The sequence below is a fragment of the Amorphus sp. MBR-141 genome (genome assembly GCF_053628695.1).
In genome coordinates, this window is record NZ_JBRJGW010000013.1 from 112,690 (window position 1) to 168,095 (window position 55,406).

The window sequence follows — 55,406 nt, forward strand, 5'->3', positions numbered from 1 at the left end:
GAGTTCTGGCTCGACAAGCCGGTGATCGCCATCAACACGGCGACCTACTGGCATGCGCTGCGCATGAACGGCATCGAGGACAAGATCCAGGGCTACGGATCGCTGCTGTCGCACTACTGACGGCGCAATCGGTCACGGGAGGCGCGCGGCGATGCACTACGACTTCGTTCCGATGCCGCGGCGCAAGCCGCTGAAGTGGCCGGACGGCAAGCGGCTGGCCGTGATCCTCACGACCAACCTGGAATACTGGGATCCGGTCCAGGCGAGCGACAAGAAGTACTATCCGGGCGGCCCCGGGATCGTCGGCGGCGACCTGCCGGGCAACGTCTACGACAACCCGAACTTCACCTGGCGCGAGTACGGCCAGCGCGTCGGCGTCTGGCGCATGTTCGACATCTTCGATGCCGAGGGCGTACGCTCCAGCTGCACCATCAACGCCAAGATCGCGGTGGAGCGCCGGGAGATCGTCGATGCGGCGCTTGAGCGCGGGTTCGAGATCGTGGCCCACAATTACGTGCAGGACGAGCTCCTGACCGACTACATGTTCGACGAGGACGCCGAGCGCGGGGTCATTCGCCGGACGCTCGACATCTACGAGGAGGTCTGCGGCCGCAAGGCGAAGGGCTGGCTGTCGAGCTCGCTGCGCTCGACGCTCAACACGATCGACATCCTGGCCGAGGAAGGCCTGCTGTTCGTCACCGACCTGCTCAACGACGACCAGCCGTACCTCGTCCAGACCCGCAGCGGCCGGCCGATGGTGTCGGTGCCGTACACGTCCGAGGTCAACGACTTCAGCTTCCTGCGCCAGGGGCTGAGCGCCGACACCGGACTGCAGATGTTCAAGGAGCAGTTCGACTGGCTCTACGAGGAGAGCGCCGTGAGCGGCCGGTTGATGAACATCGGGCTTCACCCCCATGTCATCGGGCAGCCGTTCAGGATACGGGCGCTGCGCGACTTCATCCGATACGCCAAGACGTTCGACGACGTCTGGTTCGCGACGCGGGAGGAGATAGCGGAATGGTATCTTCAGACACACCAGTCGCACATCGAACCGACGAGGGCGATGTGACCGTCAGACCGAGACATGCACTCGAGGACGCCACCGCGTGGGCGGAGGGCCAGCCGGCGACGGCCGGCGATCTTGCCGCGGCCGACGTCCACAAACCTGCCGAGCGCGCCTATCAGGGCATCCGGCGCGCGATCCTGACCGGGGCGCTAAAGGGCGGCGAGCACCTGCGCGAGGAAACGCTTGCCCAGCTGACCGGCACCAGCCGGACGCCGGTGCGCGAGGCGCTGCGCCGGCTCGTCGCCGAGGGACTGGCCACGGCAGAGAACCGCCACCGCTATGTCACCGACTTCTCGGCCGACGAGGTCGGCGTCATCTTCGACATCCGCGCCAAGCTCGACGCCTACGCAGCCTCCATCGCCGCCCACAAGATCAACCAGGACGAGCTCGCGCGCCTCGGCCAGCTGATCCTGAAGATCGACGAGCTCGGCGACCGGTCCGACGACGCCGCGGCGGAAGCGTTCGTCGACCTCAACACCGACTTCCACACCACCATCGTCAAGGCGACCCGCTCGCGCCAGCTGCTGACGCTGACCGCCCAGGCGGCGGCGCTGCCGCTGGTGATGATCAAGCAGTTCGTCTGCGACCAGCCCATCAACATCCTGCGCTCGAACGCCCAGCACCGCGACATCCTGGCCGCCCTCGCCCAGGGCAACAGCCAGTGGGCGGAAACGGCCATGGCCGGGCACGTGCTGTCGACCAAGCCGCGCCTCGGCGGCGGCTTCGCGATCACCGCCTGACGGATCCCCACTTCGCACGCAGGCCCAGGAAGGTTCCGAGCCGATATGTACCGACACCCCTCACTGAACGGACGGGTCGTTCTCGTCACCGGCGCGTCGCGCGGCCTCGGCCGGGAGATGGCGCTGGAGCTGGCGGAGGACGGCGCGACGGTGGCGCTGGCCGGATCGCGCGACAGCCAGGCGCTCCGCGACACCGCCGCCGAGGCGGCGGCGCTGGCCGATGGTGGCGAGACCCTGACGGTGACCGGCGATGTCGGGGATCCGGGCGCGTGCCGCGCGATGGTCGACCAGGTGCTGGGTGCGCTCGGGCGCATCGATGTGCTGGTGAACAACGCAGGGCTCGGGATGCGCGTCATCAGCGAGCGCTTCAACGTCGAGCCGACGCGCTTCTGGGAGATCGAACCCACCAAGTGGCGCGCCATCGTCGACGCCAACGTCAACGGCACCTTCTACATGGCGGCGGCGGTTGCCCCCGGCATGATCGAGCGCGGCTTCGGCAAGATCATCAACGTGTCGACCAGCGACCAGACGATGGTCCGAAAGGGCTACGCGCCCTACGGCCCCTCGAAGGCCGCCATCGAGGCCGCGTCGCGCTGCTGGGCCCAGGACCTCGACGGCACCGGCGTCGACGTGAACGTCTACCTTCCCGGCGGGGCGGCGGACACGGACCTCCTTCCCCCGAGTGCGGACAAGAAGGGCGCCGACGGCAACCTGCTGCCGGCCGCGATCATGCGGCGGGGCGTTGGCTGGCTCGCCTCCGATGCGTCGAACGGCATCACCGGCGCGCGGTTCATCGCCCGCCTGTGGGACGAGACGCTGGCCCCCGCCGAGGCGGCGGCGGGCGCACGATCGCCGCACGTCGACAAGCCCGCGATCATGTGAGCGCCATGCTGACCCTCGGCGACGCCACCGTGCAGAAGATCGTCGACCTGGACCGGTTCGCGCTGCCGCTCGACCTGTTGATCCCGAACGCCACTTTCGCCGATCTTGGCGACGACCTCGCCTGGCTCACCGGGAACCACATCGACCTTGCGGCCGGCACCGTGCTGCTCGGCGTGCACAGCTTTGTGCTGCGGTCCGGACCGCTTACCATCCTGATCGACACCTGCGTGGGCGAGCACAAGGAGCGCCCGGTGCGGGAAGACTGGCACCAGCGCAGCGGCGGACCCTATCTCCCGGCGCTGGCTGCGGCCGGGCTCCACCCGGCCGACATCGACATCGTGCTGTGCACCCATCTGCACGCCGACCACGTCGGCTGGAACACGCGGCTGGAGGACGGCCGCTGGGTCCCGACCTTTCCCAACGCGCGTTACGTCGTCGGCCGCAAGGAGCTCCGCCACTGGCAGGACGCCGAACGGGCACGGCCGGGTGCCGCCAACCACGGCTCCTACGCCGACAGCGTCCTTCCGATCATCGAGGCCGGGCTTTGCGAGGAAGCCGACGACGGCTTCGAGCTCGCCGCCGGCATGACGATCGTGCCGCTGGCCGGCCATTCGCCGGGACAGGTCGGGCTCGAGCTGGCCTTTGCGCCGGACCGGCGAGCGCTGTTCTGCGGCGACGCGTTCCACTCGCCCCTGCAGGTTCTCCGGCCGGACTGGTCGAGCCGCTTCTGCTTCGACCGGCAGATGGCCGCACACCTGCGCTTCGATCTGTGCGCGCTGTCGGCCGATGAGGGAACGTTGCTCGTGCCGGCCCACCTGCGCGGCAGCTTCGCCATGCGGGCCGTCCGGAACGGCCGCGGGTTCAGGCCGGAGTTCGTGTGAGCGATCCCGCCTCAGCCGCCCTGGGAGCCGTCGCCCTGGCGGCTGCGCTGGATGTGCATGACGTAGGTCATCTGGTCTGCCGGGTGCCAGTTGAACGAGGCGATCAGCACGCCGCTCTCGGTGATGTAGCGCCGCAGGATCTGCAGCGACCACGACCCCGGCCTGAGCCCCAGCATCCGCTCGATCTCGGCCGGCATGGCCATCGCGCGGATCTCCTGGACGGCCTCCTCGATCGGCCCGTCGCAATACTGCTCCAGGAGCGCGAAGAACGGCCCCTGATGGGTGGCGAACTTCGGGATCGCCTCGCGGAAGCGCACCGGGACGTAGCTCTGGATGAAGCAGATCGGCCGGCCGCCGGGCTCCGTCCACCGCATGCCGTTGATGCGGTACCATTCCTCACCGGGGAGGCCGCCGACGCGCTCGGCCACCTCCGCCGAGAGGCTGACCAGCTCGGTGTCCAGCACCACGTACCAGGTGTCGATCGCCACCTGGAAGAGCTCCTCCAGCGAGCCGAACGACTGATAGAAGCTGGCGATCGGCCGGATCGAGATCACCCGGGTTCCGACCCCCTGCCGGCGCTCCACGTAGCCGTGCTCGGTCAGGTAGCGCAGCGCCTCGCGAATGGTAAAGCGGCTGGTGTCGAACTCCGCAGCGAGCTCGATCTCCGTCGGCATCAGGCTGCCCACGGCGTAGTAGCCAGACTTCAGGCGGTCCTCCAGGACCCTCTGGATCCGCGCATAGCGCGGCCCGGTGTCGTTGGATTTGCCGCTGTCAGTGGAATGCGCGCCAGCCACCTGTCGACCAACTCCGTCTGCCTGAGTCCCCGGCGGGGACGATCTCTGGGTACCGCGTCGCCCAGGCGAAGTCACGGATCCCGTGCGCCGCTGCGGCCATCTGGCAGGCCGAGGGGAGCGGTCGCGGCGAATTGTATGGACATCTTTCTTAAGATTGTGGAAATAGTCCGTACTTTATCGCTTCCGCCGCAAGGATTCTCCCGTGACCGGCCCCCGCCACAGGTCCACCTACAGCTACCGCGCCAAGCTCGGCCTGATCGTTCCACCGACCAATACGGTGAACGAGGCTGAGTGGAGCCGCATGGTGCCGGACGGCGTGACGGTGCACACCCACCGGATGCCGCTGCACGCGGACACCGCCAGCGAGGCCGGCCGCGCCGCCCTCATCGCCGATCTGGTGGCGGTGATCGAGATCCTCAAGCAGGCGCGGGTCGACGTGGTCGCCTATGCCTGCACGGCCGGCTCGATGATCTCGCCCGCCAACTCCCTGCCCGAGACGCTGAGCGACCGGACGGGCGTGCCGGTGGTGACGACGTCGGCCGCCATCGTGTCGGCGCTCAGGACGCTCGGTGCCGTGCGCATGTCGGTGGCGACCCCCTATGCCGAGGCCCTCAACCAGCACGAGACCCATTTCCTGCGCGACCACGGCTCCGCTGTGGAGAAGATCGTCGGGCTCGGCATCGGCGCCGGCGGCCCGTCGGAATATCCGCTGATCGCCGAAACCACGCTCGCCGCCGTCGCCGACCATGCGCGCGGCGCCTTCGTGCCGGGCAGCGACGCGCTGCTGATCACCTGCACCGACTTTCCGACGCTGCCGATCGTCCCCGTGCTGGAGGCCGAATTCGGCGTGCCGGTGATCACCTCCAACCAGGCGACCTTCTGGGCCGGGCTGCGCGCGGCCGGCATCGACGACCGCTTCGAAGACTACGGAAGCCTGCTGCGGTTCCACTGAACGCGGCCCGCACAGGCAGCATCAAGACAAAGGTACCAACTGATGGCAGATCCGAAACTCAAGGCCGCGATCACCTCCGGCGACCTGGTGCTGGCGCCCGGCGTGTTCGAGCTGATCTCGGCGATGATCGCCGACCGCATCGGCTTCAAGGCGCTGTACGTGACCGGCTACGGCACCGTCGCGTCCTACCTGGGCCTGCCGGACGCGGGCCTTGCCACCTACCGCGACATGATCGAGCGCATCGCGACCATCGTCCAGCGGACGGACACCCCGGTGATCGCCGACGCCGACACCGGCTACGGCGGCCTGCTCAACGTCCGCCACACCATCCGCGGCTACGAGGACGCCGGCGTCTCGGCGATCCAGATGGAAGACCAGGAATTCCCGAAGAAGTGCGGCCACACCAAGAACCGGCGCGTCATTCCGCTCGCCGACATGGTCCGCAAGATCGAGGTCGCCGTCGACAGCCGCAAGAGCGACGACTTCCTGATCATCGCCCGCACGGATTCCCGCACCGGCCTCGGCCTCGATGAGGCGATCCGCCGCGGCAAGGCCTTCGCCAAGGCCGGCGCCGACATCGTCTTCGTGGAATCGCCGGAGTCCGAGGACGAGATGCGCCGGGTGGCCGACGAGATCGACGCGCCGCTGTTCGCCAACATGGTCAACGGCGGCCGCACGCCGCTGCTGTCGGCCGCGCGGTTGAAGGAGATCGGCTATTCGGTCGCCATCCATCCGGCCGTCGGCTTCCTGTCGATGGGCGCGGCGCTGCAGAAGGCCTACGCCGACCTCAAGGCCAACGGCGAGACCAGCGACGCGATCGACCTCTACGACTTCTCCGCCTTCAACACGCTGCTCGGCTTCGAGGACGTCTGGGCCTTCGAGGAGAAATACGCCGAAGCGGAGTAGCGCGGGCAACGCCGGGAGGGCGCCATGACCGGATCGACGCTCTACGAGAAGCTGTGGTCGAGCCATGTCGTGCGCGACTATGGCGACGGCTCGGCGCTCATTTACGTGGATCGCCACCTGCTGCACGAGGTGAGCACGCCGCAGTCGTTCCTGGCGATCGAGGGGCGCGGACGCTCGGTGCGGCGCCCGACCGCCAACCTGGCGGTGCCCGACCACGCGGTGCCGACGCGCGGGCGCGACGGGCCGATCTCTGACCCGCAGGCGCGCGCCCAGACCGACCGCCTGGCCGAGAACGTCGCGCGCCACGCCATCCCGTTCATCGCCCTCGACGATCCGCGCCAGGGCATCGTCCACATCATCGGTCCCGAGCAGGGCTTCACCCTGCCCGGCGCGACGCTTGCGTGCGGCGACAGCCACACCTCCACGCACGGCGCGTTCGGAACCCTCGCCTTCGGCGTCGGCGCCAGCGAGTGCGGGATCGTCATGGCCACCCAGTGCATCCGCCAGCGCAAGTCGAAGACGATGCGCGTCGAGGTGACGGGCACGCGCAGCCCGTGGGTCTCGGCGAAGGACGTGGCGCTCGCCGTCATCCGCCGGATCGGCGCCAACGGCGCGGCGGGCTACGCCATCGAATATGCCGGCCCGGTGATTTCCGCCATGTCGATGGCGGAGCGGATGACCCTCTGCAACATGACCATCGAATGCGGGGCGCGGGTCGGGCTCGTCGCGCCGGATGAGACCACCTTCGCCTTCCTCAAGGGCCTGCCGATGGCGCCGGCGGGGGATCTCTGGGACCAGGCGGTCGCCTACTGGCGCACGCTTCGGCCCGATCCGGGCGCGACCTACGACCGGCACGAGCGGATCGACGTGTCCGACCTCGCGCCCCACGTCACCTGGGGCACCAGCCCCGAGGACGCGCTGCCGATCACCGGCCGGGTGCCCGATCCCGCCGACGAGCCGGACGCCCAGCGCCGGGAGCGCCGCAGCCGGGCGCTCGCCTACATGGGGCTGCAGCCGGGCACGCCGCTCGAGCGGATCGCCATCGACCATGCGTTCATCGGGTCGTGCACCAACGGCCGGCTGGAAGACCTGCGGGCCGCCGCCGCCGTCGTGCGCGGCCGCCGCGTGGCGCCGGGCGTCACCGCCATCGTGGTGCCCGGCTCCGGGCCGGTGCGGACGCGCGCCGAGGAGGAAGGGCTGGCGGAGGTGTTCCTTGCCGCCGGCTTCGAATGGCGGCAGCCGGGCTGCTCCATGTGCGTGGCGATGAACGGCGACCGGCTCGCGCCCGGCGAGCGGTGCGCCTCGACCTCCAACCGCAACTTCGAGGGGCGGCAGGGCATCGGCGGCCGCACGCACCTGATGAGCCCGGCGATGGTGGCGGCGGCGGCGATCGCCGGCCACCTCGTCGACGTGCGCGCGCTGGAGTCGACCCCGTCATGAGCGGTTTCCGGAGGCTCCGCTCGCGTGCCGCCCACCTGCCCGAGGACAACGTCGATACCGACGTGATCTTCCCGGCGCGCTTCCTGCTGCTGATGGACCGCGACGGGCTCGGCCCCTACCTCTTCCACGACCGCCGGTTCGACGCCGGCGGCGCCCCACGGCCGGGCTTCGTGCTCGACGACCCGGAATTCGCCGGGGCCCGCATCCTGATCGCCGGCGACGGCTTCGGCTGCGGTTCCAGCCGCGAACAGGCCGTCTGGGCGCTGGTCGGCCACGGCATCGGCTGCGTCATCGCGCCGAGCTTCGGCGAGATCTTCGCCGCCAACTGCGTGAAGAACGGCCTGCTGACCATCCCCCTGCCGCGGGAGCAGGTCGCCGCCCTCGGCGCGCGCGCCGCGGCGGGAGCCATCTTCGAGGTGGACCTTGACCAGCGCACGCTGCGGGTGGACGGAGAGACGGTGGCGCGCATCGACATCGCCGAGGCCGACCGGCAGATGCTGCTCAACGGCTGGGACGAGACCGACGTCATCCTCCGGGAAGACGGGGCCGCCATCGAGGCCTTCGAGACCCGCCACCAGACCGCCCAGCCCTGGCTGTTTCAGGACCGATGACATGACCGAAGACCTCGCCGAGAACTACAAGCGCGCCTATTCCAACAAGGTTGGCTTCGGGCGCCGGCCGGCCCTGGTGCTCGTCGACTTCGCGCACGCCTACTTCGATCCCGGCTGCGATCTCTACGCCGGTGTGGAGGATGCGCTCGCCTCGGCGCTGCGGGTCCGCAAGGCGGCCCGCGCCGCCGGCATCCCGGTGGTGCTGACCGAGGTGACCTACCAGGAGGGCGGGCTCGACGGCGGCCGCTTCTTCGAGAAGGCGCTGCCGCTGAAGGCGTTCGTGCGCGGGCGGCCGACGGCCCGCTTCGCCGACGGGCTGGTGCCCGAGCCCGACGAGATCGTCATCTCCAAGCAGTATCCGAGCGCCTTCTTCGGCACCTCGCTGGCCTCCACGCTCACCGCTGCGCGCATCGACAGCGTCATCCTGGGCGGGCTCACCACCAGCGGCTGCGTGCGCGCCTCCTGCGTCGATGCCATGTCGCACGGCTTCATCACCACCGTGGTGGCCGACGCCTGCGGCGATCGCCACCAAGCGCCCCACGAGGCCAACCTCTTCGACATGAACGCCAAGTACGCCGACGTGGTCTCGGAAGCAGAGATCCTCGCCCACATCGGAAGCCTTGCGGCCAGCCCCGCCGGGGAGCGCTGACCCATGGCAGCCGAACCATCCATCCGCCGGATCGCGGTGCTCGGAGGGGCGGGCGGGATCGGCCGCGCATTGGTCGCGTCGCTGCTGGCCAAGGGGGACGAGGCCGTCGTTCTCGACCTCGCGGAGACGCTGGAGCGCCATCCGCCGGAGGCGCCGGCGATCGCCGTCGACATCCACTCCGAGGCCTCGATCGCCGAGGCGGCCAGCGACCTCTCGACCCGCTGGCCGCGCCTCGACGGCTTCGTGAACCTCGCCGGCTACAACAATCGCGTGGGTCCGCTGTCGGAGACGCCGACCGACTATTTCGACGACATCATCGCGGTGAACCTGCGCGGCCTGTTCCTGTCGACGAAGGCGGTGCTGCCGCTGCTGTCGGACGGCGGCAGCGCGGTGCTGATCGCCTCGGGCCTCGGCCAGTACATCCGGCCGGGCTACGGCCCCTACGCCGCCTCCAAGGCCGGCGTCATCGCGCTCGCCAAGACCTTCGCGCTGGAATGGGCACCCGCCGTGCGGGTCAACGTCGTGGCTCCCGGGGCCGTCGACACGGCGTTCCTGCGCGGCGGCACCGGACGCTCCGACGAGACCGCGGACCCGGACATCCCGGTCGACGCCTACGTCGCCAACCTGCCGCTGAAGCGCCTCGCCCAGCCGGACGACGTCGTCGGCCCGATCGGCTTCCTGCTCGGACCCGACAGCCGCTACATGACCGGCCAGGTGCTGTGGGTGAACGGCGGCGCCTACATGCCCTGACGGGCGATGCCGGGGCGTGCTCAGGCCGCGAAGAAGGCCGCGTAGGCGTCGGGCTTGAAGCCGACGATCAGGCGGCCGTTGGCGTCCACCACCGGGCGCTTGATCATCGAGGGCTGCGCGCTCATCAGGCTGATCGCCTTCGCCGCGTCGAGATCGGCCTTGGCCGCGTCGTCCAGCTTGCGGAACGTCATGCCGGCCTTGTTGAGAAGCACCTCCCAGCCGACCTGGCCCGCCCAGCCCTTCAGGAGCTCCGGCGACGCGCCGGCGGTCTTGTAGTCGTGGAAGGCGTAGTCGATCCCCTGCCCGTCGAGCCAGGCCCGGGCCTTCTTCATCGTGTCGCAGTTCTTGATGCCGTAAACCGTGACCGTCACCGGTGCCTCCGCTGATCCAGATCGTCCTCAACCGCGCCCGCGCCGGCCGGCGCCGTCAGGGCATTTGCCGTTCGGATCGACGCGATCTGAACGCAGAGGACTTTCTCAAAGCATTGATTCTGGCGCCATTTCTGATCGGGCGGGTAAGTCCACCTGACCGGAAAGGGCTCCAGGCCGGGGATAGACCAGAGATGCGGGGCCGGCGCAATCTGCCAGGCAGCCCGGGCAAAGGAATTCCCCCTCACCACACCGCCGGAGACGTCCCCAGCCGCCCCGCCGGACGCTCCCAGCGCATCGGAGCGCCCTCGACGCCGAGCGGCGGTGGCAGCCGGCTGGCAGGCCCCCAGCCGGTCTGCTCTTCGGTGCCCCGCGCAAAATCCTCCGGTGCCATTGCGGTCATCGGCGTCGCATCCGCAGCGACGGGGAGCGCGACGAGCAGTTCCGCCACCCGGGCGAGCGAGGTGCGCCACGTCGATCCGCGTCCGGTGTTCCGGCGCACCGTCAGGCCCCTGACCGCACAGGCCGCCATCAGGTAGCCGGCGGCATGATCGAGGGCCTGCACCGGCAGCGGCGTCGGCCGCTCCGCCTGAAAGCGGCGCATGCCTTCCGCCGCGATGCCCGCGCTCATCTGCACGAGGCTGTCGAAGCCGCGCCGCGCCGCCCAGGGGCCCGTCCAGCCATAGGCATCGAGGGACACGTCGACCAGGCCGGGCCGGATGCGCTGCCGCTCTTCTGTGCCGAACCCCAGCCGGTCGAGGGCATCGGAGCGATAGCCGTGGACGAGCACGTCGGCGTCGCGCAGAAGCCCGGAGAGGACGCCACGGCCCTCGGGGCTGGCGAGGTCGAGCCGCGCGCAGCGCTTGCCGAGCGTCACGTCCGGCAGCACGCCGGGCTCGTCCCACCACGGCGGATCGAGCCGCAGCACATCGGCGCCGAAGCCGGCGAGCGAGCGGGTCGACACCGGCCCCGCCAGCACCCGGGTGAGATCGAGCACGCGGACGCCCGAAAGCGGACGGCCGGGCGGCCGCGGCCGGTGCAACCCCGGGCCCTCGCTCCCCTCCTCCCGCCAGATCAGCGGCTCGGCGGCGACGGCCGCGCCCTGGGGATGGGCAAGCCATTCTGCCCGCGTCCGCATGGCGGCCGCGCAGCCGCCGGCCGCGACGACGGCCGTCTCCAGGGCATCCGTCTCCCAGCCCGCCACCGCCCGCCCCACGGCATCGCGGTCGGCGTCCACGCCCAGCACGGACAAGGCCGCCTTGCGGTGGTGGGGGGCATTGGTGTGCAGCCGGATCCAGCCGTCGGCGGCCGGGTAGTCGCCGGCCACCGCATCCCAGGACGATGGCCGCTCCCATCCGTCCGGCCGGTACGACGTCGCGAACCAGTGGGACGCCAGGCGGCGGTCGACGGTGACCCCCGGCACCCCTCCGGCCTCCCCCGCCATCCACTCCGAAACGGCCGCGCCCAGCGCACCGACGGCCGCGGAGGCAAGGTTGCTCACGGCATAGGCGGACGGCAGGTCGCCAGCACCGGCTTCACGGACATCCGGCAGGGCTGAATCGCCCGCAAGGGCCGACCAGATGAGCGGCAGACCGTTGAAGATTCCGTGATCGGCCATGGCCGGACTCCCCGTTGCGCGTGTCCGCGCCACCGAAGGCCGGATCCGGCAGGTCGTCAATCCTGGCACGGTGGATCAGCCTCTGCCGTACGCCATGAGCGCCCGCATCGCTCCATCCGACCGGCGGCAGGGCCGATTTGCCGGCGAGATCTGGACCGTCGCCGCAACCGTCGGACGGCTGCATTCCTGCTTTCCTGTCCCGACCCTGTGCCGCTATCGTGCACCCTATACGGTTGTTCCGACCCTGTTGCCGGAACCTCCGGTGCACACGCGCCCGCCTCTGCACCGCGACGAAGGCGAGCCCGATCGAGCCGGGCTGCACGACAACCCGCAGGAGTGACCATGTTCTGTGTCTGCGTCACGTTCGAAGTCGCGCCCGAACACCACGATCGGTTCGTCGATCGCGTCCGCGCCTTTGCCAAGGACAGCCGGAAGGAACCGGGCTGCAACAGGTTCGATGTCTGGTGCGAGCACGGCCAGCCCGGGGCGCTCTTCCTCTACGAGAACTACAAGAGCCGTGACGCCTTCGATGCGCACCTCGCATCCCCCCACTTCGCGGTGTTCGAAAAGGACGTAACGCCGTATCGGCGCAAGCTCACCATCGTGACCTGGGACACCCGGATCTGATCAGCACCGTCCTCTGCGCGGGCACACCTCGGTTCCCTCGATCAGGCCGCGCGCCAGTTTCCCTCACCACCACCCTTGAGCCGACGCGCCTGTCCGTTGCATGAGGTAACCATGGATACCTCTGCGGGCATGCCGGGCACCCGCACACGACGAACGACAGAATTTCTGCCATGTATGGCCCGCCGACGGTTGACCAGACGGTCGCAGACATGACGAGGGGCCTCTTCCGGCATGACGCGTGACCGAGATGAAGCGACCGACGAACAGGGGGCACCAACCATGCGGGCAGCCGCAGGCAAGCACTTGGAGGACACCGGGGACATGAGCCAGCACCCTCGGGACGAGGCGGTTCGCTTCACCGACATCGCCATCGAATTCGACGTTGCCGGAGGCAAGGTCTTCCGCGCGGTGGAAAACGTCGACCTGACGGTCGGCGCGGGCGAATTCGTGGCGATCGTCGGGCCGACCGGGTGTGGCAAGTCGACCCTCCTCAATGCCGCCGCCGGGCTGCTGAACCCGGCGAACGGAACCGTGGCGATCTTCGGCTCGCATATCCCGGGGCTGAACGAGAAGGCGGGCTATCTCTTTCAGCAGGACGCGCTGATGCCCTGGAAGACGGCCATCGAGAACGTCGCCATCGGGCTGGAGATCAACGGCGTGCGCCGCGCCGACGCGCGTGCCCAGGCCCTGGCCTGGCTCAAGCGGGTGGGGCTGGAAACCTTCGCCGAGCGCTATCCGCACATGCTCTCCGGCGGCCAGCGCAAGCGCGTGGCGCTGGCGCAGGTGCTGATCCGCGATCCCGAGATCATCCTGATGGACGAGCCGTTCGGCCCACTCGACGCGCAGACCCGGCTGATCATGGGCGACCTCCTGCTGCGGCTCTGGTCGGAGAACCGCAAGGCCGTGCTGTTCGTCACCCACGACCTGGAAGAGGCCATCTCGCTGTCCGACCGGGTCGTCATCATGTCGACCGGGCCGGCCGCCCGCATCATCGGCGACTTCCCGATCGACCTCGAGCGGCCGCGCGACATCGGCGAGATCAAGCTGGAGCCCGCATTCCAGGCGCTGCATCGCGACATCTGGCATTTGCTGAAGAAGGAAGTGCTGAAGGCCTATCCCGGAATGTCCGTGGGAGACACCGAATGAACCGCGCACTTCTGCTCACCCTCCAGATCGGGGTGGCGGTCGCCACGATCGCCGCGTGGTACGTGGTGTCGAGCACCGATCTGGTCGGCGATCCGTCCCAGACCGCCTTCTTCTTCTCCACGCCGATCGACGTGGCCCGGCAGATCTGGGATTGGTTCGCCAGCGGCACCATCTGGTACCATCTCTGGATCACCCTCTCGGAAGCCGCGCTCGCCTTCATCATCGGCGCGCTCGCGGCCATCGTCATCGGCTTCTGGTTCGCCCGCCAGCCGCGCCTCGCCGCGGTCTTCGACCCCTACGTCAAGGGCGCCAACGCCCTGCCCCGGGTCGTGCTGGCGCCGATCTTCACGCTGTGGTTCGGCCTCGGCATCTGGTCGAAGGTCGCCCTCGGCTTCACGCTGGTGTTCTTCATCGTCTTCTTCAACGTCTACCAGGGCGTGAAGGAGGTCGACCGCACCGTGCTGTCAAACGCCCGCATGCTCGGCATGAGCGAGCGCCAGCTGCTGCGCCACGTCTACATGCCCTCGGCGATGTCCTGGGTGTTCTCGTCGCTGCACACCTCGATCGGCTTCGCGGTGGTCGGCGCGGTCGTCGGCGAGTATCTCGGCTCGGCCGCCGGCCTCGGCTATCTCATCCAGCAGGCGGAAGGCATGTTCGACGTGGCCGGCGTGTTCGCCGGCATGTTCGTGCTCGCCGCCTTCGTGCTGGTGATCGACTTCGGGGTCACGCTGGTCGAGCGCCGGCTGCTCGTCTGGCGCCCCGAGCCCGGACAGACCCACCGCTAGAAGGGGTGGATTTCACGTCGTCCGACCTTAAAGTGTGGCCGGACATGAAGTTGTTTCAAAGGGAGGAAATCACCATGAAAACAATCGGAAAGCTGATCGCCGTCGCCGCCGCGGTGGTGACGATGGGCGGCGCCGCGGCAGCCCAATCCAAGATCACGCTGGCCATCGGCGGCGCCGGCTGCCTGTGCTACCTGCCCACCGTGCTCACCAAGCAGCTCGGCAATTTCGAGAAGGCCGGCCTCGACGTCGAGATGGTCAACTTCAAGGGCGGATCCCAGGCGCTGAAGGCCGTCATCGGCGGCAGCGCCGATGTGGTTTCGGGCTACTTCGACCATACCGTGGCGCTCGCCGCCAAGGGCCAGAAGCTCAAGGCCATCGTCGTCTACGACCGCTATCCGGGCCTGGTCATCGTCGTGTCTCCGAACCAGACGGGGAAGATCAACACCGTCGCCGACCTCAAGGGCAAGACGGTCGGCATCAGCGCCCCCGGTTCCTCGACCGACTACTTCCTGAAGTATGAGCTCCAGCAGGCCGGCCTCGAGCGCGATGCTGCCGCCGTCATCGGCGTGGGCCTGGGCGGCACCGCCATCGCCGCCATGGAGCAGGGCCAGATCGATGCGGCCGTGATGCTCGATCCGGCGGTCACCATGCTGCAGACGAAGTATCCCGACCTGAAGATCCTCACCGACACGCGCACCGAAAAGGACACCCGCGCGGTGTTCGGAGGCGACTATCCGGGCGGCGCCATCTACACCAAGGCCACCTGGATCGACGAGCATCCGGAAGAGGCCCAGGCCCTGGCGAGCGCCGTCGTTGCCACCTTGAAGTGGATCCACAGCCACACCCCGGAAGAGATCATGGAGCAGATGCCGGCGGAGATGGTCGGCAATGACAAGGCGGCCTATCTCGCCGCCCTGAAGAACACGCTGCCGATGTTCTCCGAGACAGGCATGATGGATCCGAAGGGTGCCGAGGCGGTGCTGAAGGTGTTCAGTGCGGGCGATCCGGCGGTCGCCGCCGCCAACATCGAGATCACCGACACTTACACCAACGCGTTCGTGGAAAAGGCGAACGCGAAGTAGCGGCCGCACCGGCCGACGAACGGACAAAGGGGGCCACGCGGGCCCCCTTTTTCATTTCAGGCGCTGTGGCCGGCCTGACGCAGCCTCAGGCCGCGCAGCGATCAGACGTTCAGCTCGCCCTCTTCCATGCCGTTCCAGTAGTGGATCCGGCTGGCGTGGACCTTGATCAGGACGATCCCGGGGGTGTCGACGCCGTTGGGAAACCACTCGTCGAGATCCTTGGTCCAGCGGTCCTTGAAGGCCGCGCGGTCGCGGATCAGCTCAGCCTTGCCCTCGATGGAAATGAAGACCCGGCCGCGGCCCAGGAAGCCCTTGGACCCGACATAGGAGAGACCCACGTCCGGCGTGCGCTCGATGTCCTCGATCGTGCGGGTGCGCTCGGAGGTGAAGAAGTAGCTGTCGCCGTCGTAGTCCACCTCGCGGTTGTTGCTCATCGGCCGCGCCGCGATGGCGCCGCCCTCGGTGCGCGTCGACAGCATCGCAATGTCGATGTCGCGCATTTCCTTGGAAAGGTCTGCCAGCGTCATTTCTGCCATGTCCGTCTCCTCATCCTTGCAGTGCCGCCACGACGGGCGGCTTGGCTGAGGTATGAGAAGCTCTGAGACGGGCAGGAGTTCCGGACGGCCCCGAGAATGGGCCGTCGCCAGCTCGGGCCGGGGCGCCTACGGCAGGTCGGACAGGGACGCCGGCCCCGGTCCCGTTTCCGTGTGGGTCGGCCACTGGTGCGAGCCGAACGGCACCTTCGGCGGCAGATGGGCCGCCATCCCGCGCGCCTTCGTCTGCGCCACGATGGAATCCCGCGCATCGCCGCCCATCAGCTCGTAGTCCATCAGATAGCGACTGCCGAAAAAGGTCTCGCCGACGGTCCGGTCGGCGATGATGCGGGTGAGCGCATCCAGCATGTCCTCGGGGGTCGTGGTGAAGGACACGGTCTCGATGAGGATGAGGCGGGAATTGATGTCGTCCGGCTCGAAGAACTGGGCGAGCACGCTGTAGAGGACGTTGTTCTGGCGGGCCACGTAGATGGTGTTGCTGGCGGCATAGACCTTCGCCCAGTCCGGCCCGAGCTGCTGCTTCCAGTCGGCCAGCACACCCATCCAGTGCCTCACCTGGGTGTCGGCCGCCCACTGGATGTCGAGTTTCAGCCGAGCCTTCTGGCTCTCCGCGAACGCCGCCACGTCGTCGAAGCTCACCACCTTCGCGGCAGTCACCTTGTCGATGAAGGCGATGTTCTCGGCGATCAGCGCACGGTTGTTGGCCCGCCACGCCTCCGGCATGCTGGTGCTGTCGAGGCTTTCCAGCGCCGCCTCGAGCCGCACCCGGTAGGCCAGCATCTGGGGCTGCCAGGAGGCGTCGTCCGCCTTGCCGATGTGCGGACCGACCACCACGGCGAGCGCCATCACGCTGTGGCCGACCGACTTGAGGAGCTGGTAGACCTCCGGAACCGGAGGTCCTTCCAGCGGCGGCTGGCCGGGCCGGTACAGGATGAACCGGCCGCCCGCCCCCGAGAAGAGGCCGAGGATCACCGGGTTCTGCGACAGGATGCTCGCCTGCACCAGCTTGCCGGCGGAGCCGTAGAGATCGAACATGCCGGTGTTGAGCGCCAGCACGTTCTGCCTGGCGACCTCGGCAGCCGCCGGGATCGTCGCCCCGACGATCACCTCCATGTAGGCGGGAATGCTGCTCTGCGCCTGTGCCGTGCCGGCGCCGAGGGTGACCGCGCAACACAGCGTGGTCGACAGCAGGGCGCGGCGCAGCAGGGTCGTGCGGGTCATGGATGTCCTCCGAGATCGGCGCGCAAGGCCGCCGCTCCGTTCGATCGACGTTGCCGGGCCCGGCGGGATCGCCGCGCCCATGTGGTTCGGCGGTGGCCGAACCGCGTGTTCAGGGGCAGGCCGCGCCGCTGTCCACCCAGGCCTGGACCAGGGCCTTGGCCTGCTTCTGTGTGCCCGGCGCGGGCGTGCGCCCCTTGCCGGGCGCCCAGGCCCAGCCAACCAGCGTGTCGTCGCCGATGTGCGCGATCAGGTCGTGTACGGAGCGGCCGCCATTGCGCGCCGGATCCTTGATCTGCGCGCAGATCTCCGAGACGGTCCGCCCCTCCCAGGCCATCGTCGCCGGCGCGAGATGCCAGCCCGGGTGACCCGGAACGCCGGCCGGATCGAAATTGGCGTCGCGGTGGCAGGTGGCGCAGCGCATCGCCGGCAGGCCCATGCCGTCGGCGCCGCGGAACACCGGAGGCTGGTGCAACCGCGCCTCGTCGCCCTGCCGGGGCCGGTCGGTCGCCGGATGGCAGTTGGTGCAGCGCGGATTGGTGAGCACCTTGCCGAGCTCGGTGAAGTAGGCGGCCGAGCGCACCGCCGGATCGGCGATGGCGGCAAAGCTGTCCGGGGACGCAAGCGTGGTCGCCGCGGTGGCAAAGACGCTCTGGCTGGCGATGCCGCCGGTGAGCACGCTGACGGCCAGCACCAGCGCAACCGTTGCCGCAGACCACCTGTCGATCTTCATGGCTGGCCGCCTCACGAGGTCAGGAAGCGGGCAGGATCGGAGAGGATCACGTCGCGCACCGCCTGATGGTATTTCACGTAGCCGGAGCACCGGCACAGATGCCCGTCGAGCGCCTCGCCGACGACGCGCTCGACATCGGCGCGGGCGATCGGCGCCTTCTCCAATCGCTCCAGAAGCACCTGGCCCTCGTTGAGGAAACCCGGCGTGCAATAGCCGCACTGGAACGCGAAGTGCTCGATGAAGCTCGTCTGCAGGGGCGTCAGCCGGCCATCGACGGCGTGGCCCTCCACGGTGCGCACGTGCTGCCCGTCGAAGGCCACGGCGGGAACGATGCAGGTGGGCGTCGTCGCGCTGGTCCCGTCCGGCTGATCGACGATCACCGCGCAGCTCAGGCATTGCGCGGCGCCGCAGCCGAACTTGGTGCCGGTCATGCCGAGCACCTCGCGCAGGAAGTCGTTCATGGTCAGGTCGTCGCGCACCGCGACGGGGCCGTGGGGCCGGCCGTTGATCGTCAGCGAGATCGTGGTCATCCGAGCACCCCCTTGATCATCGCCTGCGTGACCGGCAGCGACTGGAACCGATGGCCCGTGGCATCGTGGATGGCGTTCAGCAGCGCCGGCACCACCGGGATCATCACCACCTCGGCCATGCCCTTGGGCGGTTCGCGGGGCGACAGCGGCGGCAGCACCTCGATTTCCAGCGCGTGCAGCGGCAGGTCGGAGCCGCGCGCCACCAGGTAGCGGCCGAGGTTCCACTGCCCGTTGCCGGGGCCGTCCTCGAAGGGCGGCAGATCTTCCAGCAGCGCGTAGCCGACGCCCATGGCGAAGCCGCCCTGCGCCTGGCCGAGCACCACCTCGGGCACCAGCACGGTGCCGCATTCGAACACGCTGTAGGCGCCGGCGATGGAGAGCGCTCCGCTGGCACGGTCGATCTCCACCCGCACCACCGTGCCGCACATGGAGGCGAAGGCGGTGCCGATGCGGTTGTAGGCGGCGGGGGGGAACGCCACCGCGGTGCGATCGAGGCGCTCGAACCCGCCGACCCCGCGCCGCACCGCCAGCGCATCGATGTCGGCGGTCCAGTCCTCTCCCGGCAGCGCGAAGGTCGCCTCCGCCCACGCCCAGCGGGAGAAGGCGTGCGTCATCGCGCCGGTCACCCCGCCCTGCTCATGCGCCCGTGCGGCGATGGCCTCGAGCGGCAGCGGCGACAGCCCGGAGAGGATCAGCATGTCGCCCTGCCAATAGGCATCGGCCCACTGCCGGCTGCGCGGATCTGCGGGCGCAATGTCCCAGAGCGACAGCGCCGCCGGCCACAGGCCGAAGCGGAACACCACGCGCGCCGCCTCCGCCGCCGCCTGGGTGCCGACATGGGCTCCGATGGAGGCGCTGGTGGCCGAAGAGATCGCCGGCACCCAGCGCGGATCGCGCGCCGCCGCGTCCTGGGCGGCCTGGGTGATGGAGTACGGGTCGCCCGAGGTGACGATGCCGAGCGCGTCGAACACGTCGATCTGCGCCACGGTGACTTCGTCCGCGCGCCGGCCCACATGACCGGCGACCCGGTTGGCGAGCGCGGTGCCGATGCCGTTGCCCATCTCCACCGCATCGCCGTGGATCGCGACCCGCCCCTCGGGGTCGATGGTCACCAGGCCGAGCGAGCAGTCGGCGCCGGTGCCGTAGTCCTTGGCCGCGCAGGCAACGCCGGTGCCGACGAGGACGCCGGGCCGCGCCTGCGCCGCGTGAGCCGCGCGGTCGCGCCACAGCGCATGGGCCTCCAGCTTGTCGAGGATCTCGGGCGCCCGCACCGCGACCGAATAGGGATTGCCGGTCATGGTGCGTCCGCCGGTCTTCAGCGCGTTGCGCCGGCGCAGCTCGATCGGGTCGAGCGGCAGCGCGGTGGCCACCTCGTCGATCAACGTCTCCAGCGCCGTCATGGTCTGCAGCGTGCCGTAGCCGCGCATCGAGCCGGCGGTCACGCCGCGCGTGTGCTCGGCCACCGTGGTGACGTCGACCTTCGGCACGTCGTACATGCCGATGGCACCGGTCGCGCCCACCACCGCGACGCTGCCCGAGTAGTTGGCAAGGCCGCCGCCGTCGAGCACGTGATCTGCGGCGAAGGCACGGATGCGGCCGCTCGCCCGGTCGACACCGATGTGCGAGCGCATCGAGAACGCATGGCGCTTCACGCCGCCCTGGAACTGCTGGAAGCGGTCGTGGGCGAGGCGGACCGAACGGCCGGGGAAGAACATCGCCGCCAGCGCCACGTACAGCGGGAAAGGCGTGTGGTCGCGTCCACCGAACCCGCCCCCGACATAGGCGAATTTCGCCGCGATCTGCGCCGGCCGGAAGTCCGGCTGCGCCTTGGCGAGCAGGACGCCGAGCGCCTCGGCCGCCTCGAACGGCGACTGCACCCCGAGCACGATATCGAGCACCCTGGCTGCCGGATCGTACCAGGCGAGGCCCGCCTCGGGCTCCAGGAACATCGGATCGACCGACTGGGTGGCGAACTCCCGCTCCAGCGTCAGCACGGCGGGATCGTCCGCCGCCAACTCGGCGCGGATCGCCTCGCCGAAGCGTGCACCCTTGGCGTAGTCGCCGCCCTCGGCGACCGGCAGCGGCTTCCATATCGGCCGGCCGGAGCTCTCGGTGAAGCCCGGGCTCACCCATCCCTCCTGGATCGGCGAATAGACATCCGGCGCGTCCGGCGTGGGGCCGGCGATCCGGGTGTAGCGGAACGCGGCGTAGTTCGGCCGGGTCTGCGGACCGGTCTCCCGGCCGAACCGCAAGAGCCCGTGGTCGCGGAAGGAAAGCCGCGCCCGGTCGAAGGCGTCGAAGCTGTCGAACAGCAGAAGCGCCACCGGCTGGCCGAGATAGAGCGGCGTCTCGCCCTCCGGACACATGAGGTCGCCGGCGTAGAAGGCCGGGACGGTCAGCCCGGCGCGGGCGACATCGGCTGCCGTCACCACCTCGTTCGGCGCGGCGGCAGGATCAAGCCGGCCGAGATCGAGCCCCTCATAGAGATGCGTCGCATCGTTCGCGCGCACCAGGAGGGCGTGACAGGTCTCGCCGGGCCAGCCGGGCATGTCGGCGGCGCGAAAATCCGAGGCATAGAGCTTGGCGCCGGTGACCTTGGCCATGCCGTCGACGCGGCCGACCGGCGGCACCTTCACACCCACCCCCGGCAGGGTCTCGTGGGCGAGGAAGGGCTGCGGCCCTTCGGTCGTCAGCGCCTGCGCCGCCCCGAAGCGGGACAGCGTGAGCACGATGCCACCGACAGTCCCCATGGTGAGCAACTCGCGCCGCGACGGCCGCATCATGCGTTCTCCCGAGATGACCGTAAGGTCAGAAAACAAGGCAGCGGAGGATATGGCAGGAAGATTTCTTGAACCGGAGCTGCGGGCAGACCCCGGCCGACTTCCCGGCGGGAAGCTGCCCAGGTCTGTGACTGCGGAGTATCGACCTGTGCCTCACTGTTCATCGAACAGGGAGGTTGCTTGTTGTTTCGCGACGCATGGCAAGAAAGCCGTAGCGCCGCTGCCGCGATTATTTTAGATCTGTTCCAACACTAGTCGCTTTTTTGTTGGATCGATAGGCATGGCGTCTCAGTCGAAGGGTCCCGCACTTGATCGTGCGTCTCCGCCTGGGAACGGCGCGATCGACGTGGGTCCGGGAGGCCCGACCGAGCGATCCACCTGCGGCATCCAGCCCAAGGAACGACTGGATTACTGGCGCCATGCGGTGCTGCATCGCGCCGAGCCGCTCATCCCCGCCGAGGAGACGCGCTCTTCCGGCCGGATGACCCACATCGCGGGACGCGACTGCGATTTCGTGGATCACGCTTCCGACGCCATCCACGCCCGTCGCGACCTGCGACGTCTCCGGCGCGACGACTGCGACGAGATCATCGTCAGCCTCGTCGGACGGGGCGGCTTCACCCATTACAGCCACCTGATACGGCACAAGCTTCGCGACGGCGACCTCTGCGTGTCCGACGTCAGCCGACCGATCGAGCCGGATCGTCCGCGTCACCGCGACATCACCCTGACCTTCCGGCGCGCGCGGCTGGCGGAACTGCTGGACGGCGATGTCTCCACGCTTGCGGGAAAAGTGCTGCCGCGCAATGGCATGTCGGCGCTCCTGAGTTCGCACATGCGCCTCCTCGCACTTGAAGCCGCACGGCTGTCGCCTGCCGAACGGGCCGCAGCGCTGGAAGCGGCCGCCCAAATGGCGTTGCTGGCGCTGCAGGCAGTGCTCAGACGGCCGGCCGAGCCGGAGCGATTTCCGCACGGCCTCTACGCGGCAGCGCTTGCCGTCATCCGGCAAGAGTGCCGTGCGCCGGATCTCGATCCGGCGGCCGTTGCCATCGCCCTCGGATGCTCCCGCGCCACCCTCTACAGGATCTTTGCCGGTCGCGAGGCGAGCGTGTCGGAGACCATCTGGGGAGAGCGCCTGGAGCACGCCTGCCGCATCCTGACGGCGCCGGAGCAGGCGGGCGACTACATATCGGACATCGCGTTCCGGTGCGGCTTCATCGACATGCCGACCTTCAACCGCATGTTCAAGCGACGCTTCGGCAGGACACCCGGCGAAATGCGCCACCAATCGGGCGCCCCGGCCGAACCGGCCGAGCCACACGCGTAGCGGCGGGGCCGCGGCTGCCGCGTTCGCCCGTCGAAAGCCCTGACGAGTGCTTCGCCGTGGAGCCATGACACGCGAGCGGGTCGAGGAAGGGTGGATCCTGGCTCTCCGCCCGCTTCACCCAAGACAAGGAAGGGCGATCGCGGCTTGTGAATTCAGGCCGCTCAGAGCTGAATTCACCGTGATTGGCCCCATGCGCACCACCTGAGCGGTGGGATCGAGCTCGTCGCGCCGGGCACTCAGCCGCAAAACGCCGGTGAATGTGCCTCGCGCCGCCCCGCGCGGCGTCAAGAAGCCTCGGCCGAATATATACGTATGCCTTATATAATGCCGCCGACCCGGGGACACCCGGATTCGGAGCAGGCGGCGCTGGATCTCGCTTGAATGCGGCACCGCCGGCGGGGGCGCCGGGACCTGCGTCGCCTTGCGGCAAGCCCCCCGGCCCTCCAGCCGCGCACCTCTCACGATGGCGCGCAAACCATCGACGGCGACGCCGATCGGAGGCGCGCCGGTCCGTTGAGCCGATCGTTCAGCGCAGGCCCTTCACGCCTTCCATTCGAAGAAGCTTCGGAATCAACCGAACTCAAAGATATTGATGCTCACGCATGCGATTTCTGTCCTTCGAAGACACGAAAGGTCAGCCGCCGCAGCATCGCCAGCTCCAGATCGTCGAGCCCCGCGAACGCTTCGTCTTCGATCCCATCCACCATGGCGTCGCAGTCCTCGACCACCGCCCTGCCCTTGGCGGTCAGGTCGATGCAGCGGATCCGGGCATTTGTGGGGGCCGGATGGCGCTCCAGCAGCCCCCTGCGCTCCAGCGTCAGAATCGTTCCGTTCATCGTCTGGGGGGTGACGTAGAAGCGGCGCGACAGCTCCGCCGACGACATCGATCCGTTCGACTGGACCATCGACAGGATCGAGTAGTGGAGCCCGGTGAGCTTCAGCCGACGGAGCTGCTGCTCGATCTTCGCCCGGATGGCGTGGGCCGTGATGTACAACAGGAAGACGCTTCTCGGGCGAAGGCTCCGACGATCGAGAAACGGCAGGTTGTCGATTGACATTATAAGGATTCCTGTTATCCAACGGATGAGACATCTAAGGGAATCTGATACATGACGAGCGTTGATAGCAACTCCAAAGATGCCGCCTTCGGCGAGAATGCCCTCCTGGAAATTGCCGACGGCATCGCGTGGGTTACGCTCAACCGCCCCGACAAGCGCAATGCGATCAGCCCCGGCATCGTCCGGGAGATGAATGCCATCCTCGACGAGGTCGAAAGCAACGACGCGGCGAAGGTGATGGTGATCACCGGCGCAGGCGACGCGTTCTCGGCCGGCCAGGACCTCAAGGAGTATTTCCGCATCCCCGACACGTGGCCGGCGATCGAGCGGGAGCGGCTCTACCGCGCCAACTCCCAGTGGCAGTGGCGCCGGATGATGCACTTCCCCAAGCCGACCATCGCGATGGTCAACGGCTGGTGCTTCGGCGGCGCCTTCCAGTTCATGATCGCCTGCGATCTCGCGCTGGCGTCCGAGGATGCCACCTTCGGCCTGTCGGAAATCAACTGGGGGATCATCCCGGCCGGCATCGTCACCAAGTCGGTCTCCATGGTGATGAACCAGCGCGACTGCCTCTACTACATCATGACGGGCGACACGTTCGACGGCACCAGGGCCGCCGAGATGGGCCTGGTCAACTTCGCCGTGCCCAAGGACGACCTGCGCGCCCGCACGATCGCGCTCGCCGAGAAGCTGAAGGAGAAGAACCCGGTCGTCCTGCGCGCCGCCAAGTCCGCCTATCACCACGTCCGCACCATGAACTGGGACACCGCGAACGAGTACCTCATGGCCAAGCACGGGCAGACCGCGGCCATCGACCCGGAACGCGGGGCGGAAAAGGGCATGAGCCAGTTCCTGGACGACAAGAGCTACCGGCCCGGCCTCGGCGCCTATCGCAGGGAGGACTGACGGACATGACGGACCGCCCTGCCCCGGCCACCGGCCTCGCGCGCCTTCTCAACCCGTCTTCGGTCGCCATCGTCGGCGCGTCGCCGAAGCCGTTCTCGCTCGGCGGGAATGTGCTGCAGAACTTCCTGAGCTTCGGCTTTCCGGGTGATCTCCATCTGGTGAACCCGTCGCACAGCGAAATCTCCGGCATCCCCTGTGTGGCGACCATCGACGAGCTTCCGGAGAACGTCGACCTCGTGGCGCTCATCGTGCCCGCGGTCCACGTGCCGGAGGCGATCGAGGCCTGCGCCCGCCGCAAGGTCGGGTCCGTGATCCTGTTCTCGGCCGGCTTCGCGGAGACCGGCGACGAAGGTCGTGCCATGCAGGACCGGATCGCCAAGGTGGCCCGCGAGGCGGGCATCGCCATGCTCGGTCCGAACTGCATGGGGTTCGCGAACTTCCTGCGCAGCACCCCGGGCACCTTCGAGCCGCTGGCCTACACCCCGGCCACCGGTCCGGGCGCCGCCGTGATCACGCAGAGCGGCGCGATGATGGGCAATCTGCGCATCGCCCTCCTCTCGCGCGGGGTTCCGGTCAGCTACGCCGTGTCGACCGGCAACGAGGCGGTGACCACCGTCGAAGAGGTGATCGCCTATCTGGTGGAGGATCCCCAGGTCTCGCAGTTGGTCGTGTTCGTGGAACAGCTGAAGAAGCCCGACCTGTTCCTGAAGTCCGCGCTGCGCGCCCGCGAGCTCGGCAAGCCGCTCATCGTGACGCATCCGGGACGCAGCGAGCGCTCGCGCGAGGCGGCCAAGTCGCACACGGGGGCGATTGCCGGCGATCACGCGGTGATGGAGCTGTTCGTCCGCAAGGCAGGCGTGATCCTGGCCGAGGGGTTCGACGAGCTCTTCGACATCGCGACGATCTGCAACCGCTTCCCCTCCGCCGCGGTCTCCAACGTGGCGCTGATGACGAATTCCGGCGCGGTGCGCGGCTTCACCCTCGATTTCTGCGATGCGCTCGGCCTGCCGATTGCGCCGCTGCAGCCTGCGACCATCAAGGCCCTGGCGGATATCCTTCCGAGCTTCGCCACCGTCGACAATCCGCTCGACATTACCGCCCAGGGCATGAAGGAGCCGAACCTGTTCGGCGACACCACGGAACGGCTGCTGGCCGATCCGGGCGTCGATGCCGTCGTGGTTGCCGTGATGGGCGGCTCGACCGCGCAGATCATGAACAAGTGGCGGTCGCTGCGGCCGCGCTTCGAGACGGCGGAGAAACCGGCGGTCTACGTGGTGCTCGGCGACGAACATCCGATGCCGCAGGAATTCCTCGACGAGCTCGCGGACAGCCGGACGCCGTTCTTCCGGTCTCCCGAACGCGCCTTGCGCGCCTTCGCGCGGATGGCGGAGACGCAGGCGGTCTCGCAGACCGATCTCGTCATCACCCCTCCGACCGACCCGCGCCCCTCCCGCACGCTGTCGGAAGCCAGGGGCAAGGCGCTGCTTCGGGACGCGGGCTGCGACATCGCCGATTTCGTGCTGGCGACGGATCGCGAAGCCGGGCTGCGCGCCGCGCAGGACGTCGGCTACCCGGTGGTGCTCAAGGCGCAGGCCGACCTCCTCGCGCACAAGAGCGACGTCGGCGGCGTGAAGATCGGCATCGACGGGCCGGAGGCATTTGCACGGGCCTGGGACGAGATGCAGTCGGCGCTGGCCAAAAACGCGCCGGACCTGACGCTCGACGGGCTGCTCGTCGAGCCACAGGCCACGCGGCCGGACGCCGAGCTCATCATCGCCTCGCGACGCGACCCCCAGTGGGGGATCGTGCACGTCGTGGGCATGGGCGGCGTCTGGGCGGAAACGCTGAAGGATGTGCGGCTGATCGCCGGCAACGCGACGCCCGCCGAGATCGAGGCCGAAATCCGCAGGCTGCGGTCGGCGCCGATGCTCGTGGGCGGCCGCAACCTGCCGCCGCTCGACGTCGCCGGCGCGGCGGCCTTCGTGGCCCGGCTGGGCACCTTGCTGCACGACAGGCCCGACATCGTCGAGATCGAGGTGAACCCGCTCGCGCTCTATCGCGACCGGATCGCCATCCTCGACGTCCTCGTGACCGTGGAAGCATAGAAGACGGCGCACGGCGCGTCCGAAGAGAGGACGCCCGGGCGACCGACATCATGAGGGCCTTCGAAGCCTTCCGGAGAACGACAGTGACGAGGCAGGGATCCATGTTCGAGCGCGACAACCGGGGAACGGCCCACGACATGCGGTCGTTTCTGTCTTCCGCGCATGCCTCGGGCTTGCTCGACATCGTCGATAGCCCGGTCGACCTCGCCGACATCGCCCAGCATCTCGACGGTGCCGAGCGCGCCGTCTACTTCAGCAAGGTCGGGCCGGAGGGCGCGAAGCTCGTCGGCAACGTCGCGGGAAGCCGCGATCTGCTCGCCCTGGCATTCGACACGACCGGCGATGGGCTTCTGAAGCAAGTCAACGGGCGGCTCGCAAACCCGAAGGGCACGCGCGCGGTCGGCACCGCCGAGGCGCCGGTCCAGGACGTCGTGCTGACCGGCGACGACGCCGATTTCAGCCGGCTGCCGATCCACCTGCAGCATGGCCTGGACGGCGGCAACTACGTCTCCGCCTCCACCGACATCGTCATGGACCAGAGCACCGGCATGACCAATGTCGGCATGCGGCGGCTGATGGTCCGCGGCCGCAGAGAGGCCGGCGTGGACCTCATCGCGCCGAGCGACCTGCGGGCGATCTACGAGACATCCGTCGAGCGGGGCGAGCATCTGCCCGTCGCCTTCGTCATCGGTTCGCACCCGGTCGATCACGTCGCCGCCACCATGCGCATCCCCGTGGACGAGGTCGGGCTGATGGCCTCGCTGCGCGGCGAGGACATGCCGGTGGTCAAATGCCAGACCAACGACCTGATGGTTCCTGCCGACGCCGAGTGCATCCTGGAGGGTTACTTCGACAGCGCCGGCTACGTTGCCCCCGAGGGGCCCTACGGCGAGTTCATGGGCTACTACGGCGGCGTGAAGATCAACCCGATCTTCCGCCTGACCGCGATCACCCACCGTCGCGATCCCATCTTCCAGACCTCCACGATTTCTGGCGCGCACCTTGGGCGCACCGATGCCTCGCAGCTGATGTCGCTGCGGACCGAAGTGACCGTCTGGCGCGCGCTGGAAAGCGCCGTCCGCGAGCCGCTCAACGTGCACGCCACGACCTCGTCGGGCGGCGTCAGCAATGTCCGCATCTCCCTGCGCCAGCGCGTGCCGGGGGAAGCGCGGAACGCGATTGCCGCCGCCCTCGCCTCGCTGGCGAACATCAAGCATGCCTTCGTCTACGATCCGGACATCGACATCTTTTCCAGCGAACAGTGCGACTGGGCCCTCGCCACGCGGTTCCAGGCGGACCGGGACTTCGTGGTGATGGAAGGCATGCGGACGATTCCGCTCGATCCGTCGCTCGTCGGGGCGCGCGTGGGAGCGAAGGCCGGGTTCGACTGCACGATGCCGCGCGCGGTCGCCACGTCGATGGAGGCCCAGATTCCCCGTCCCCCGGTCATCGAGGGCCGTCGCTTCGCCTCCGTGGAAGCCGCGCTCGAGGACGGCCCCAAGACATTCGCCGAGTTGATGGCTGCGATCCAGACCCGCGACGGACGGGAGATCTACGCCGTCTTCGACACGCTGAACGCAAGCGGCCGGCTTGGCCGCGACAAATCGGGTGCCTGGATCCTGACCGATTGAGGCATCTGCGCCCTCGCGCAGAGGGACGTATCGGGTCGAAGGAAACCGGCACCAAGAGGTCGGTACGAGACCACGGACGCAAGGCCCGACATCGACACCCCTGTGAGGGGGGTCAGGCCGCGGAAACCATGAGGGAGGACAGGATGACTGCGACCACACTGACATTCACGCGCCGAGCCGGGCTTACCGTGTTGGCCGGGGCGGCACTTGGCATCGCGCTGGCGTCGCCCGCTCTCGCACAGGACGACTTCCCCAACCGGCCGATCTCGTTCATTTCGGCCTATCCGGCGGGCAGCGGCGCGGACGTTTTCGTCCGCTACTTCGCCAACGAGATCAGCGAGCTCACGGGCAACACGATCATCGTCGAGAACAAGCCCGGAGCCGCCGGCAACATCGCCTCCGAGTACGTCGCCCACGCCGCACCGGACGGCTACACCGTCTACGTTCACGGCGGCAGCGCGACCACGCTGAACTACCATCTCTGGAAGAACCCGCCGGTCGACCCGGTCAAGGACTTCCGGGGCGTCGCCGGGGTCAACAAGCTTGCCTTCTACATCACGGTTGGTGCCGACTCGCCCTACAAGACGATCGAGGAGCTGAACGCCTACCTCAAGGAGGCCGGCGACGCGGCAACCTACGCCACGTCGAACACGTCCGGCCGTGTGCTCGGTGCGCAGTACGTCCAGGAGCTCGGCGCGGATCCGGTCGAGGTCCGCTATGGCTCCACCGCCGAAATGCTGCCCGACCTGGTCTCGCTGGCGGTCGACTTCTCGGTGACCGACCCGGCCAACGCGCTGGCCGGCCAAAGCGACGGCCGCCTGCGGATCCTCGCGACCGGAGCGGGCGAACGTCTCGACGTGGCGCCGGACGTGCCCACGCTGAAGGAAACCGGGCTCGATATCGACCAGCTCACCTGGTGGGCCGCCTGGGTCCCGGCCGGCACGCCCGATGCCGTGGTCGACAAGCTGAACCAGATGTTCACGCAGGTGAGCAACGAGCCGAAGACCAAGCCATTCCTTGCGAACGCCGGCGTCGACGTGTGGATCGCCTCGCCCGAGCAGGTCGACGAAGCTCTCGTCAAGCTCATGGCCGAATCGAAGAAGCTGGTCGACATCGCCAAGATTCCCCAGAACTGATCGGACTGGAAAGACCTTCCAACGTTACCCGGCCCTGCGCCGGGTAACGTCTTTATTCGAGGGAGACGATGGGAGTTCTGAGGAACAAGATCGATGTGCTGGCGGGACTTCTCGTCATCGCGTTCGGTGTCATCGCCGTAAGCGAGGCATTGCAATTCAACCTGGGCAGCGCCCGCCGCATGGGCCCGGGTTATTTCCCATTCTACATCGGCTGCTTTCTGATCCTCGTCGGGGTGGGACTTCTGGTCGAGCAATTCTGGAAAAAGACGCCTGATGCGGACGCCGCTTCGCCGATGCCGCTCAGGACCATCCTGCTGATCATGGCGGCCGTCTGCAGTTTCGCCGTGACCATCGAACGCTTCGGCCTCGCGCCTGCGACGGCCATCAGCGTGTTTCTCGGCTCGCTCGCCGATCGCAATACGTCGATGCTCCAGAAGCTTGCCCTCACGCTTATCGTTCCGTTCGCCTGCGTGCTGATTTTCTGGCTTGGGCTGTCGATTCAGGTCGATGTTTTCCGGTGGCGGCCATGAGTGAGCTGCTGAGCAATCTGTCGATCGGCTTCAACGTCGCGTTCTCCGCAGCAGGCATCTGGTACTGTTTCATCGGGGTCGCATTGGGGACCTTCGTCGGGGTCCTGCCGGGGATCGGCGCCATGGCGGCGATCTCCCTGCTGCTGCCGATCACCTACGGCCTCGAGCCCGCCCATGCGCTGATCATGCTGGCCGGCATCTACTACGGCTCGAACTACGGCGGCGCGACCGCGGCCATTCTGCTCAATCTGCCGGGCACGCCGACATCGGCCGTGACGTGCCTGGAAGGCTATCCGATGGCGCAGCAGGGACGCGCTGGCGTTGCGCTGTTCATGACGGCGATCGCCTCGTTCGTCGGCAGCATCACGGGCATGCTGATCATGGGGATCTTCTCCCCGCCCCTGGCGAAGCTGGCCCTCACGTTCAGCGCGCCGGAGTTCTTTTCCCTGATGGTGCTGGGCCTGGTGGCCGCCTCGATGCTGAGTGCCGGATCGCCGCTTCGGGGCGCGGCCATGATCGGCATCGGCCTGATCTTCGGGCTGGTCGGCCGCGACATCGACTCCGGCCTGATGCGGTTCAGCTTCAACATCGACGAGCTGTACGAGGGGCTTCCCATCGTGGCGATGGCCCTCGGAATCTTCGGGCTGCCGGAGATCATCCGCAATGCCGGCGTGATCAAGCCGCGCCCCATCAAGGCATCGGACATCACGTTCCGCTCGATGCTGCCGACCCGCGAGGACTGGCGCCGGTCGCGGGGGCCGATGGTGCGGGGGACAAGCCTCGGGGCCTTCTTCGGAACCCTGCCCGGTACCGGGGGCCTGCTTGCCTCGTTCATGAGCTACGCCACTGAGCGGCGGATTTCCAAGCATCCCGAGCAGTTCGGCAAGGGCGCGATCGAGGGGATCGCCGGCCCGGAATCCGCCAACAACGCCGGCGTTCAGACCGCCTTCATTCCCACCCTGACGCTCGGCATTCCCGGCGACGTGGTCATGGCCATCATGATCGGCGCCATGACGATCCACGGGATCCAGCCCGGTGCTTCCGTCATCACCTCGCACCCGGACCTGTTCTGGGGGCTCGTGGTGAGTTTCGCGCTCGGCAACGTCATGCTGCTCGTCCTCAACATCCCCTTCATCGGGTTCTGGGTGCGGATGCTGACGATCCCCTACTCCGTGCTCTACCCGTTCATCATCGCGTTCATCTGCATCGGCGTGTACAGCGTCAACAACAGCGTGATGGATCTCTACGTGCTGATCTTCTTCGGCGTCATGGGCGCCGTGCTTTCCTACCTCAGGTTCGAGGTGGCACCGCTGGTTCTGGGAATGATCCTCGGGCCGATGCTGGAGACCAACCTGCGCCGGGCCCTCACCCTCTACCGGGGCGACTACACGGTGTTCTTCACGCGGCCGATCAGCGCGCTGTTCCTGACCGCGTCGCTGCTGATCATCGCGTGGACGGTGTTCGCCTACATCCGGCGCCGGTCGCGGACCCGCGTGGCGGCCGAGCGGGCCGCGCAGGCTGAGCGGGAGCTTTGATGGAAAGCGGGGGCATGCCCCCGCTTTCCGCTCCTCCGGGGGCCTCCTCGCGTCGGGGGTCCGAACCGATCCGGCGCCAGACCATATCCCGTTCAGATCGAAGCAACTGAACGATGAGGGCTTGCCCGGGGTATTGGATTCAGGAGCCAGTTCTGACCGATCAGGCGGGTACGCCTGATCGGAACGGGCTCCGTCGGCCCCCAGTCGGGCCGTAGCATCCGCCTCGACGGACGCGCTCTCCCAAGGAAGCCCTCTCACGCCCGCCGAGCATGAACGGAGCCGTCCGAGCGTCGCCCGCTCGGCAGGCTCGGCCGTTTTCACGTCATTGACCGGTAGCCTTCGCAGAAGCCGGCAGCACCGCCGGTGGGCGAAAGATCGTCACGCTCCCACGCCGAAGGCAGCCGTTCGGGGGCGCGGGTCTGTGCCATCGGGCAGGCACCGCAGCGCCCGGTCAGGCCGGGTTCTTTGCCACTTCGGAGCGGATATCGGTGCCGTGCTGCGGGGGGATCAGCCAGCAGCACGCGATGGCGATCAGAGCTGCGGTACCCGCCAGCCACGATTCCGACCCCATCCAGATGGGGCTCGATCCGGACGCCAGGGCGAGCACGACCAGCCCGAAGCCGATCCAGACTTCCTTCCGGGTGCCCGGCTCCTGCAGCGCCACGAAGCCCCGGGAGATCAGGAAGATCGCGGCGGTCGTGGTGGCGATGACCACGCCGATCGCCATCGGGGACCCGTCCAGCAGCAGGGCCGGGTCGTACGCCCACACGAACGGCAGGAGCATCGAGATCGACGCCAGGCGCATGCCGACCCACCCGGTCTTCCACATGCTCGCCTTCGCCAGGCCGGCGGCCACGTAGCTGGAGACGGCCACCGGCGGCGTCAGGAAGGACATGACGCCGAAATAGAAGATGAAGAGGTGGGCGGCCATCTGGGTCATGCCCATCTTCGTCAGCGCCGGCGCCAGCACCGTCGCCAGGATGACGTAGATGGCCGTCGTCGGCATGCCCATGCCGAGGATGATGCAGAGCACGGCGGTGATGGCCAGCATCGGCAGCAGGCCCCAGGCGGCGCCCGCATCGACCAGCACGAACGAAAGCGACTGGCCAAGGCCGGAGGCGTTCATGACGCCCACCACCACGCCGGCGGCCGCGCCGATCATGATGAGCGGGATCATCCCCTCGCCGCCGCCGAAGATGAAGCGGGCCCACTCGGAGCGGGTTCGCATCTTGCGCCCGATGAGGGCAAAGACGAGCAGAACGAGCGAGGCTGTGAGGGCGGCGAAGGCGGGCGTCGCGCCGCGCCAGAACAGCATGTAAATCAGGACCGCCAGCGGCAGCAGGAACACCCAGCCCTTGCGCAGCACCGCCCGGAAGCGCGGAAGCTGGGACTTCGGCACGCCTTCCAGACCTTCATGCACCGCGACGGCATCGACCTGCATGAACAGGCACAGATAGTAGAAGAGCGCCGGCAGGGCCGCGGCGACGACCACGTCGAAATAGTCGATGCGCAGGAATTCCGCCATCAGGAACGCCGTGGCGCCCATCACCGGCGGCGCGATCTGTCCGCCGGTGGACGCAACCGCCTCGATCGCGGCCGCGTAGTGCGGCTTGAAGCCGGTCTTCTTCATCAGCGGAATGGTGACGACGCCGGTCGACATGATGTTGCCGACGGGCGAGGAACTGATCGACCCGAACAGGCTCGAGCCGACGACCGCCACCTTGGCCGGCCCGCCGCGCTTGTGGCCCATCACCGACATCGCGAGGTCGGTGAAGAAGTTCGTCGCCCCGCTGACCTCCATCAGTTTGCCGAACACGATGAAGGCAAGCACCATGCCGGCGATGATGACCAGCACCATGCCGGGGATCGCATTGGTGTCGGCGTAGAGATACATGATGAAGTCGGCCGGCCGCTGATAGTGCGCCTGCAGCGGCCCGGGAATGAAGTGGCCGAACAGGCCGTAGAGGATCAGCACCCAGACCAGGATGGCGATCGGCAGGCCGCTGGCCTTCCTGAGCGCTTCCATCATGAGGAGGATGGCGATGGTCGCCGGCACGTACTTGGCCGGCGTCGCGCCGTCGAAATCGACCAGCCAGTCCTGGAAGTTGAAGGCCATCCAGGCCCAGCACGCCATCGCGACAAAGCCCAGCAGGATGTCGAGCACCCCTGCCCTGCTGCCATACGGCGTATGCAGGAAGGCCGCCGCGACGGCGACACCGAGATAGACGCCGAGCCACTCGGCATCCATCAGCGACACATTGAGCACCGATAGAAGATCCGATGCCCAGACCACGCCCCCGATCAACAGGAAGCCGGTATAGACCCGCTGCAGAAACGTGGTCAGGACGATCATGGTCGTTCGAACTCTATGCGTGGATCAGGATGGCGATCGGGCTGAACTACTGCTTCGCCGTGCCGAGAAGCGCGGCCTGCCTTTCGGCGTGTTCCGGCGTCCAGAGCCCGACTTCCTCGAAGTAGCGCACGGCGCCTTCGTGGTAGGGATGGCCGAAGTTCACCGGCACGAGCTGGTCGGCCTTGATCGACCGAAGCGCCGGCACCTGCTCACCCATCTGCGTCCAGTTCGAATGGACCGCCTTGACGATCGCGTACACGTCGTCGTCGCTCAGGTTCGAGCTCGTGTTGAGGAACACGCTGAAGCGGGCGACCCGCATCGGCTCCTTGACGCCGACGAAGGCCGGACCCGGCTTGATCTCCGCGACGTCGAAGCCGGGAAGATCGTTGATCGGCTTGTCGTTCTCGCCGAGCTTCAGAATGATCAGGCCGCCGGAGACCGAGGCATCGGCTTCGCGCAGGGCCGGGAAGCCGGTGATCGTGCCGGCGGCCATGGTCCGACCGTCGACGATGTCTCGCACTGCCTCGGGAATGCCGGTGACGACCTGAGCGTCGAGATCCTTCGGCGTCATGCCCGCCGTGCCGAGGATCGCGTTGTTCACCTTGTCGAACGAGGCGATGGCCCGATAGCCGATGACCACCGGCTTGTCCTTGAGTTCGGCGACGGTGGTGAGGCCCGAGCTCGCCTTGGCGTACATGCCGTAGTACGCGTAGGTGAGCATGATCGCGCCGCGTAGCTTGTCGAGCGGCTGCTTGTATTCATCCTGCCCGGTAAAGGCGATCGCCGAATCGAGCCCCGAGTTGAGCCCAAGCTCCACGTCGCCGCGCTGCAGCTTCGGCAGATAGACGGAGGTGCCGGCGAACGGCTGGGCCGCGGCCGGGACACCCACCTCGTCCTTGACGATCTTCGCGACCGCAGTGCCGATCTGGTTGTAGAGCGTGCCCGTCGCGTTGGTGCCGATGGTGACCTGGGTCATCTGGGCAAAGGCCGGGTTCGCGGTCCCGGCCATCGCCGTCGCTGCGACCAGCGCGGCAGCCAGGCGAATGCGGCTTTTAGTTAGACGGCTCATGTTCAGTCCTCCCTTGATGGATTCAACCATGGATGTCGCCCTTCTTCGGGGCTTTACTTGATCTGGATCAGCATCGCGCAGACCTGTACGTCATTTCGGCAGTCTACGCGACAGCGTTCAAGCATTGCGCATTCCCGTTCGGCCGCCGCGCTTCGCGGTTTCGCGCGGCGGAGCGGGTCACGCGAAGGCCGCGTCCAGCGGCACCTGCGTCGCATCGTATTCGAACAGCCAGTCGTAGCGGCTCCGCACCTTCTCCGGCTGCCATTCGTTCTCGACGTATTCGACCGCCCCGACCGGATCGGCCAGCGCACTGTTGTGAAACCGGTCGAGGTTGGCGTTGGAGCCGTTGACGATCGCCGTGGTCCGCTCGATGCGGAGCGCCTGATAGGTCTGCAGCGCCTGGGCAGGGTCGTCCGGGTTCGCTTCCAGGCAGCGCGCCAGCACGACGCCGTCCTCGATCGCCATGATCGCCCCCTGCGCCAGGAAGGGCAGCGTCGGATGGCATGCGTCGCCGAGAAGCGACACCCGCCCGATCGTCCAGTTGGGCAGCGGATCGCGGCCCACCAGCGCCCATCGGAACGGCAGGTCGAGCGCCTTGACGGTCTCGCGCACCAGCGGATGCCAGGCGCTGAAATCCTCCAGGCACTCCTCGACCGTCCCGACCGTCGACCAGCTCTCCTCCGTCCATTGCCGGTTCTCCACGAGACCGACGAAGTTCAGGTAGTCGCCGCCGCAGATCGGATAGGTGATGACGTGCCCACCCGGGCCGACCCAGTTGGTGCCGACCGGCCGTCGCAATTCCTCCGACAGCCGCTCCATCGGCGCCAGGCCGCGCCACGCCATCAGGCCGGTGAAGGTCGCCTTCGGGCTGTCGAACATCTGCCCGCGCAGGGTCGAGTGAACGCCGTCGGCGCCGATGAGCACGTCGCCGCGCACTGTGCGGCCATCGGCGAGCCTCAGCACCACCCCGGTGTCGTCCTGGGTGTAGCCGAGCGCGCCGGAGTTCAGGTGGATCGCGTCGGACTTCAGTTCACGCACGGCCTCGATCAGGACCGTATGAAGCTGGCCCCGGTGAACCATCCAGTACGGCGCCCCGAAGCGCTCGATGGAATCGGCGCCCAGGTCAAACAGCTTCCAGGCTTGGCCAGTGTTCCAGATGCGGACCTCCTTGCCGGCGGCCTCGCATACGATGGGGCGGAGCTTTTCCTCCAGCCCAAGCTCGATCAGAAGCCGCGATCCGTTCGCGGCCATCTGAAGACCGGCTCCCAGCTCCGCCAGCTGCGGCGCCTGCTCGTAGACATCGACGTCGATGCCCTTCTGCAGCAAGGCCAGCGCAGCAACCAAGCCTCCGATCCCGCCTCCTGCGATCAGCACATGCGGTTTCAACTCGGACGTCCTCCCTCTGATCGTCCTTCGGGCACCGGACCGGTGGCGCGAAGCGTTACGACCTTTCAGTCTCTGAGTTTAATATATAGAAATTCTATTCACCATGGTCAAATCTGGATTTGCGGTCCCCACGCTGCCGGGAGCCCCCTTTGCTCCCGAAGGATGATGGGCGAGCAACGGCAGGCTTTCAGCAATATACAATCATACAAACATATCCTAAATTCGGAGAGGAGGTGTCACGATGAATCATCCACCGCTCGAGGTCTCCGCGCTCGGCTATCTCGCCGTCGGAACCGACCGCCTGGAGGATTGGAGCGACTACGCCACGCGCCTTCTCGGGCTGCAGCTGGTCGACCGGTCGCACGCGCAGACGTCGTTCCGCATGGACGATCGCAAGCAGCGCCTCGTCGTCAGCCGTGAGGCGGACGAAGCGATCGCGTTCATCGGCTGGGAAGTGCCGGGACCCGACGCCCTGGAACGTGTGGCACGCCGGCTCGAGACATCCGGCGTGGCCGTCCACGCCGCATCGCGCGATCTCTGCGATCAGCGCTTCGTCGGGCAGATGATCTGGTGCCGGGATCCGGAGGGCAACCGGCTGGAATTCTTCTGCGACCCCGAGGTGGCCGACGATCCGTTCCGCCCCGGACGGGCCATCTCCGGCTTCAGGACCGGTGCCCACGGCATGGGGCACGTGGTCATGAAGACGCCGAACGTCGAAGCGCTGCTGCCGTTCTATCGGGACGTGCTGGGCTTCCGGGTATCGGACTATGCGCTCACCCCGATCCCGCTCTATTTCTTCCACGTGAACGAGCGTCACCACAGCTTCGCGATGGTGGGGTCCGCGTCCCGCGGCCTGCATCACCTGATGGTCGAATACGGTGCCCTCGACGATGTCGGCCAGGGATACGACCTGGCCCTTCTCGAGGAGGGCCGCATCTCCCAGACCCTGGGGCGGCATACCAACGACTACATGACGTCGTTCTACACGCACACGCCGTCGGGATTCTTCATCGAGTCCGGCCATGGCGGGAGGCTCATCAACCCGGAGACCTGGACGCCGCACGAGACCGACTGCGGGCCGAGCTTCTGGGGCCATGAGCGGCTTTATCTTTCCGACGAGCAGCGTGACGCGTTTCGCGACATGCGGCTCGCCCTGGCCCGCAACGGCCAGCGCGCGCCGGACTGCCGGTGGCTCGAGGCGCTGCGCGGGTCTCCACGCGGCTGAGAGGCGCTGGTCAGTCCGCCGGGGTGAAGCCGCTGCCCTGCCCGCTCCACAGCGCTTCCGCCCGCCGCCTCAACGCGCTGCGACTGCCGAGGTCGAGCTTGGCGTAGCCCCGCTTGCGATAGGTGGCGACACTGGCCAACCCCAGCCCCAGATGCTCCGCGGCCGCCGCCTCGGTCCAGCCCAGCGCCAGGGCCGCCAGCACCTGCGCCTCGCGCAGGCTCAACGGTGGATCGCCGGCGAGCCGCAGCCGGTCGGCCAGGACCATCGGGTCGGGCGCGCGGGGCAGCGCGGCGTCACGCAGCATCCGCGCGTGCCGGCCGACGGCGGCGACGAGCACCGGCGCGATCGGTTCGAGGTGGTCCATCTCGGCAGCCGGAAACGGCCCGGACTCCTGAAGCCGGTAGGCGTTCACGATCAAACCGGACCGGCCGGTCCGGCAGATCGAGATGCGCTCGCCCACCGCGCCGTCGCCGTAGCACTCCAGGCGGTACTCCAGATCGCGGATCGACTTCTCGGGACGGCGCGCGATCAGGACATGACGATGCGCCCGGCCGAGATTGTAGAGAGTATCGATGTCGCGGTTCCAATAGCGCTGGGCGTAGCGAAGCGACGCGATCCGCGCGAAGGCCGACCGCTCGCTGCTGGTGCTTTCGGCGACCAGCACAGTGGCGTTGCCGTCGGTCACCGAGAACGCCGAGCACATGTCCGCAGAGACTGCAGCTGCCAGGCACTCCATCAGCGCCGGCCCGAAATCGGTCTGGCCGATCCGGTCGACAGCATGGGCCAGGGCGTTCAGGTCCGGCATGCGGGACACCTCGAGGCGATTTGGGCTTGTCCCTTCCAATAGGGTACAGACCTCTTCCCTCCTCCTCCTACCTTCTGCGCATCAGACAAGCCAGCGGAGGAAGCACCATGGGAACCCAGACGACGCTCCCGAAAATCAAGGGCCTCTATCACTATTCCTTCCCCTGCCGGGACGGCGAAGAGACCCGAAAGTTCTACGAAGACGTGCTCGGCCTGCCGCTCGTCGCGTGCATGCAGTCGGATCAGGTGCCGAGCACCGGAGAATATCGGCCCTACTCCCACTTCTTCTTCGAGATGGGGGACGGCTCCTATTTCGCCTTCTTCGATCTCGGCACGAACGAGATGCCGCTGCCCTCGCCCAACACGCCCGACTGGGTGATGCATTTTGCGGTCGAGGTGGACACCGTCGATGACGTGATGACCTACAAGAAGCGGCTGAACGACGCCGGGGTGAAGACCACGGACATCGTCGACCACGGCTTCATCAACTCCATCTACTTCTTCGACCCGAACGGCCTGCGGCTGGAGATCACCGCCCGCGTGGACAAGCCCGGCGAACTGAAGCAGATGGCTGAGGAGGCGCACGCCGGGCTGGAAGCCTGGGACAAGAAAAAGGCCGGGTTGCTGGCGAAAGCCTGACCAACCGATGAATCCGGCGCGACCTGCTCAGGACAGCAGGTAGCGCCGGGATCGTCTCACCGAACGGCACGGTCCATGACATCGAGCGTTCGGCCCCACGCCAGGTCGGCACTGTCCTGATGGTAGCTGTCGCGGGCATCGCAGTTGAAGCCATGGCCGGCGTGATAGACGTGGAGCTCCACGTCCGGCCGCGCTGCCCGGACCGCTTCCACGTCCGCCATCGAAATGGTGTGGTCGCTGTCGCCATAGTGCAGCAGCACGGGGCAACGGGGCGTCTCCCCGGCGACTTTCGCGATGTATCCCCCGTAGTACCCGACTGCGGCCGCGAGCCCGTCGAGCCGCGTGGCCGAGAGGAAGGCGAGCGAGCCACCGAGGCAGAACCCCACGACCGCGACCTTCAATCCCTTCGCCGCCAGGTGCGCACGGGCGGCCTCGACGTCCATCAGGGCGGCGTCCCAGTCGAACGCCGCAAGGAACGGACGGGCGGCAGCGACGTCTTCGGCCGAATAGCCGCTCTGGAAGCCGCGGGCGCTCCGATCGAACAGGGCGGGAGCCACGGCCGTGTAGCCCGCAGCAGCGAAGCGATCTGCCACCGCGCGGATATGGGGGTTCACTCCGAAGATCTCCTGCAGGACGACGACCCCTCCCTTTGCAGCATCCGCGTTTGCTTCGTAGGCGTCGAGGCTGTGGCCGTCTGCAGCGGTCAGCGTGAGATCACGTCCCATCAAGTCCGGTTCTCCATCGATCGTGGTGAAGGTGCTCAGGAATGCCGCGCGCCGAGATCGCGGCTGATCAGTGCCGCGGTCGCACGTACGGCCTGGGCGATCGGCCCCGATTCGCCCAGGTTCGCGGTGTGGCTCAACCCCATGGCGGTTGCCGCGGCGCAGATCGTGTTGTCGCTGTCGAAGATCGGGCTGGCGGCGCCGAAGAAGCCGGCATGGGTCTGGTTCTGGGTGATCGCGATGCCGACCTCGCGGATGTGGTCGAGGTCGGCGCGGGCCGCCTTCAGGAGCCCGGGCCGGGTGTTCTCCTCCACCGCCGCGATCGATGCCCATTCCCGCTCCGGCAGATGCGCCATGAATGTGCGACCGGTGCCTGTGGTCATCAGCGGCAGCACGTACCCCACCCGCACCGACAGCGGCAGCGGCAGCTCGCTGTCGAGCCGGAAAACGATGGTCGGCCCCCGGTTGCCCCAGACCGCCAGGCTGACCGAGGTATCGATCTGCTCGAGAAGGCCGGGCAGGTGCTCGCGCGCCACATCGATCACGTCCATCTGGTTGATGGCGGAAATGCCGAGCTGCAGGGCGGCGGGCCCGAGCCCGTAGCGCGACGTCACCCGATCCTGCGCGACGATCCCAAGACGCAGGAAGCTCACCAGATAGAGGTGCGCCTTGCTGGGGCTCATGCCGGCGCGCTCGGCAAGGGTCTTGAGCGGCAGCTTTCCGCGGGCGGCGGCGAGCGCGTTGATCAGCTGGAAACCGATCTCGACCGACTGGATCCCGCGCCGGGAATCCTTGGGAGGCGTGGCAAGTTCATCCGTCATAGCGCCATCCTGAAGGTCCTTGACGCACCCATCATTCTTTATCATCCTACAACCAAGTTTGACAAAAGTGAATAATCCAGTGCCTGGGGAGGTTCCGAATGACCCAAGCCGCCGTTGCCAACGTCGGACGTGAGGCGGCTGTTGTCGACCTCCGATCCTTTCTGGATCGGTTGCGATCGCGCAATGACCTTGTCGAAATTGCGGGGCGCACCGACCTCGCGGATGTGGCGGCACAGCTCGATGGGTGCGGCGACGCAATCCTGTTCAGCAATGTCGGGCAGGAAGGCTCCCGCCTCGTCGGCAACGTTGCCGGCAGTCGCGAACGGCTTGCGCTGGCCTTCGACACCGACCCGCACGACCTGCTGCAGACGGTGCTCGGGCGGCTGGCAAACCCGAAAGGCACCCGCGCCGTGCCGCAGAGCCAGGCGCCGGCGCAGGAGGTGGTGCTGCGCGGCGACGAGGCCGATTTCTCGCACCTGCCGATCCACCTGCAGCACCGGCTGGACGGCGGCCCCTACATTTCTTCCTCGATGGACATCGCGTTCGATGCGCGTTCGGGGCTGACTAATGTCGGCATCCGCCGCCTGATGGTGCGCGGACGGCGCGAGGCCGGCGTGGATCTGGTCTCGCCCAGCGACCTCAAGGCGATCTACGAGCAGTATGTCGCCGACGGCAAGCACATGCCGATCGCCTTCATCGTCGGCTCGCATCCGGTGGACCACGTGGCGGCCACGATGCGGATTCCGACCGACGAGGTCGACCTGCTCGCCTCGCTGCGCGGCCAGGACATGCCGGTCGTGAAGTGCGTCACCTGCGACCTGATGGTCCCGGCCGACGCGGAGTACGTGCTCGAGGGGTACCTGGACTGCGCCGGCCACGTCGAGGCCGAGGGACCGTATGGCGAGTTTCTCGGCTACTACGGCGGCGTCAAGATGAACCCGGTGTTCCATCTGACCGCCGTCACCCATCGGCGCGACCCGATCTTCCAGACCTCCACCATCGCCGGACCGAATATGGCGATGACCGACAGCGCCCAGCTGATCGCATTGCGCACCGAGGTCACCATGTGGCGGGCGCTGCAGACGGCGGTCCGCGAGCCGCTGAACGTCCACGCCACCACCGCTTCGGGCGGCATGTTCAACGTGCGGATCTCGATGCGGCAGCGGGTGCCCGGCGAGGCGCGCAACGCCATCGCCGCCTGTTTCGGTTCGCTGGGCAACGTGAAGAACGTGTTCGTCTTCGATCCGGACATCGACATCTTCTCCGACATCCAGTGCGAGTGGGCATTCGCCACGCGGCTGCAGGCCGATCGCGACATCATCGTTCAGAACGGCATGCGCACCCTGCCCCTCGATCCATCCCTGGAAGGCGCCGTCACCGGTGCCAAGGCAGGCTTCGACTGCACCATGCCGATCGCCATGGCCCGCTCCATCGAGTCCCGCGTGCCGACCCCGCCGACGTTCGAAGGCGCACGCTTCGCATCCGTCGAGGCGGCGCTCGCCGACGGACCCAAGACATACGAACAGTTGATGACCGCCATCGGCACCCGCGACGGCCGCGAGATCTTCGCGATGTTCGACGATCTGCGCGCAGCTGGACGGCTGCGCCGAAACGAGCACGGCCAGTGGTTCATCGAGACCACCCGGGAAGACGCCTGATATGAAGAGTTCCGACAGCGGTGCGGAGGTATCGACGCCCCCCTACATCGGGCGTCCGATGCCCCGTTTCGAGGACCTGCGGCTCGTCGCCGGCAAGGGACGCTACACCGACGATTTCCATCTCGACCGCGAGGTGTCGGCAGCCTTCGTCCGCGCACCCTATGCATCCGCCGAAATCGTTGGCCTGGACACCTCCGCCGCGCTCGAGATGCCTGGCGTGATCGCCGTCCTGGTCGGCCAGGACTACGTCGACGAAGGTGGCCGTCCGATCAACCATATCGCCGACCCCGCCGATGCGAAGGACCACACCAAGCGCGCGTTCAGCGGCTACGAGCGCAACCGCTCGATCGATATCCACCATCTGCCGATGCCGCTCCGCACCGTCCGCTATCTCGGCGAGCCGGTGGCGATGGTGGTGGCGGAAACCGCCCTCCAAGCCCAGGATGCGGCGGAAGCCGTAGCGGTCGACTATCGCGAGCTCGACTTCGTGATCAGCGCCGAGGACGCGCTGGCCGACGGGGCGCCTCAGGTCGACCCAGAGATTTCCGGCAACTGCGCCGTCGAGGCGACCTTCGGCGACAGTCCCGCCGCCGACGCGGCCATCGCGGCCGCGGCCTGCGTGATCGAGCAGCGCTTCGTCAACCAGCGCATCGCCAACGCGCAGATGGAGCCGCGGTCGGCGATCGTCGACTACAACCCGGAGACCCGCCGCTACCACATGATCGCCGGCAGCCAGGGAGCGGTGCGCCAGCGCGACACGATGGCTGCTGCCCTGGGCATCGGCCGCGACGAGATCGACGTGACCTGCCCGGACACCGGCGGTGGCTTCGGCCCGAGAACGAACGTTTCCCCCGAGCAGCCGATGCTCGCCATCGCCGCGAAACGTCTCGGCCGGCCCGTGCGCTGGACCTCGACGCGATCGGAGAGCTTCCTCACCGACTATCAGGGCCGCGACATCGTCTACCGCGCCCGCATGGGCCTCGACGCCGACGGCCGCATCCTCGGCTACAGCTGCGAGATCATCGCCAACGTCGGCGCCTACACCGTCGCCTTCGTTCCGATGGCCAACACCTTCCGCGTCATGACCACCGTCTACGACGTGCCGGCCGCCGCTGTCCGCATTCGCGGCGCGATGACCAACACCGTGCCGACGGCGCCCTATCGCGGCGCCGGCCGGCCCGAGGCCACGTTCGCCATGGAACGGATGATGGACATCGCGGCGCGCAAGCTCGGGATCGACCGGCTGGAGATCCGCCGCCGCAACCTGATCCCCCGCACGGCGCTTCCCTACACCACGGCCATGGGCCTCACCTACGACAGCGGGGATTTCGCGGCGAACATGGACCGCGCGCTGGAGGCCGCCAACTGGAACGGCTTCCCGGCGCGCCGCGAGGCGGCCCGGGCGCGCGGCAGGCTGGCCGGCATCGCACTCGCCAACTACGTCGAGAGCCCGGTCGGCATTCCCCACGAGCGCGTCGACGTCACCGTCGATCCCGCCGGGGTGGTCGAAGTGGTGACGGGCACCCAGTCGACCGGCCAGGGTCATGAGACGAGCTTCGCGCAGGTGATGGCCGACCGGCTGGGCGTGCGGCCCGAAGAGGTGAAGCTGGTCTCGGGCGACACGACCCGCGTCGTCTCCGGCGGCGGCTCGCATTCCGACCGGTCGATGCGGCTGGGCGGCGCCCTTCTGGTGCACACGTCGGCCGAGATCGTCGAGCGCGCGCGGACGGTGCTCGCCGCTCATCTCGGACTGAGCGTGGAGCAGGTGCGCTTCGAGGACGGGCTGTTCCGCGCCGACGGGACCAACCGGAGCTTCTCCGTCTTCGAACTTGCAGCCCTGATGCAGAGCGGAGAGCTGCCCAGCGACCTTTCGGGCGCGCTGACCGCGTCGGTGAGCTTCACCGGCCGGATGCCCGCCTTCCCGACCGGGGCGGCGGTCTGCGAGCTGGAAGTCGATCCCGACACCGGCACCATCGAGATCACCCGCTACTCCTCCATCGACGATGCCGGCCAGCCGATCAATCCGCTGATCCTGCACGGCCAGGTTCACGGCGGCATAGTGCAGGGCGTCGGACAGGCGCTCAGCGAGACGATCGCCATCGATGCGAACAGCGGCCAGATGCTGAGCGGCAGCTTCATGGACTACGGCATGATCCGGGCGTCGGACATGCCGTCGTTCACCGTCGACCTCGTCGAGGACCCCACCGACGGCAACCCGCTGCGCGTGAAGGGCGGCGGCGAGAGCGGCATCACGCCGGCGCTCGCCACCGTGATGAACGCGCTGATCGACGCGCTGGCCCCGCTGGGCGTCGAGGACTTGGAGATGCCCGCGACGCCGGCCCGGGTCTGGGCGGCGATCGAGGCTGCGAAGGGAACCGCACGATGACAGACACGGGCACCATTCGAACGCGTCTCGCCGATGATGGCTGTTGCGAGATCACGATCGATCGCGCCGACGAAGGCAACGTGCTGACCCACGCCATGACGGAGGCCTTGAGCGCGGCATTCCGCGCCCCTCCGGAAGGCAGCCGCTTCGTGCTGCTGAGCGCCGCCGGAGCGGACTTCTGCGCCGGCCGTGTCTCGCCCATGCCGAAGCCCGGCGTGGTGATGACCGCAGAGGCCTTGCGCCACCGGGTGGCCGAGCCCGTCCTGGCCTTCTATGCCGCCGTGCGCAGCACGCCCTTGCCGGTGATCGTCGCGGTCCGTGGGCGCGCCCACGGCGTCGGCTGCGCGCTCGCCGGGCTCGGCGACGTCGTCCTCGCCGACGACACGGCCGACTTCCGGATCCCGGAAATGAACCGCGACATCCCGCCGTTGCTCGTCGGCACGGCGCTGGCCGACCGCGTGAGCCGAGCCGGGCTGGCGCGGCTGATCTTCAGCCGCGAACCGCTCGACGCGGCCGCCGCGGTCCAGGTCGGCCTCGCCTCGGAAGCCTGCCCGGCCGGCGAGCTCGACGGCCGCGTCGCCGCCTATCGCAGCGCGCTCTCGGCCAACGGCGCCACATCGCTCGCCACGGTGAAGCGGTTCCTCAATCTCGCAGCCGACAGCGGCTTCGAGGTGCTCCGCGAATACGCCGCCTCGGCGAACTCCGCGGCCGCCTCCGAACGGTTCGTGACCCCCAGCGATGGAGCATCCCGGTGAGCGAGGACTCTGCAGCTTCGAAGTGGCGGCAGCTCGCCGGACCGCCCCGGTGGATTGCGACCTTTGCGCTGACCCTGCCGGTGGTGCTCGCCGCGCTGTGGGCCCTGGAGGTGCACAACTGGCTGGGCATGCTCGTCTTCAACGAGCAGTTCCTGGCGATCATGCTCGCCTGTGGCCTGGTGGCCGTCTTCCTGAACGTGAAATCGAGAGCCGGCGAACCGGGTGATCGGGTGCCCTGGTACGACTGGGTTCTGTCGCTCGTGGCCATCGTCAGCTGCGGCTACGTCGTCGTCAACTTCAATTGGCTCGTCTACGAGCTCTCGAGCCTGGACCCGATCCGCATCGCCCTCGGCACCGCGCTGATCCTGGCGATCTTCGAAGCGACCCGGCGGATGATCGGCTGGACGCTCATCCTCGTCGCAGCGTTCTTCATCCTCTACGCGCGCTTCGGCGACATGATGCCGGGCATCTTCGCCATCCCGCCATCGAGCTGGGAACGGATCGTCGTCTACTCCTACCTCGACACCACCGCGCTGTTCGGCCTGCCGCTGGACGTGGCGGCCAACACCATCGTCACCTTCATCTTCTTCGGGGCGATCCTGAAGATCACCAAGGGCGACACCTTCATCACCGACCTGGCGCTGTCCCTCCTCGGACGCTACCGGGGCGGGTCGGCGAAGGTCTCCGTGGCCGCCTCCACCCTGTTCGGGGCAGTCTCGGGCAGCGCCGTGTCCAACGTGGCGGTGGTGGGCCCGATCTCGATCCCGATGATGGAGCGATCGGGCTATCCCAAGCATCAGTCCGCCGCGATCGAGGCCGTCAGCTCGACGGGCGGGCAGATCATGCCGCCGGTGATGGGCATCACCGCCTTCCTGATGGCGGACTTTCTGGCCATTCCCTACGCGCAGGTCGTGCTGGCGGCCATCATTCCGGCCCTCCTCTACTACCTCGCGGTGTTCATTCAGGTGGACCTGGAAGCCGGCCGGCGTGGGCTGAAGGGCCTGTCGGCCGCCGACCTGCCGCGGATGCTGCCGACGTTGCGCCGGGGCTTCGGGTTCGTGATCCCGCTGGGCGTGCTGATCTACGCCGTCATGTTCGCGTTCTGGGCGCCCGGAAAGGCCGGACTTGCCGCCGCAGGCGCCGCGCTGGTGGTGGGAGCCCTTGCCGAGCGGACGCGGCCGAGCCTCGCCGACATCGCCGATGCGTTCGTCTCCACCGGCCGGACCGTGGCCAGCATCCTGATCCTGACCGCGGTGGCGGGCCTGGTGATCGGCGCGCTCCAGCTCGCCGGTCTCGCCTACAGCATGTCGTCGATCCTCGTCGCGCTGGCCGGCGACAACGTGCTTCTCATCCTGCTGATGACCGGCTTCGTCTGCGTCGTGCTCGGCATGGCGCTGCCCACGGCCGTCATCTACACGATGCTCGCCGTGCTGGTGGCACCCGCGCTGACCCAGCTCGGCATCGACCGGATGGCCGTGCACCTGTTCATCTTCTACATGGGCATGCTGTCGATGATCACGCCGCCGGTGTGCTTCGCCACCTTCACGGCGGCCGCGATCGCCGGTGCGAATTTCTGGTCCACCGCCATGTCGGGCATGCGCTACGGCATCGCCGCCTACCTGCTGCCGTTCGTGTTCCCGTTCAGCCTGGGGCTCCTGATGCAGGGCGGCCCGCTGGAAATCATCTGGGACATCCTGTCGGCCGCCGTCGGGCTGTTCGCGATTTCCGCCGCGCTGGCGGGATACCTGTTCCGGCCGCTGAATCCAGTTTTCCGGGTGGTCCTGTTCGTCGCCGGCTGTGCGGCGATGTTCTCGCCGTTCGGCTCGGCACTTGCGGAAGTATCGAACTTCGCCGGCCTCGGGGTCTGCATCGCCCTGGTGGTGTTCGAACGGATCGCTTCCGCGTCACTGCGGCAGCAGACGGCCGCATGACCCGCAACGGGGCGGCGGTAATCCGCCCCGGCAACTGGCGCGACACTGCATCGAATCGCGCCGAACGTTTCCATGGGAGGGAACCAACATGTTCAATCGTCACGCCTTGATTTCGCTTTCCGTCGCCGCCGGGCTCATCGGCGGCCTGGTCTCCGTCGCGCAGGCGGAAACGGTCGCGCTTGCCACCGACAAACAGGGAACCACGTTCAACACCGTGGGCTCCGGCGTCGCCAAGGTCGCCAGCGGCAACAGCGACCTCAACGTCATCGTGCGGCCCTATGCAGGTCCCGCCGCCTGGGCGCCGATCGTCAACACCGGCGAGGTGCCGTTCGGCATGATGTCGGCCAACAGCGCCTATCAGGCGTTCTCCGGCGACAACGAGGCAGGCCAGGCCTACAGGAACCTCCGCATCCTCCGGGCTGGCGGCGCCAGCCTGATGCTCGGCTTCGCGGTGCGCGACGACGGCCCGATCAAGACCTTCGCGGACCTGAAGGGCAAACGCATCTCGTCCGATTTCGGCGGGCATCTGTCGATCGGCAACTCGCTCGCGGCCTCGCTGCGCGTGGCGGGCTACACCTGGGACGACGTGACCCCGGTCCCCGTGACCGGCGCCAACGACGGTCTCGACGCGCTGGTCGCCGACCGGCTCGACGCCACGTGGGCCTCGCTTGGCCAACCGCGGGCGCGCGAAGCAGACACCCAGGTGGGCGTCCGCTACCTCTCGGTGCCCGATACGGACGAGGCGGAAGCGATCTACCAGGAGATGGTCTTCCCCGGCGCCCGCATCGCGGTGGCCAAGGACGACGTCGCGCCGGGCATCGACGGCGACACCCGCCTGCTCTCCTACGACAGCTACCTCGTGGCGTCGAAGGACGCGTCGGACGCGGCGGTCACCCAGATGCTCCAGGCGCTCTGGGACAATGAAGCGGAGCTCTTCGACGTGCACCCGTCGATGCGCGGCTTCACCAACGAGAACGCCGTCACCGACGCACCGGTGATGCCCTACCACCCCGCCGCCGTCGCCTTCTACAAGTCGAAGGGCGTGTGGACCGACACCGACCAGACGCGCCAGGACGCCCTGCTCGAAGAGGCGAGCCAGTAGGCCGTCCGAACGACATCGCCCCTGAAGCCGGTTATCGCCCGAGACTTCGGTCTCGGGCGATCGTCTTCGCGGACCCGCAACGTGACTGACAGAAGGAACCCTCCGCCCATGGTGTCCACCGCGCAGTGGCAGCGTCGTCCGCTCATCGTCTCGTTCCCGGACGGAGCCAAGGCCACCGAAGTCTACGGGTTTGCCGGCAACTCCGGCCGGGTGAACCTCGAAGGCCAGCTGCTGGCCGGCGCCGCGCCGAGCGACACGGTCTTCCTGTTCATGCACCCGACCTCCACGCTGCAGCTCTTGCCGATGCCGATGGCGCTTGCCGATGCGGGCCTGCACGTGCTCTGCGCCGCGAGCCGCTACGCCAAGAACGACGTCGCGCTGATCATGGAGAAGGTCGCGATCGATCTCGGTCAGTGGGTCCGCCACGCCCGCGAGGAGCTCGGCTACGCGAAGGTCATCCTGGTGGGCTGGTCCGGCGGCGGCTCGCTGTCGCTGTTCTACCAGGCGCAGGCGGAGGCGCCGACAATCACCCACACGCCGGCCGGCGATCCGGTCGACCTGACCGCCGCCGATCTCAGCCCGGCGGACGCGGTCATCTTCATCGCCGCGCATCTCAGCCGTGCGGAGACGCTGACGGAGTGGCTCGACCCCTCCATCACCGACGAGCGCGATCCCGACGCGCGCGACCTCGAATTCGACATCTACAGCCCCGACTGCCCGAACAAGCCGCCGTTCAGCGCAGAGTTCATCGAGCGCTTCCGCGAGGCCCAGCGGGCCCGCAACCGCCGCATCACCGCACGATGCCAGGAGATGCTCGCCGAACTCGCCCGCCGCGACGGGCCGGAAGTCGAGCGCGGCTTCGTCACCCACCGCACCATGTGCGACGTGCGCTGGCTCGATCCGTCGATCGACCCGAACGGCCGCAAGCACGGCTGGTGCTACATGGGGGATCCCCAGACCGTGAACGTGGGCCCGGTGGGACTGGCGCGCTTCTCGACCCTGCGCTCATGGCTCAGCCAGTGGAGCTACGACCTCTCCAACGCGAAGGGGCCGATGAACGCCGCGAAGATCACGCGCACGCCGGTGCTCCAGATCGTCAACGGCGCCGACGACGCCGTCCCGGCGAGCCACAACCCCGCCATCGAAGCGGCGCTCGCGACGCCGGACAAGACCTACCACGAGATCCCGGGCGCGACGCACTACTACCTGGGCCAGCCCGAGCTGCTTGCCGAATGCATCGCCACCGTCGAAGGCTGGGCGCGCGCGCGCGGACTGCTGGGGTAGGCACCGGCCCCGTGAAGTGCGGCCCCGTGAAGTCTGGCCGCGCCGCCTTGCCCACCGGCCCGGCCCCAGGCACTCGGATCGGATGTGAGCTCGCTCAATCGCGCCGGCCCAATGCAGGACCTTGACGGCCTCATAGGGACAGCTTGCCGATCGACGCACCGCCATCGACGTGCAGCGTCTGACCCGTCATGAAGGCCGCGTCGTCGGAGAGCAGGAAGGCTATAACCGCGGCAATCTCCTCCGGCTTGCCGAAACGGCGCATCGGAACGCCGGCGAGATATCCGAAATCCCGATAGCCCATCGCCTGGGGCCTGTGGGCTCCTTCCTCGGGGACATCTTGGTACGCTAGCGCTGAAAATGCGCTTTTCTTTTTTCGATAAATGCTGACAGACCTTCGGCAGCCTCTTCGCCAAAGCGGGCACGATTGATCGCGCGCGCTTCGATGGCAAGCTGGGTCGGCAGATCACTTGAACCGGCGATGCGAACAATCTCCTTGATATTCCGCATTGCGTTCGGCGGTCCTGCCGCTATCTCGCTCGCCAGTTCAAGGGAGGCATCCAGTGCTCTTCCTGCCGGATGACAGCTGTTGATCAAACCTGCAGCATGGAGGCGGAGGGCCGGCACCGGCCTCCCCAGCATGCAGATCTCGTTGACGAGCTGGCGCGGAAGAGCGCGCGTGAGGAAATGCGTTGCGCCGCCATCCGGGCTCAGGCCAACCCGCACATAGGCGGCGGTGAAGCGGGCGTCTTCGCCAGCAACAATCATGTCGCACGCCAGGCAAAGCGAAAATCCCGCTCCTGCCGCTCCGCCCTCGACCGCCGCGATGATGGGCATGGAGCTCTGGGCAATAGAGAGGATCAGGGCGTTCAGCTTGTCGGTGTTGCCGGTCGCCGCGGCCAGGGTGGAGGCCCCGCTGGCCTTCAGTGCATTCACGTTGCCGCCGGACGAAAAAAAGCCATTCGCCCCGGTCAGGACGATCGCGCCGATCTCGGGGTCCGTTTCGGCATTCACGATGTGGGCCTGCAGGACGGGATAGACGTCGGGGCCAATGGCATTCCGGGTCTCGACGCCGTCTAGGGTCAGAAGCAGGACGTTGCCCCGCTGTTCGCTCACTACTCTGGTCGATGAGTTGCTCACGACGCTTCCTTTCGTTGAAGATAAAGTGCGCGGGTCAGAGAAACCTGCGTGCCCGCCAGTCCGCGACGAGAGCGGGCTTCTCGTTGCCCTCGATCTCCACCCGGACCGCGAAGACGGTCTCGATGACGGCCGGTTTCACCTCGGTCAGGCCGGAAAGTGTGAACCGTCCCCTCAGACGGCTGTCGACCGGCACCGGAGAGATGAACCGCACCTTGTCGAGCCCGTAGTTCACGTTCGTCCGGATACCCTCCATCCGCGGGAGCTTCTGCATCATCTCGGCGATCATGGAGAGGGTGAGAAACCCGTGCGCAATCGTCTTGCCGAAAGGCCCATGCCGGGCACGCTCGGGATCGGTGTGGATATACTGATGGTCGCCGGTGCAGGCGGCGAACTGGTCTATCCGCTCCTGCGTAACGGTGATCCAGTGCGAGAGACCGATCTCCTGCCCGACGAGAGCCTCGTAGTCAGCGCGCGTGATGTATTTCGGCGAGAGGTCAGGCATCGACGAAGAGGTCCAGCGCAAGCTCTCCGCCCGCGGCATCGTGCCGGTAGACGTCGAACTCCGTCACCCCGCAGGACCTGAGATAGGTCTCGTCCACAAGGCTTTGACCCGTCAACTCGATGGGTGGCGTGGAGAGGATCCGGCAGGCGGCGTCTGCGACGATCTGCGGGGTGCGCGAGCGGGCAAGGTAGTCGGCGCCGACCTCGAATTCCACGGCAGCGGTTGCGATTGTGGTGCGCGGCCACAGGGTGTTGACGGCAATCCGACGATCCCTGAACTCCTCGGCCATGCCGAGCGACAGCAGCGTCATGCCGTATTTTGTCACGGTATAGGGGGCATAGCGGCCAAGCCAGTCGGGAGACAGATTCAGCGGCGGGGCCAGGCTGAGGACATGGGCGTTGTCCGATTTCTCGAGCAGGGAAAGCGCCGCCTTGGTACAGGCCAGAACCGCCCGGGTATTGATCATGTGGATCAGGTCGAAGCGCTTCATCTGAAGGTCGGCCGCGCCTTCCAGCCGGATAGCCCCGGCGTTGTTGACGAGCGCGTCCAACCGGCCGAATTCGCATTCCACCGCGCGCATCATGGCGTCGATGGAGTGATCGTCACGCACGTCCAGCCGGAGGGGAAGCGCCTTGCCCCCGCGCTGACGAACCTCTTCCGCCACACTGTGGATCGTGCCGGGCAGCTTGGCGTGAGCGGTGTCCGACTTCGCGGCGATCACCACGGCCGCGCCTTGTTCCGCCGCCGTCAGCGCGATCTGACGCCCGATCCCCCGGCTTGCGCCCGTAATCAGCACGACCCTGTCGTTCAGCGGTTTCGTCATCGGCGCCTCCTCTCAATCATGTCCAGCGCACCTTATGTTGGACCAATATATTGCATCAAGATACCGATGGTTTGAATTATAAGAACGATACGGTAAAAGAATTTGATTTTTAGGGAGTTGAAGAATGACGGATACCCGAGGGAACGGGCCGCTCGCCGGTCTTCGCGTGCTGGACATCGCCACGATCATAGCGGGCCCGATGGCCGCGACGATGATGGCCGATTTCGGTGCGGAGGTGGTGAAGTTGGAGCTTCCGGGTGTCGGCGACGGATTGCGCGGGTTCCCTCCTCTCAAGGAAGGCAAGTCGCTGTGGTGGAAGGTCACGAACCGCGGCAAATATTTCGGAACGCTCGACCTGCGCCGGGAGGAAGGCAAGGAGCTGTTCCTGCGGCTCGTCGCGCAGAACGACGTGCTGGTCGAGAATTTTCGTCCGGGCACGCTGGATCGTTGGGGGCTGGACGTCGATACGCTGTGGAAGGCAAACCCGAAGCTCGTGATCCTGCGTCTCAGCGGTTTCGGACAGGACGGGCCCTACCGCGAGATGTCGGGACTGGCACGCATCTTCGAGGCCATGGGCGGCCTGACCGCAATCTCCGGCGACGCCGACAGGCCGCCGATGCACACCGGTTATCCAATCGGCGATCCGATCGGAGGGCTCTTCGGAGCCTTCGCGGTCATGGCCGCGCTCTGGCGCGTGGCGCAGGGCGACCAGCAGGGCGAGGAGATCGACCTCTCCCTGACCGAGGCGTTGCTTCGCATCATCGAGGTCCTTGCCATCGAGTACGACCAGCTCGGCGCGGTGCGCGAACGCGCCGGCAACCGGAATGCGTATTCGGCACCGTCAGACGTCTATCTCACCTCCGACAAGCGTTACGTGACGGTGGCGGGCAGCACCGCGCGCACCTTCGCAAACAACGCGCGCGCGATCGGACGCCCGGACCTGATCGACGACCCGCGATTCTGCGACAACAGCGCGCGCGTGGCCAACGTGGAGGAACTGGATCGCGTTTTTGGGAGCTGGATTGCCTCCCACACCCAGGAAGAGGCTGTCGCCGCGTTCCGCGCCACGGGGGGAACGCTCGCGCCGATCTATTCCATCGACCAGATCTTCGCCGACCCGCAGTTCATTGCGCGCGACGCGATCGCACAGGTTGAGGACGAAGATTTCGGAAATGTGCGCATGCAGGGCCTCGTGCCCCGGTTCCGCAGGAACCCGGGCCGGATCCGCTGGGCCGCCAAGCGCATCGCAGCGGACAACGATTATGTTTATAAAGACCTTCTGGGTCTCGATGACTCGGAGATCGAGCAGTTGGTGGCAAAAGGGATCATATGAAAGCGGCGACAGGGCGGGAAGTGCTGGCGGGCGAACAGGAAATGGAGCTGGTCACCGAACTCGATACTTCCATTTCTTCGACGCTGATGCGCGGGATCGAGATCCTCCAGTGTTTCTCCGCGGCCGAGCAGGAGCTGTCCAATGCGGAGATCGCGCGCCGTATGGGGTTGAAGCGGCCGACCGTTTCACGCCTGTGCAAGACGCTTCTCCATCTCGGCTACCTGCGCAAGACGCAGACGGGGGCGTTCCGCCTCGCGCCGCGACTGCTCTCCCTGAACTATCCCGTTCTGGCGACGATGCCATGGCGCCATAACGTCGGTGCCCCGATGCGCGAAATGGCCGAGATGTGTTCGGGCAACGCCTCGATCGGCGTGATGTCGGGAGACTCCTTCGTCCACGTCCAGACGGCGGGTCTTCCGCCCAGCTGGCCGCACGTTCCCGACATCGGCCAGTCCGGGCCGCTGCATCATTCCGCGCTCGGCTGGTCCATTCTCTCCATGCTGCCGCCCAAGGACTACGATGCCAAGATCGCGGAGATCCGCGCAATCCACGGGCAGGATCTGGAGGACTCCCTTCTGGTGATGGAAACCGCTGTGGCACGTTGCCAGACCGACGGCTTCTGCGTGTCGTACGGGGATTGGCGACCGGAGCTGGTCGCTGCCGGTGCGCCGATCGGCCGGACCGAAGACGGCCTCTTTGTTGCCATCGCTTGCGCCGTGCCGCGCTATCGCGCGGTGGCAGAGTATTTCGAAACGGATTTCGGCCCCCGGCTGGCCGAGGCCGCGGCGTCCATGCGCCTATCGGGTGTCTTTCGACTGCCTCCCCGCCACGCCTGAAATCCAACGACGGTCAGACACTGCTCGCGGCGTCTCCGCCCGCAGGTTCCCTATTGTCTGAATTGATCGTTTGAATATATCAAACGATATAAGAATTCAGACGAATAAATAGAAAAAGATTTGAAGATGGGTCATGCACGTGCAAGGCTAGGGGTAAAGCCGGCGTGTTGAAGTGCTGGAAACAAAGGGAGGGTACGATGCAAAAGTTCATTTACGTGGCTGCGATGTGCTTGGCTTCGACCGGGGTCAATGCCGCCGATTTCGAACTGCCAAAACAGCTCGCCTGGACCGCTTATGGGACCGGATCCGCAGGGTACAACGAGGCGGTGGCCATCGGTGCGGCCCTCCAGGATGAGGCCGGGATCAACTTGCGGATCCTGCCTGCGGGCAACGACGTCGCGCGGATGGAACCGCTGCGGCAAGGCAAGGTCCCGTTCTCGCTGAACGGGATCGGGGTCTATCTCGCGCAGGAAGGCGTGTTGGACTTCGGGGGAGAGACCTGGGGGCCGCAAAAGATCCGTCTGCTCGGCACCAACTCCGGCGGCGGTGTGGCCATGTCGGTCGGTGTCGCGCGCGAGGCCTGCGACGAGGTGGGCAAGCCGGACTGCAAGGGCTTCACCTACGCCGATATCAAGGGGCTCCGCGTCGCCTCCATCAAGGGCGCACCCGCGCTCAACACGAACACCTCCGCGTGGCTGGCCTATGGCGGGCTAACCTGGGACGACGTCGAGACAGTCGAATTCGGAGGTTTCGGCCCCGCATGGAAGGGCATAGTTGACGGCACCGTCGACGTCGCGTTCTCGTCCACCAACTCCGGCGTGACCTATGAAGCGGCGTCGAGCCCGCGCGGTCTTTACTGGCCCCCGTTCGATCCGTCCGACGAAGCAGCCTTCAAGCGGCTGACCGACGTCGCCCCTTACTACATCAAGTCACGCGGGACGGTCGGCGCGAACATTGACGGCACCGATGGCCGGGACATGGCCGCCTTCCCCTACCCGATCCTGATCGCGCTCGACACAACCGACGAGGACCTCGCCTACAATATGACCAAGGCGATGTTCGATCTTCTGCCCGCATATTCCGGCAAGACCCCCGGCATCGAGGGCTGGGCGATAGAGTTCCAGCAACTTGAATGGGTGATCCCGTACCACGCCGGCGCAATCCGCTACTACAAGGAGGCCGGCGTCTGGACCGAGGAGGCACAGAAGCACAACGACATGCTCATCGCCCGTCAGGATGCGCTGGCTGCCGCATGGGACGAGCTCAAGGCCGCTGCACCTGACGATTGGGATGCGGCATG

At 67.5% G+C, this 55,406-nt stretch carries 53 protein-coding genes (2 of these 53 only partly in view); 34 read left to right on the top strand and 19 right to left on the bottom strand.

Going from position 1 to position 55,406, the window contains the following annotated elements; translation table 11 throughout:
* The 5 genes in view from ACSSVZ_RS17625 to ACSSVZ_RS17645 are tightly spaced (at most 45 nt apart) and all read left to right on the top strand, a layout consistent with a single transcriptional unit that may run on beyond the window.
* A protein-coding gene (locus ACSSVZ_RS17625) for a maleate cis-trans isomerase family protein (protein WP_453972031.1) crosses the window boundary here: on the top strand, positions 1–120 show its final stretch. The gene continues 627 nt to the left of window position 1, outside the view; only the last 120 of its 747 coding nucleotides appear in the window; the start codon falls outside the window, past its left edge; the stop codon is at positions 118–120.
* Positions 121–151: 31 nt separating this feature from the next.
* The gene (locus ACSSVZ_RS17630) at positions 152–1,069 is read left to right on the top strand and encodes a hypothetical protein (RefSeq protein ID WP_453972032.1); all 918 of its coding nucleotides are present in this window, start codon (positions 152–154) and stop codon (positions 1,067–1,069) included.
* Entirely contained in the window at positions 1,066–1,806 is a 741-nt protein-coding gene (locus ACSSVZ_RS17635) for a GntR family transcriptional regulator (RefSeq protein ID WP_453972033.1), read from the top strand. The genes ACSSVZ_RS17630 and ACSSVZ_RS17635 overlap by 4 nt, the downstream gene beginning before the upstream one ends.
* A gap of 45 nt (positions 1,807–1,851) precedes the next feature.
* Positions 1,852–2,688, top strand: coding sequence for an SDR family NAD(P)-dependent oxidoreductase (locus ACSSVZ_RS17640; RefSeq protein WP_453972034.1), 837 nt, complete (start codon positions 1,852–1,854; stop codon positions 2,686–2,688).
* 5 nt (positions 2,689–2,693) lie between these two features.
* Positions 2,694–3,569 carry an MBL fold metallo-hydrolase gene (locus tag ACSSVZ_RS17645; RefSeq protein ID WP_453972084.1) on the top strand — a complete coding sequence of 292 codons (876 nt, stop codon included), beginning with the start codon at positions 2,694–2,696 and terminating at the stop codon, positions 3,567–3,569.
* A gap of 11 nt (positions 3,570–3,580) precedes the next feature.
* Here the strand turns inward: ACSSVZ_RS17645 and ACSSVZ_RS17650 are convergent, their stop codons facing one another.
* Positions 3,581–4,363 (bottom strand): GntR family transcriptional regulator, encoded by a 783-nt coding sequence (locus ACSSVZ_RS17650; protein ID WP_453972035.1) that lies wholly within the window; start codon positions 4,361–4,363, stop codon positions 3,581–3,583.
* A gap of 202 nt (positions 4,364–4,565) precedes the next feature.
* On the opposite strand from ACSSVZ_RS17650, the gene ACSSVZ_RS17655 reads away from it, so the two are divergent.
* The 6 genes from ACSSVZ_RS17655 to ACSSVZ_RS17680 are packed head-to-tail and all read left to right on the top strand — an operon-like array spanning position 4,566 to position 9,671.
* Positions 4,566–5,315 (top strand): maleate cis-trans isomerase family protein, encoded by a 750-nt coding sequence (locus ACSSVZ_RS17655; RefSeq protein WP_453972036.1) that lies wholly within the window; start codon positions 4,566–4,568, stop codon positions 5,313–5,315.
* Positions 5,316–5,357: 42 nt separating this feature from the next.
* Positions 5,358–6,221: an isocitrate lyase/PEP mutase family protein gene (locus ACSSVZ_RS17660; protein ID WP_453972037.1), complete on the top strand. Its 864-nt coding sequence runs from the start codon at positions 5,358–5,360 to the stop codon at positions 6,219–6,221.
* A 24-nt stretch (positions 6,222–6,245) separates the two neighbouring features.
* Positions 6,246–7,661, top strand: coding sequence for a 3-isopropylmalate dehydratase large subunit (gene leuC, locus ACSSVZ_RS17665; RefSeq protein WP_453972038.1), 1,416 nt, complete (start codon positions 6,246–6,248; stop codon positions 7,659–7,661).
* Positions 7,658–8,272 (top strand): 3-isopropylmalate dehydratase small subunit, encoded by a 615-nt coding sequence (gene leuD / locus ACSSVZ_RS17670; RefSeq protein WP_453972039.1) that lies wholly within the window; start codon positions 7,658–7,660, stop codon positions 8,270–8,272. Before leuC ends, leuD begins: the two co-directional genes overlap by 4 nt.
* A gap of 1 nt (position 8,273) precedes the next feature.
* Positions 8,274–8,921 carry an isochorismatase family protein gene (locus ACSSVZ_RS17675; RefSeq protein WP_453972040.1) on the top strand — a complete coding sequence of 216 codons (648 nt, stop codon included), beginning with the start codon at positions 8,274–8,276 and terminating at the stop codon, positions 8,919–8,921.
* A 3-nt stretch (positions 8,922–8,924) separates the two neighbouring features.
* Complete coding sequence (locus ACSSVZ_RS17680) at positions 8,925–9,671, top strand: SDR family NAD(P)-dependent oxidoreductase (RefSeq protein ID WP_453972041.1); 747 nt, start codon at positions 8,925–8,927, stop codon at positions 9,669–9,671.
* Between the two features lie 20 nt (positions 9,672–9,691).
* Here ACSSVZ_RS17680 and ACSSVZ_RS17685 read toward each other — a convergent pair whose 3' ends face one another.
* Together ACSSVZ_RS17685 and ACSSVZ_RS17690 are read right to left on the bottom strand one after the other, a co-directional pair.
* On the bottom strand, positions 9,692–10,042 hold the full coding sequence (locus ACSSVZ_RS17685) for an ArsC family reductase (RefSeq protein WP_453972042.1): 351 nt from the start codon (positions 10,040–10,042) through the stop codon (positions 9,692–9,694).
* A 241-nt stretch (positions 10,043–10,283) separates the two neighbouring features.
* A complete protein-coding gene (locus ACSSVZ_RS17690) occupies positions 10,284–11,657 on the bottom strand; it encodes a CoA transferase (protein ID WP_453972043.1) in 1,374 nt (457 codons plus the stop codon).
* Here ACSSVZ_RS17690 and ACSSVZ_RS17695 point away from each other — a divergent pair.
* From ACSSVZ_RS17695 to ACSSVZ_RS17715, 5 genes are all read left to right on the top strand, one after another.
* Positions 11,656–11,997, top strand: a complete 342-nt coding sequence (locus ACSSVZ_RS17695) for a hypothetical protein (protein WP_453972044.1) — start codon at positions 11,656–11,658, stop codon at positions 11,995–11,997. The genes ACSSVZ_RS17690 and ACSSVZ_RS17695 overlap by 2 nt on opposite strands.
* A gap of 2 nt (positions 11,998–11,999) precedes the next feature.
* Positions 12,000–12,284 carry a putative quinol monooxygenase gene (locus ACSSVZ_RS17700; RefSeq protein WP_453972085.1) on the top strand — a complete coding sequence of 95 codons (285 nt, stop codon included), beginning with the start codon at positions 12,000–12,002 and terminating at the stop codon, positions 12,282–12,284.
* 321 nt (positions 12,285–12,605) lie between these two features.
* Complete coding sequence (locus ACSSVZ_RS17705) at positions 12,606–13,430, top strand: ABC transporter ATP-binding protein (protein ID WP_453972045.1); 825 nt, start codon at positions 12,606–12,608, stop codon at positions 13,428–13,430.
* Complete coding sequence (locus ACSSVZ_RS17710; protein ID WP_453972046.1) at positions 13,427–14,215, top strand: ABC transporter permease; 789 nt, start codon at positions 13,427–13,429, stop codon at positions 14,213–14,215. The genes ACSSVZ_RS17705 and ACSSVZ_RS17710 overlap by 4 nt, the downstream gene beginning before the upstream one ends.
* A gap of 74 nt (positions 14,216–14,289) precedes the next feature.
* The gene (locus tag ACSSVZ_RS17715; RefSeq protein WP_453972047.1) at positions 14,290–15,297 is read left to right on the top strand and encodes an ABC transporter substrate-binding protein; all 1,008 of its coding nucleotides are present in this window, start codon (positions 14,290–14,292) and stop codon (positions 15,295–15,297) included.
* A gap of 101 nt (positions 15,298–15,398) precedes the next feature.
* Here the strand turns inward: ACSSVZ_RS17715 and ACSSVZ_RS17720 are convergent, their stop codons facing one another.
* From ACSSVZ_RS17720 to ACSSVZ_RS17740, 5 genes are all read right to left on the bottom strand, one after another.
* The gene (locus tag ACSSVZ_RS17720) at positions 15,399–15,833 is read right to left on the bottom strand and encodes a pyridoxamine 5'-phosphate oxidase family protein (protein ID WP_453972048.1); all 435 of its coding nucleotides are present in this window, start codon (positions 15,831–15,833) and stop codon (positions 15,399–15,401) included.
* Between the two features lie 126 nt (positions 15,834–15,959).
* Positions 15,960–17,072: a hypothetical protein gene (locus tag ACSSVZ_RS17725; RefSeq protein ID WP_453972049.1), complete on the bottom strand. Its 1,113-nt coding sequence runs from the start codon at positions 17,070–17,072 to the stop codon at positions 15,960–15,962.
* A gap of 109 nt (positions 17,073–17,181) precedes the next feature.
* Complete coding sequence (locus ACSSVZ_RS17730) at positions 17,182–17,802, bottom strand: Isoquinoline 1-oxidoreductase subunit (protein ID WP_453972050.1); 621 nt, start codon at positions 17,800–17,802, stop codon at positions 17,182–17,184.
* A gap of 11 nt (positions 17,803–17,813) precedes the next feature.
* Positions 17,814–18,332, bottom strand: coding sequence for a (2Fe-2S)-binding protein (locus ACSSVZ_RS17735; RefSeq protein WP_453972051.1), 519 nt, complete (start codon positions 18,330–18,332; stop codon positions 17,814–17,816).
* The gene (locus ACSSVZ_RS17740) at positions 18,329–21,112 is read right to left on the bottom strand and encodes a xanthine dehydrogenase family protein molybdopterin-binding subunit (RefSeq protein ID WP_453972086.1); all 2,784 of its coding nucleotides are present in this window, start codon (positions 21,110–21,112) and stop codon (positions 18,329–18,331) included. Before ACSSVZ_RS17740 ends, ACSSVZ_RS17735 begins: the two co-directional genes overlap by 4 nt.
* 346 nt (positions 21,113–21,458) lie before the next feature.
* On the opposite strand from ACSSVZ_RS17740, the gene ACSSVZ_RS17745 reads away from it, so the two are divergent.
* Entirely contained in the window at positions 21,459–22,439 is a 981-nt protein-coding gene (locus ACSSVZ_RS17745) for a helix-turn-helix domain-containing protein (protein WP_453972052.1), read from the top strand.
* Between the two features lie 596 nt (positions 22,440–23,035).
* Here the strand turns inward: ACSSVZ_RS17745 and ACSSVZ_RS17750 are convergent.
* Positions 23,036–23,497: a MarR family winged helix-turn-helix transcriptional regulator gene (locus ACSSVZ_RS17750; RefSeq protein ID WP_453972053.1), complete on the bottom strand. Its 462-nt coding sequence runs from the start codon at positions 23,495–23,497 to the stop codon at positions 23,036–23,038.
* Positions 23,498–23,548: 51 nt separating this feature from the next.
* On the opposite strand from ACSSVZ_RS17750, the gene ACSSVZ_RS17755 reads away from it, so the two are divergent.
* From ACSSVZ_RS17755 to ACSSVZ_RS17780, 6 genes are all read left to right on the top strand, one after another.
* Positions 23,549–24,403: a p-hydroxycinnamoyl CoA hydratase/lyase gene (locus tag ACSSVZ_RS17755; RefSeq protein ID WP_453972054.1), complete on the top strand. Its 855-nt coding sequence runs from the start codon at positions 23,549–23,551 to the stop codon at positions 24,401–24,403.
* 5 nt (positions 24,404–24,408) lie between these two features.
* Positions 24,409–26,508 (top strand): acetate--CoA ligase family protein, encoded by a 2,100-nt coding sequence (locus ACSSVZ_RS17760; protein ID WP_453972055.1) that lies wholly within the window; start codon positions 24,409–24,411, stop codon positions 26,506–26,508.
* An 83-nt stretch (positions 26,509–26,591) separates the two neighbouring features.
* Positions 26,592–28,139: a UbiD family decarboxylase gene (locus ACSSVZ_RS17765; protein WP_453972056.1), complete on the top strand. Its 1,548-nt coding sequence runs from the start codon at positions 26,592–26,594 to the stop codon at positions 28,137–28,139.
* A 143-nt stretch (positions 28,140–28,282) separates the two neighbouring features.
* Positions 28,283–29,275: a Bug family tripartite tricarboxylate transporter substrate binding protein gene (locus ACSSVZ_RS17770; RefSeq protein WP_453972057.1), complete on the top strand. Its 993-nt coding sequence runs from the start codon at positions 28,283–28,285 to the stop codon at positions 29,273–29,275.
* Positions 29,276–29,343: 68 nt separating this feature from the next.
* Positions 29,344–29,805 (top strand): tripartite tricarboxylate transporter TctB family protein, encoded by a 462-nt coding sequence (locus ACSSVZ_RS17775; RefSeq protein ID WP_453972058.1) that lies wholly within the window; start codon positions 29,344–29,346, stop codon positions 29,803–29,805.
* Entirely contained in the window at positions 29,802–31,340 is a 1,539-nt protein-coding gene (locus tag ACSSVZ_RS17780; protein WP_453972059.1) for a tripartite tricarboxylate transporter permease, read from the top strand. Before ACSSVZ_RS17775 ends, ACSSVZ_RS17780 begins: the two co-directional genes overlap by 4 nt.
* Positions 31,341–31,791: 451 nt before the next feature.
* On the opposite strand, the gene ACSSVZ_RS17785 is transcribed toward ACSSVZ_RS17780, so the two are convergent.
* The 3 genes from ACSSVZ_RS17785 to ACSSVZ_RS17795 all read right to left on the bottom strand — a co-directional run bounded on the left by ACSSVZ_RS17785 (position 31,792) and on the right by ACSSVZ_RS17795 (position 36,136).
* Complete coding sequence (locus ACSSVZ_RS17785) at positions 31,792–33,693, bottom strand: TRAP transporter permease (protein ID WP_453972060.1); 1,902 nt, start codon at positions 33,691–33,693, stop codon at positions 31,792–31,794.
* 46 nt (positions 33,694–33,739) lie between these two features.
* Positions 33,740–34,792, bottom strand: coding sequence for a TAXI family TRAP transporter solute-binding subunit (locus tag ACSSVZ_RS17790; protein ID WP_453972061.1), 1,053 nt, complete (start codon positions 34,790–34,792; stop codon positions 33,740–33,742).
* Positions 34,793–34,939: 147 nt separating this feature from the next.
* Entirely contained in the window at positions 34,940–36,136 is a 1,197-nt protein-coding gene (locus ACSSVZ_RS17795; RefSeq protein WP_453972087.1) for an FAD-dependent monooxygenase, read from the bottom strand.
* A 253-nt stretch (positions 36,137–36,389) separates the two neighbouring features.
* Between ACSSVZ_RS17795 and ACSSVZ_RS17800 the strand changes: the two genes are divergently transcribed.
* Entirely contained in the window at positions 36,390–37,373 is a 984-nt protein-coding gene (locus tag ACSSVZ_RS17800; RefSeq protein WP_453972062.1) for a VOC family protein, read from the top strand.
* Between the two features lie 10 nt (positions 37,374–37,383).
* Here ACSSVZ_RS17800 and ACSSVZ_RS17805 read toward each other — a convergent pair whose 3' ends face one another.
* Positions 37,384–38,178 carry a response regulator transcription factor gene (locus ACSSVZ_RS17805; protein WP_453972063.1) on the bottom strand — a complete coding sequence of 265 codons (795 nt, stop codon included), beginning with the start codon at positions 38,176–38,178 and terminating at the stop codon, positions 37,384–37,386.
* Positions 38,179–38,285: 107 nt separating this feature from the next.
* Between ACSSVZ_RS17805 and ACSSVZ_RS17810 the strand changes: the two genes are divergently transcribed.
* The gene (locus ACSSVZ_RS17810) at positions 38,286–38,816 is read left to right on the top strand and encodes a VOC family protein (RefSeq protein ID WP_453972064.1); all 531 of its coding nucleotides are present in this window, start codon (positions 38,286–38,288) and stop codon (positions 38,814–38,816) included.
* 56 nt (positions 38,817–38,872) lie between these two features.
* Here the strand turns inward: ACSSVZ_RS17810 and ACSSVZ_RS17815 are convergent, their stop codons facing one another.
* Together ACSSVZ_RS17815 and ACSSVZ_RS17820 are read right to left on the bottom strand one after the other, a co-directional pair.
* On the bottom strand, positions 38,873–39,541 hold the full coding sequence (locus ACSSVZ_RS17815; RefSeq protein WP_453972065.1) for a dienelactone hydrolase family protein: 669 nt from the start codon (positions 39,539–39,541) through the stop codon (positions 38,873–38,875).
* Positions 39,542–39,576: 35 nt separating this feature from the next.
* On the bottom strand, positions 39,577–40,359 hold the full coding sequence (locus ACSSVZ_RS17820; RefSeq protein ID WP_453972066.1) for an IclR family transcriptional regulator: 783 nt from the start codon (positions 40,357–40,359) through the stop codon (positions 39,577–39,579).
* A 98-nt stretch (positions 40,360–40,457) separates the two neighbouring features.
* On the opposite strand from ACSSVZ_RS17820, the gene ACSSVZ_RS17825 reads away from it, so the two are divergent.
* The 6 genes from ACSSVZ_RS17825 to ACSSVZ_RS17850 all read left to right on the top strand — a co-directional run bounded on the left by ACSSVZ_RS17825 (position 40,458) and on the right by ACSSVZ_RS17850 (position 49,475).
* Complete coding sequence (locus tag ACSSVZ_RS17825; protein ID WP_453972067.1) at positions 40,458–42,017, top strand: UbiD family decarboxylase; 1,560 nt, start codon at positions 40,458–40,460, stop codon at positions 42,015–42,017.
* Position 42,018: 1 nt separating this feature from the next.
* A complete protein-coding gene (locus ACSSVZ_RS17830) occupies positions 42,019–44,403 on the top strand; it encodes a xanthine dehydrogenase family protein molybdopterin-binding subunit (RefSeq protein ID WP_453972068.1) in 2,385 nt (794 codons plus the stop codon).
* Entirely contained in the window at positions 44,400–45,158 is a 759-nt protein-coding gene (locus ACSSVZ_RS17835; protein ID WP_453972069.1) for an enoyl-CoA hydratase/isomerase family protein, read from the top strand. Before ACSSVZ_RS17830 ends, ACSSVZ_RS17835 begins: the two co-directional genes overlap by 4 nt.
* Positions 45,155–47,089: a TRAP transporter permease gene (locus ACSSVZ_RS17840; RefSeq protein WP_453972070.1), complete on the top strand. Its 1,935-nt coding sequence runs from the start codon at positions 45,155–45,157 to the stop codon at positions 47,087–47,089. The genes ACSSVZ_RS17835 and ACSSVZ_RS17840 overlap by 4 nt, the downstream gene beginning before the upstream one ends.
* Before the next feature lie 88 nt (positions 47,090–47,177).
* Positions 47,178–48,191 carry a TAXI family TRAP transporter solute-binding subunit gene (locus ACSSVZ_RS17845; RefSeq protein ID WP_453972071.1) on the top strand — a complete coding sequence of 338 codons (1,014 nt, stop codon included), beginning with the start codon at positions 47,178–47,180 and terminating at the stop codon, positions 48,189–48,191.
* Between the two features lie 108 nt (positions 48,192–48,299).
* Positions 48,300–49,475, top strand: coding sequence for an alpha/beta hydrolase (locus ACSSVZ_RS17850; protein ID WP_453972072.1), 1,176 nt, complete (start codon positions 48,300–48,302; stop codon positions 49,473–49,475).
* A gap of 130 nt (positions 49,476–49,605) precedes the next feature.
* Here ACSSVZ_RS17850 and ACSSVZ_RS17855 read toward each other — a convergent pair whose 3' ends face one another.
* From ACSSVZ_RS17855 to ACSSVZ_RS17870, 4 genes are read right to left on the bottom strand one after another with little or no spacing between them, the layout of a single operon-like run.
* Positions 49,606–49,776, bottom strand: coding sequence for an SDR family oxidoreductase (locus ACSSVZ_RS17855; RefSeq protein WP_453972073.1), 171 nt, complete (start codon positions 49,774–49,776; stop codon positions 49,606–49,608).
* Positions 49,777–49,820: 44 nt separating this feature from the next.
* The gene (locus tag ACSSVZ_RS17860) at positions 49,821–50,612 is read right to left on the bottom strand and encodes an oxepin-CoA hydrolase, alternative type (protein ID WP_453972074.1); all 792 of its coding nucleotides are present in this window, start codon (positions 50,610–50,612) and stop codon (positions 49,821–49,823) included.
* A gap of 34 nt (positions 50,613–50,646) precedes the next feature.
* Positions 50,647–51,114 carry a MaoC family dehydratase gene (locus ACSSVZ_RS17865; RefSeq protein ID WP_453972075.1) on the bottom strand — a complete coding sequence of 156 codons (468 nt, stop codon included), beginning with the start codon at positions 51,112–51,114 and terminating at the stop codon, positions 50,647–50,649.
* Positions 51,107–51,937: an SDR family oxidoreductase gene (locus tag ACSSVZ_RS17870; protein WP_453972076.1), complete on the bottom strand. Its 831-nt coding sequence runs from the start codon at positions 51,935–51,937 to the stop codon at positions 51,107–51,109. The genes ACSSVZ_RS17865 and ACSSVZ_RS17870 overlap by 8 nt, the downstream gene beginning before the upstream one ends.
* Positions 51,938–52,061: 124 nt before the next feature.
* Here ACSSVZ_RS17870 and ACSSVZ_RS17875 point away from each other — a divergent pair, with 124 nt between their 5' ends.
* The 3 genes from ACSSVZ_RS17875 to ACSSVZ_RS17885 all read left to right on the top strand — a co-directional run.
* The gene (locus tag ACSSVZ_RS17875) at positions 52,062–53,270 is read left to right on the top strand and encodes a CaiB/BaiF CoA transferase family protein (RefSeq protein ID WP_453972077.1); all 1,209 of its coding nucleotides are present in this window, start codon (positions 52,062–52,064) and stop codon (positions 53,268–53,270) included.
* Positions 53,267–54,106, top strand: a complete 840-nt coding sequence (locus ACSSVZ_RS17880; RefSeq protein ID WP_453972078.1) for an IclR family transcriptional regulator — start codon at positions 53,267–53,269, stop codon at positions 54,104–54,106. The genes ACSSVZ_RS17875 and ACSSVZ_RS17880 overlap by 4 nt, the downstream gene beginning before the upstream one ends.
* Positions 54,107–54,303: 197 nt before the next feature.
* Positions 54,304–55,406, top strand: the 5' portion of a protein-coding gene (locus tag ACSSVZ_RS17885; protein ID WP_453972079.1) for a TAXI family TRAP transporter solute-binding subunit. 55 nt of this gene lie beyond the right edge of the window; 1,103 of the gene's 1,158 nt are visible here — the first part of the coding sequence; it begins with the start codon at positions 54,304–54,306; its stop codon lies beyond the right edge, outside the window.

What these genes read in the sequence shown, in the direction of transcription:
- ACSSVZ_RS17630 (WP_453972032.1), top strand. Translation starts at nt 152, where the DNA reads ATGCACTACGACTTCGTTCCGATGCCGCGGCGCAAGCCGCTGAAGTGG.
- ACSSVZ_RS17640 (WP_453972034.1), top strand. Translation starts at nt 1,852, where the DNA reads ATGTACCGACACCCCTCACTGAACGGACGGGTCGTTCTCGTCACCGGC.
- ACSSVZ_RS17645 (WP_453972084.1), top strand. Translation starts at nt 2,694, where the DNA reads ATGCTGACCCTCGGCGACGCCACCGTGCAGAAGATCGTCGACCTGGAC.
- ACSSVZ_RS17660 (WP_453972037.1), top strand. Translation starts at nt 5,358, where the DNA reads ATGGCAGATCCGAAACTCAAGGCCGCGATCACCTCCGGCGACCTGGTG.
- leuC (WP_453972038.1), top strand. Translation starts at nt 6,246, where the DNA reads ATGACCGGATCGACGCTCTACGAGAAGCTGTGGTCGAGCCATGTCGTG.
- leuD (WP_453972039.1), top strand. Translation starts at nt 7,658, where the DNA reads ATGAGCGGTTTCCGGAGGCTCCGCTCGCGTGCCGCCCACCTGCCCGAG.
- ACSSVZ_RS17675 (WP_453972040.1), top strand. Translation starts at nt 8,274, where the DNA reads ATGACCGAAGACCTCGCCGAGAACTACAAGCGCGCCTATTCCAACAAG.
- ACSSVZ_RS17680 (WP_453972041.1), top strand. Translation starts at nt 8,925, where the DNA reads ATGGCAGCCGAACCATCCATCCGCCGGATCGCGGTGCTCGGAGGGGCG.
- ACSSVZ_RS17695 (WP_453972044.1), top strand. Translation starts at nt 11,656, where the DNA reads ATGGCCGGACTCCCCGTTGCGCGTGTCCGCGCCACCGAAGGCCGGATC.
- ACSSVZ_RS17690 (WP_453972043.1), bottom strand. Translation starts at nt 11,657, where the DNA reads ATGGCCGATCACGGAATCTTCAACGGTCTGCCGCTCATCTGGTCGGCC.
- ACSSVZ_RS17700 (WP_453972085.1), top strand. Translation starts at nt 12,000, where the DNA reads ATGTTCTGTGTCTGCGTCACGTTCGAAGTCGCGCCCGAACACCACGAT.
- ACSSVZ_RS17705 (WP_453972045.1), top strand. Translation starts at nt 12,606, where the DNA reads ATGAGCCAGCACCCTCGGGACGAGGCGGTTCGCTTCACCGACATCGCC.
- ACSSVZ_RS17710 (WP_453972046.1), top strand. Translation starts at nt 13,427, where the DNA reads ATGAACCGCGCACTTCTGCTCACCCTCCAGATCGGGGTGGCGGTCGCC.
- ACSSVZ_RS17715 (WP_453972047.1), top strand. Translation starts at nt 14,290, where the DNA reads ATGAAAACAATCGGAAAGCTGATCGCCGTCGCCGCCGCGGTGGTGACG.
- ACSSVZ_RS17720 (WP_453972048.1), bottom strand. Translation starts at nt 15,833, where the DNA reads ATGGCAGAAATGACGCTGGCAGACCTTTCCAAGGAAATGCGCGACATC.
- ACSSVZ_RS17725 (WP_453972049.1), bottom strand. Translation starts at nt 17,072, where the DNA reads ATGACCCGCACGACCCTGCTGCGCCGCGCCCTGCTGTCGACCACGCTG.
- ACSSVZ_RS17730 (WP_453972050.1), bottom strand. Translation starts at nt 17,802, where the DNA reads ATGAAGATCGACAGGTGGTCTGCGGCAACGGTTGCGCTGGTGCTGGCC.
- ACSSVZ_RS17735 (WP_453972051.1), bottom strand. Translation starts at nt 18,332, where the DNA reads ATGACCACGATCTCGCTGACGATCAACGGCCGGCCCCACGGCCCCGTC.
- ACSSVZ_RS17740 (WP_453972086.1), bottom strand. Translation starts at nt 21,112, where the DNA reads ATGCGGCCGTCGCGGCGCGAGTTGCTCACCATGGGGACTGTCGGTGGC.
- ACSSVZ_RS17750 (WP_453972053.1), bottom strand. Translation starts at nt 23,497, where the DNA reads ATGTCAATCGACAACCTGCCGTTTCTCGATCGTCGGAGCCTTCGCCCG.
- ACSSVZ_RS17755 (WP_453972054.1), top strand. Translation starts at nt 23,549, where the DNA reads ATGACGAGCGTTGATAGCAACTCCAAAGATGCCGCCTTCGGCGAGAAT.
- ACSSVZ_RS17760 (WP_453972055.1), top strand. Translation starts at nt 24,409, where the DNA reads ATGACGGACCGCCCTGCCCCGGCCACCGGCCTCGCGCGCCTTCTCAAC.
- ACSSVZ_RS17770 (WP_453972057.1), top strand. Translation starts at nt 28,283, where the DNA reads ATGACTGCGACCACACTGACATTCACGCGCCGAGCCGGGCTTACCGTG.
- ACSSVZ_RS17775 (WP_453972058.1), top strand. Translation starts at nt 29,344, where the DNA reads ATGGGAGTTCTGAGGAACAAGATCGATGTGCTGGCGGGACTTCTCGTC.
- ACSSVZ_RS17780 (WP_453972059.1), top strand. Translation starts at nt 29,802, where the DNA reads ATGAGTGAGCTGCTGAGCAATCTGTCGATCGGCTTCAACGTCGCGTTC.
- ACSSVZ_RS17785 (WP_453972060.1), bottom strand. Translation starts at nt 33,693, where the DNA reads ATGATCGTCCTGACCACGTTTCTGCAGCGGGTCTATACCGGCTTCCTG.
- ACSSVZ_RS17790 (WP_453972061.1), bottom strand. Translation starts at nt 34,792, where the DNA reads ATGGTTGAATCCATCAAGGGAGGACTGAACATGAGCCGTCTAACTAAA.
- ACSSVZ_RS17800 (WP_453972062.1), top strand. Translation starts at nt 36,390, where the DNA reads ATGAATCATCCACCGCTCGAGGTCTCCGCGCTCGGCTATCTCGCCGTC.
- ACSSVZ_RS17805 (WP_453972063.1), bottom strand. Translation starts at nt 38,178, where the DNA reads ATGCCGGACCTGAACGCCCTGGCCCATGCTGTCGACCGGATCGGCCAG.
- ACSSVZ_RS17810 (WP_453972064.1), top strand. Translation starts at nt 38,286, where the DNA reads ATGGGAACCCAGACGACGCTCCCGAAAATCAAGGGCCTCTATCACTAT.
- ACSSVZ_RS17815 (WP_453972065.1), bottom strand. Translation starts at nt 39,541, where the DNA reads ATGGGACGTGATCTCACGCTGACCGCTGCAGACGGCCACAGCCTCGAC.
- ACSSVZ_RS17820 (WP_453972066.1), bottom strand. Translation starts at nt 40,359, where the DNA reads ATGACGGATGAACTTGCCACGCCTCCCAAGGATTCCCGGCGCGGGATC.
- ACSSVZ_RS17825 (WP_453972067.1), top strand. Translation starts at nt 40,458, where the DNA reads ATGACCCAAGCCGCCGTTGCCAACGTCGGACGTGAGGCGGCTGTTGTC.
- ACSSVZ_RS17830 (WP_453972068.1), top strand. Translation starts at nt 42,019, where the DNA reads ATGAAGAGTTCCGACAGCGGTGCGGAGGTATCGACGCCCCCCTACATC.
- ACSSVZ_RS17835 (WP_453972069.1), top strand. Translation starts at nt 44,400, where the DNA reads ATGACAGACACGGGCACCATTCGAACGCGTCTCGCCGATGATGGCTGT.
- ACSSVZ_RS17845 (WP_453972071.1), top strand. Translation starts at nt 47,178, where the DNA reads ATGTTCAATCGTCACGCCTTGATTTCGCTTTCCGTCGCCGCCGGGCTC.
- ACSSVZ_RS17850 (WP_453972072.1), top strand. Translation starts at nt 48,300, where the DNA reads ATGGTGTCCACCGCGCAGTGGCAGCGTCGTCCGCTCATCGTCTCGTTC.
- ACSSVZ_RS17855 (WP_453972073.1), bottom strand. Translation starts at nt 49,776, where the DNA reads ATGGGCTATCGGGATTTCGGATATCTCGCCGGCGTTCCGATGCGCCGT.
- ACSSVZ_RS17865 (WP_453972075.1), bottom strand. Translation starts at nt 51,114, where the DNA reads ATGCCTGACCTCTCGCCGAAATACATCACGCGCGCTGACTACGAGGCT.
- ACSSVZ_RS17870 (WP_453972076.1), bottom strand. Translation starts at nt 51,937, where the DNA reads ATGACGAAACCGCTGAACGACAGGGTCGTGCTGATTACGGGCGCAAGC.
- ACSSVZ_RS17875 (WP_453972077.1), top strand. Translation starts at nt 52,062, where the DNA reads ATGACGGATACCCGAGGGAACGGGCCGCTCGCCGGTCTTCGCGTGCTG.
- ACSSVZ_RS17880 (WP_453972078.1), top strand. Translation starts at nt 53,267, where the DNA reads ATGAAAGCGGCGACAGGGCGGGAAGTGCTGGCGGGCGAACAGGAAATG.